The organism is Streptomyces sp. NPDC000410 (assembly GCF_040300305.1).
In the GTDB taxonomy this organism is placed as follows: Bacteria; Actinomycetota; Actinomycetes; order Streptomycetales; family Streptomycetaceae; genus Streptomyces.
In genome coordinates this window covers 49453-93521 of record NZ_JBEPDM010000001.1, presented here as the reverse complement: position 1 = coordinate 93521, position 44069 = coordinate 49453, and the positions used below count along the sequence as shown (strand labels likewise).

Genomic DNA, 44069 nt, shown 5'->3' with positions numbered 1-44069 from the left:
CAGGTCTGGCCCGGGCCCCGCGTCAGGCCAGGCCCCGGCGGGCGACCGCCGGGGGCCTGTGGCCCGCGATCGACGCCACCATGTCGAGCACCTGCCGGGTCTCGGCGACCTCGTGCACGCGGTACACCCGCGCGCCGAGCCACGCCGACACCGCCGTCGTCGCGAGCGTGCCGACCAGGCGCTCCTTCACCGGGCGGTCAAGGGTCTCGCCGACGAAGTCCTTGTTCGACAGCGAGACCAGCACCGGCCACCCCGTCTCGACCATCTCGTCGAGCCGGCGTGTCGCCTCCAGTGAGTGCCGGGTGTTCTTCCCGAAGTCATGGCCGGGGTCGATGAGGATCCCGTCCCGGCGTACGCCGAGCTCGGCGGCCCGCTCGGCCAGACCGACGGTCACCCGCAGAATGTCCGCCATCACGTCGTCGTACGCGATCCGGTGCGGCCGGGTGCGCGGCTCCACGCCGCCCGCGTGGGTGCACACCAGTCCCACCCCGTACCGCGCGGCCACCTCGGCCAGCTTGGGGTCCACGCCGCCCCACGCGTCGTTCAGGAGGTCCGCGCCCGCTTCGCAGACCGCCTCGCCCACGTCGTGCCGCCATGTGTCGACGCTGATCACCACGTCGGGGAAGCGCCGACGCACCTCGGTGACGAAACCGACCGTGCGGCGCGCCTCCTCCTCGGCCGTCACCTCCTCCCCGGGACCGGCCTTCACGCCACCGATGTCGATGATGGCGGCACCCTCCGACACCGCCTGCTCGACGCGGGCGAGGGCGGGCTCGTCGCGGAACGTCGCGCCCTGGTCGTAGAAGGAGTCCGGGGTCCGGTTCACAATCGCCATGATCACGGGCTCGTGCGCGTCGAATTCGCGCCGGCCGAGCCGCAGAGTTCCGCTGAGCATCCCCGTCATCCCCTGTTTCCTCCTCGCGTTCGGTCGCCTGCGACCTTAACTGTCGGTGGTGCATGGCACGATCGGCAGCGGACGGTTTCCTGCTCCGGGGAGAGGCGCGCTGTGTTCTGGTTCTTGCTGATCGCGATGGTCGTGGTGGTCGCCGCGGTCACCCTCGCGGTGGTCGGCGGCGGTGAGAGTGAAGTGCTTCCGGACGCGGCGCCCGAGCGGCTGGTGGACCCGCTGCCGGTAATGCGCCCGGTGGCGCGGGCGGACATAGAGGCGCTGCGCCTGCCGGTGGCGGCGCGGGGCTACCGGATGGCGGACGTGGACGACGTGCTGGGGCGGCTCGCCGCGGAGCTCGCGGAGCGGGACGCGCGGATCGCCGAGCTGGAGTCGGCCCTGGCCGGGCGCCAGGCGACGGCTGTCGGCCCGCCCGAGCTGTTCGACAAGCCGCGGCCGCAGTCGTCGTCGCAGGCGCAGGCAGAGCCCGGGGTCGACGAGGAGCGCGAGCGATGACCGGCGGCGTCGTGGCGGGGCCGGACGGACGGCTGCGCTGCCCCTGGGGCCTCTCCACCGAGGACTACGTCACGTACCACGACGAGGAGTGGGGTCGTCCGGTCCACGGGGACGACGCGCTGTTCGAGCGGCTCTGTCTGGAGGCGTTCCAGTCAGGGCTGTCCTGGATCACGATCCTGCGCCGCCGCGAGGGCTTCCGGCAGGCCTTCGCGGACTTCAGGATCGCGTCGGTGGCGGACTTCACCGAGGCCGATCAGGAGCGCCTCCTGGCCGATCCGGGGATCATCCGCAACCGGGCCAAGATCGAGGCGACGCTCGCCAACGCGCGGGTGCTGGCGGGATGGGGGGCCGGTGAGCTGGACGCGCTGATCTGGTCGTACGCGCCCGAGCCGGGGGCGCGGCCGGCTCCGCGCACCGTCGCCGACGTACCTGCCGTGACGGACGAGTCCACGGCGCTGTCCAAGGACCTCAAGAAGCGCGGGCTGCGGTTCATCGGTCCGACGACCGCGTATGCCCTGATGCAGGCGTGCGGCTTGGTCGACGACCACCTGTCGGGGTGCGTCGCGCGGGGGCCGGGGGCGGTGCGGGTGGGCTGAGGTGGCGTGGGCTGTGGGGGTGGGGGGCGCCTGCGGCGGGCTTCTTTCCCCACCCCGCCCCTTCCCGTAACTGGGGGCAAGCCCCCCCAGCCCCCCGTACCGCCCTTCGGGCGGTGTCCTCAAACGCCGGACGGGCTGGAATGGGGGCTTCGCCCCATCCCAGCCCGCCCCGGCGGCGCAGGGTTCGGGGCGGAGCCCCGGAATCCTAGCGGCCCAGGTACTGCGGCTTGGACTTGGAGAGGAAGGCCTGGACCGCGATCGCGTGGTCCTCGGAGGCGCCGGCCTTGGACTGGAGTTCGTCCTCCTTGTCGAGGGTCTCGCCGAGCGAGTGGGCCGCGCCGTACGCGAGGGACTCCTTGATCGCGGCGTAGGCGACGGTCGGGCCGTCGGCCAGGGCGCGGGCGACCGACGCGGCCTCGGCGGCGAGGTCGTCGGCGGGGACGAGCTTGTTCACGATGCCCAGGTCGTAGGCCTCCTGCGCCGAGATCGAGCGCGGGAAGAGCAGCAGATCGGCGGCGCGGCTCGCGCCGATGAGCCGGGGCAGGGTCCAGGAGACGCCCGAGTCCGCGGTCAGGGCGACCCCGGCGAAGGACGTCGTGAACTTCGCGGAGTCCGCGACGACCCGGTAGTCCGCGGCCAGGGCGAAGCCCAGACCGGCGCCGGCGGCCACCCCGTTCACCCCGGCCACCACCGGCTTCGGCATCTCGGTCAGCGCCCGCACGATGGGGTTGTAGTGCTCACGCACCGTGTTCATCGTGTTCCTGGTGCCGGTCTCCCGGTCGGCGGCGAGCAGGGAGATGTGCTCCTTCAGGTCCTGGCCCACACAGAACGCCTTGCCCGTCGCGGTCAGCAGCACCGCCCGTACGGCGGCATCCGCGGCGGCGGCCCGCAGGCTGTCCCGGAGGGCGACCTTGGCCTCGGTGTTCATCGCGTTCATGGCCTCGGGCCGGTTGATCGTGATGGTCGCGAGTCCGTCGGTCACCTCGTACAGCACGGTGTCGGCCATGGAAGGGTCCTCCCCTTAGCGATTTCGTCGATGTCCAGGCCAGCATGGCGGAGACCGAGGAGGCCTGACATGCGCTCCGGTATGTGACCTGCGTCAAAGAAATGTGGGTCCTCGGTGAGAGCGCGAGGGCGAAGTATCGCAGGCGGATCGCCGAATTGAGTGGTTTTGCGAAAGCGCGTTGCGCAAGCGATGCCGACTGATGTTGGTCATCGGGTCCCGCCATGCGGGATAATGGCTGGGAAGCAATGTGTTCGATGCCGGTGACGCGTGCCCATCCAGGGGGCCGTCGGCTGACGATGAGCTGGTTTCAGGAAGGGGAACGAGCATGGCGGCCATGAAGCCGCGGACGGGCGACGGCCCGCTCGAGGTGACCAAGGAGGGGCGGGGCATCGTCATGCGCGTTCCGCTCGAAGGCGGCGGTCGGCTTGTCGTCGAGCTGACTCCGGACGAGGCCGACGCGCTCGGCGACGCCCTCAAGAAGGTCGTCGGCTGACGCGGAACGCGACCAGGATTCTTACGATTCTGCCCCGGCACGGTGTACACACACCGCGCCGGGGCAGAGTCGTAGGAGCACACGGTCAAGGGCCTCAGCCGCGGCGCACCGCGCACAGCAGCCCGTCGCCCACCGGCAGCAGCGACGACAGCAGCTCCGGGCTCTCCCGTACCGCCCGCAGCAGCTCCCGCACCCGCAGCACCTCGGCCGGCTGAGCCGCCGAATCGACCGTGCGGCCGTCCGCGAATACGCCCTCGAAGCAGACAAGACCCCCAGGTCGCAGCAGGCGCAACGATTCAGCGAGATAGTCCAGCGACTCCAGTCGGTCGCCGTCGCAGAAGACGAGGTCGTATCCGCCGTCCGCGAGCCGCGGCAGTACGTCCAGGGCGCGGCCGGGGATGAAACGCGCCCGGTTCCCCGCGAAGCCCGCGGCCCGGAACGCCTGCTTCGCGAACTGTTGCCGCTCCGGCTGGGGGTCGACCGTCGTCAGCACGCCGTCGGGCCGCATGCCGAGCAGCAGATAGATCCCGGAGACCCCGGTGCCGGTGCCGATCTCCGCCACGGCCTTGGCGTCCGCCGTCGCGGCCAGCAGTCGCAGGGCGGCGCCGGTGCCTGGCGACACCGAGGGCAGCGCTGCCTCCCGGGCCCGCTCACGGGCCCAGCGCAGCGCTTCGTCCTCGGCGACAAAGGCGTCGGCGAACGCCCAGCTCGTCTGCCGGTTGGCGGTAATGACCCTCTCCTGTCCCCGTAGTTGGCGCACCCGTGACTGTATCCGCTGCACCCGGGAACCCGCAGATGGGACCGGGCGTTATGGAGAGACAGAGGGAGAGGCGGGGGCGGGGTGCGAGAGACCGGCAGTCGCCCCCAAATTCGCGTAAAGATTCTTATCCGGAGCTAACGGGCGAGGTGGCTATGGTAGGGGCTCCACTGGACACCACCAGAGCCGACAGGGGAGGTGCGGCTGCGCCTGTGGATCGGAGAGGGGTGCTGCGGCGCCTCCTCAGGTCGGCGGGTGAGCCGAAATCCGTGACAGACACCGCTGACGCCCGTTCCAGCCAGATCGACTCCGTGCCCACCGCGACGTTCGCACCGGATGCGGAATCGCAGGCGTGGACCCCTCCCACCTGGGAGGACATCGTCAGCACGCACAGCGGCCGGGTCTACCGTCTCGCCTACCGTCTGACCGGAAACCAGCACGACGCCGAGGACCTGACCCAGGAGGTCTTCGTCCGCGTCTTCCGTTCGCTCTCGACGTACACACCGGGGACGTTCGAGGGCTGGCTGCACCGCATCACGACCAACCTCTTCCTCGACATGGTCCGCCGCAAGCAGCGCATCCGTTTCGACGCGCTCGGCGACGACGCGGCCGAGCGGCTGCCCAGCCGCGAGCCGTCCCCGCAGCAGGTGTTCCACGACACGCACTTCGACGCCGATGTCCAGCAGGCGCTGGACACCCTGGCGCCCGAGTTCCGCGCCGCCGTGGTGCTCTGTGACATCGAGGGGCTCTCGTACGAGGAGATCGCGGCCACGCTCGGCGTCAAGCTCGGCACGGTCCGCAGCCGCATCCACCGCGGCCGTTCCCACCTGCGCAAGGCGCTCAAGCACCGCTCTCCCGAGGCGCGTGCCGAGCAGCGCGCGCTCGCGGGCGTGGCCGGGGAGGGCGGGACGGCGTGAGCGGCACCAGCCCCAGTCCCACCCCCGCGGAGCAGCACCTGGGGGACCGGCTCGCTGCCCTGGTCGACGGCGAGCTGAACCATGACGCGCGCGAGCGTGTCCTCGCCCATCTCGCCACCTGTGCGAAATGCAAGGCCGAGGCCGACGCGCAGCGCCGACTGAAGAGCGTCTTCGCCACCGCCGCTCCGCCGCCGCCGTCCGAGGGGCTCCTCGCACGGCTGCAGGGGCTGCCCGGCGGCCCGCCCGGAGGCGACGACGACCGGCGCGGAGGTCCGTACGGAGGGGGGCGTCTCGGCGACGGCGTCTTCGACGTGTCCCCGGAAGGCTTCGGATACGTCCCCGCCGCGCACGGGTCCGGGGCCGGGTCCGAGCCCCGGTTCGGGTCGGGGGCCGGGTTCCGGATCCACGACGTGGGACGTCAGGAGGCGGAGCGTTCGGCGTGGCGCGGGCGTAGATTCGCGTTCGCCGCGGCCAGCGCGGTGTCGTTCGCGGCGATCGCCCTGGGCGGCACACTGCCGATGGCCGCGTCCGGCGACGCCGCCGCCCGCGGCGAGAGCCGGGGCAACAGTGTCACCCCGCTGCGCACCGCGACCCCGACCGGTGGCACCACCGAATCCAGCCGACGGCGCGGTGGGGCGACCGGTGACCAGGCCGTTCGTGGCGGGCAGGCCGTGCAGACCGCTCAGTCCGCTCAGTCCGGTCAGTCCGGTCAGTCCGGTCAGTCCGGTCAGTCGGGTCAGTCCTCCCGGTCCGCGGACGTGCTCCCGCAGACCCTGACGCAGGCGATGCGGGCACAGGCCATGGCCCACCCGTTCTCCGCGTCGCCGCTCCTGCTCACCGGAGCGCCGGCGGTACCGCCGACGCCCCCGTCGCTGATACGACCCGCGGGTCCGGCGTTCCAGTACGCCACCGCGCTCGGCCCCGCCGCGACGGCCACCCCCAGCCCGACCCACCTCGCGGCCCCGACCCGGCGCTGAGGCCGCGCGCCGTAGCGGAGGCGGGTCGCCGCGCTGTGGGACCGCGACGGCAAACCTGGTTGAATCCAGGGAAGGGGTGCCCGGCGGGGCGCGCGGACGGCAGTTGCGGGGAGAGCATGCAGAACGGGAAGCCGACGGGTCCCAAGCCGAAGTGGTGGAGTAGGCCTCGCCACCAGTCCCCGGAGGCCGAGGCCCTGCCGGTCCCGTCGGACCAGGGACAGGACCGGGATCGGGACCTGGATCAGGCCCTGGATCAGGACCCGGCCCTCGACCGGAACGGGGACCGAGGCCTGGACCGGACCCCGGACCAGGCCCCCGCGGACTCCCGGGCGCATGCGGACCCGGCCCGGACCGAGCCCGTGGCACCGGCCGCCGTCGCCCCCGTGGACGACGACCGGTCCGAGTACACGCTGGCCGCCCCGGCTCCCAAGCCTGCCCCGGCGGACGCCCCCGACCCGGCGGACGCCGCGGCCCCGGTGGATGCCCCGGCAGTGGCCCCTGCTCCCGAGGGGACTCCGCACGCCGGTCTGCCGGACGATCCCGCGGACCACCTGGTGCGGCCCCTGCACGAGCCCGACGAGTACCGGACGCCGCCCTACGGCGGCCCGGGGCCATGGGCGCCGGCCCCGCCCGTGCAGCGGCCGGTGGGGACTCCCGCGCAGGGGACGCCCGTACCGCCGCAGCACCCGGCGGCCGGATACCCGGCGCAGGCCCCCGCACCGGTGCCACCCGCCCCCGCGGGTCCCGCTCCCGTGGCACCTGCCCCCGCGGGGCCCACTCCGGTAGCGCCCGCCCCGGCGGCCCCCGCCGCCATGGCGCCGACCGCCCCCACCCAGTGGACCCAGTACGACCCCTGGAGCGCCCCGGGCGCGGTGGCGCCGCTGTCCCATGCCGGCGTGCCCCCGAAGAAGAAGTCCCGGCGGGGCACCGCCCTCGCCGGCGCGCTGTTCTTCGCGCTGCTCACCGGAGTGCTCGGCGGCGGAGTCGGCGCGTACCTCGAACGCAACGGCGGCATCACCACCGTCGAGCTCCCGCAAGCCGGCCCCGAGGACTCCGGCCGCGCCCCTGACAGCATTGCCGGGATCGCCGCCAGCGCCCTCCCCAGCGTGGTGACGCTGCACGTCAGCGGCAACGGCGAACAGGGCACCGGCACCGGCTTCGTGCTCGACCGGCAGGGCCACATCCTCACCAACAACCACGTCGTCGACCCCGCCGGAACCTCCGGCGACATCTCCGTCACCTTCAGCGGGGGAGAGACCGCCGACGCCACCCTCGTCGGCAAGGACAGCGGCTACGACCTCGCCGTCGTCAAGGTCACCGGCGTCTCCGGCCTCAAGCCGCTTCCCCTGGGCAACTCCGACAACGTCCGCGTCGGCGACCCGGTCGTCGCCATCGGCGCCCCCTTCGACCTGCAGAACACCGTGACCGCCGGAATCATCAGCGCCAAGGAGCGCCCGATCACCGCAGGCGGCGAGCAGGGCGATCCCAGCGACATGAGCTACGTCGACGCGCTCCAGACCGACGCCCCGATAAACCCCGGCAACTCCGGCGGCCCGCTCGTCGACTCCAAGGCCCGTGTCATCGGCATCAACAGCGCCATCCGCGCCGCCGACAGCGGCTCGGGTCCCGAGGGCGGCGGCGGCCAGTCCGGTTCCATCGGTCTCGGCTTCGCCATACCCATCAACCAGGGCAAGCGGGTCGCCGAGGAGCTCATCAACACCGGAAAGGCCACCCACCCGGTCATCGGGGTCAGCCTCGACATGAAGTACACGGGCGACGGCGCCCGCGTCGGCGACAAGGGCCGGGACGGCGCCCCGGCCGTCACCGCCGACGGCCCCGCCGCCAAGGCCGGTATCCGTACGGGCGACGTGATCACCAAGGTCGACGGTCAGCGGGTGCACAGCGGTGAGGAGCTCATCGTCAAGATCCGCGCCCATCGGCCCGGCGACCGGCTGGAGCTGACCGTGGTCCGGGACGGCAAGGAGCAGAGCAAGACCCTGACACTCGGCTCGTCCAGCGGCTCGTGACGGACATTCGAGGCACGTGACGGACATCCGAAGGGCCCGCGGAAGGTACCGTCCGGACAGATTGGCCGGGTACCGTGGACCGGGCCCATTCCACGACGATCAGCGGGCACGAAGAACACAAGGAGCAGCTAGGTGTTCAATGACATAGGTGCACTCGAGCTCGTCGCGCTCGTGGTCCTCGCCGTGCTCATCTTCGGCCCGGACAAGCTGCCGAAGGTCATCCAGGATGTCTCGCGCTTCATCCGCAAGATCCGGGAATTCTCCGACAACGCCAAGCACGACATCCGCAGCGAACTGGGCCCGGAGTTCAAGGACTTCGAGTTCGAGGACCTCAACCCCAAGACCTTCATCCGCAAGCAGCTCAACGAGAACGAGGATCTCAAGGAGATCCGGAGCAGCTTCGACCTGAAGAAGGAAATGAACGAGGTCGCCGACGCGGTCAACGGCAAGGAGCCCGAGCCCGACGCCTCCGTACCGGCCACGAATGGGAACGGCAGTACGGACCTGCTCAAGAAGCGCGAAAAGCTCGATCAGGGCGACCGCCCACCCTTCGACGCAGACGCCACCTGAGTGCACCTGAGTGCCATCAATCCCTACGAGCCGGTGTGAGGTGGCTATCCTCCATCTGTCCGGAAACGAGGACGCCCGCAGGGGGGCGGGCCGTTTCGGACCCTGGAGATCGAGGAGGCGGCCGGATAGATGGAGACGACGAGTCGGGTAGGGGCGCAGAGCACGCCCAGCACGTCCAGTGCTGAGGAGGTGCCCGCAGCCCGGCGTACGGTCATCGACAGCTATCTGCGGGCGCCGTTCCCCTGGTACGGGCTGGACGAGGCGTTCACCGGGCCGCGCTGGCTGATGCAGGTCGGCACCGACGCGGACGGCGCGGTGCAGCACGGCGCGATCGGGCACGGCGACGAGCCGTCGATAAAGTCCGACGCGTCCGCGGCCGAGAAGGAACGCTTCGCGGTGGTCGTGACGGTCGCAGCGAACCCGGTGCGGCGCAGCGGTGACGGTACGGGCGTCCTGGACGCCACGACGGTCTCGTCCGCGGCCTGGCTGGCCGGTTCGGGCCTGTTGGCGTACACCTGGCCCGCGCAGCTGGACCACTCGCTGCGGGACCGCTGGCTGGACCAGCAGACCGAGGCCGCGTTCGAGCTGGCGGACGATCTGACCGGGCCGGCCTGGTCGGCGCTGTCGCTGCCGGTGGACGGCGTTCCGATGCCGTTCCACTACCGGGAGTCCGAGTTCGGGTGGGTGCTGGCCGGCTCCGCCGGTGATGTGCATGTGGGGGCGTACGGGCGGGGGATGAGCGCGTACGGGCTGGGGTTCGCCGCGGTGCGGGACCTCGGGGCGTACGCCTAGGCCTCGTACGCCTGAGGCCTCGTACGCCCGGACGAGTGGGCGGGCGCGGGGCGGGTCGTGCCCGCCCGGCGTGCCCACCCGTCCGACCCCGGAGCTCCGGGCCGGACGGGCGGACGCCCACGACCGGGCTCAGAACTTGTTGCGCGGGGTGATTCCCAGGCTCATGCCCGACAGGCCGCGCTGGCGGCCGCCCAGCTTGCCGGCGATGGCGCGCAGCGCCGAGCCGGCCGGGGAGTCGGGGTCGGTGATGACGACCGGCTTGCCCTCGTCGCCGCCCTCGCGCAGGCGTACGTCGATCGGGATCTGGCCCAGCACCGGGACCGTCGCGCCCGTGGTCTTCGTCAGGCCCTCGGCGACCTTCTGGCCGCCGCCGGTGCCGAAGACGTCGACCATCTCGTCGCAGTGCGGGCACGGCAGGCCCGACATGTTCTCGACGACGCCGACGATCTTCTGGTGGGTCTGCACGGCGATGGAGCCGGCCCGCTCGGCTACCTCGGCCGCGGCCTGCTGCGGGGTGGTGACGACGAGGATCTCGGCGTTCGGCACCAGCTGGGCCACGGAGATCGCGATGTCGCCCGTGCCCGGGGGCAGGTCGAGCAGCAGGACGTCCAGGTCGCCCCAGTAGACGTCCGCGAGGAACTGCTGGAGCGCGCGGTGCAGCATCGGCCCGCGCCACACCACCGGCGTGTTGCCCGGGGTGAACATGCCGATCGAGATGACCTTCACGCCGTTCGCCGACGGCGGCATGATCATGTTCTCGACCTGGGTGGGGCGGCCGTCCGCGCCCAGCATGCGCGGCACGCTGTGCCCGTAGATGTCGGCGTCGACGACACCGACCTTCAGTCCGTCGGCGGCCATCGCCGCCGCCAGGTTCACGGTCACGGAGGACTTGCCGACGCCGCCCTTGCCGGAGGCCACCGCGTACACGCGGGTCAGCGATCCGGGCTTGGCGAAGGGCACCTCGCGCTCGGCGGTGCCGCCGCGCAGCGAGGCCGCGAGCTCGCGCCGCTGCTCGTCGCTCATCACGTCAAGCGTTACGTCGACGCCGGTGACGCCCTCGACGCGGGAGACCGCGTCGGTGACGCGCTGGGTGATGGTCTCGCGCATCGGACAGCCGGAGACGGTGAGGTAGACCGTGACGGCAACCGCTCCGTCTGCACCGATCTCAACCGATTTGACCATGCCGAGGTCCGTGATCGGTTTGTTGATCTCGGGGTCGTTCACCGTCGCCAGTGCTTCGCGCACCGCGTCTTCCGTAGCCATACCGACGATGGTACGGCGCCCACTCCCGCCCCGGGAAAGCCTGTCAGCGGTCGCCTTCGTCACGTCCGCGCCCCGCGTCCGAGCCCGATGGCCGGAATACGGCGGGGCGCTCGGCCAGCTCCTTGAGCAGGTCCTCGAACTCCGAGCGGATCCAGTCCCGCGTCGCGACCTCGCCGAGCCCCATCCGCAGCGCCGCGATCTCCCTGGTCAGATACTCCGTGTCCGCGATCGAACGCTCGTTCTGGGACCGGTCCTGCTCCATCTCGACCCGGTCGCGGTCCGCCTGGCGGTTCTGCGCGAGCAGGATCAGCGGGGCCGCGTACGACGCCTGGAGCGACAGCATGAGCGTCAGGAAGATGAACGGGTAAGGGTCGAAGCGCACCGAGGGCGGCGCGAAGACGTTCCACAGGACCCAGACGACGATCGTCAGGGTCATCCAGACGAGGAAGCGCCCTGTCCCCAGGAAGCGGGCGATCTTCTCGGAGAGGCGGCCGAACGCCTCGGGGTCGTACTCCGGAAGCAGCTTGCGGCGAGGTGCGCGCGGCAGGTCGAGCCGGACCCGGCGCCGGGGCGGGGCGCCCTCGCCGCGTTCTCCCCGTTCGGCCGGTCCGTGCTCACTCCCCACCGGCGGCCCCCGTTCCCTCGAACTCGCTCTCGCGCCAGTCCTCCGGCAGCAGATGGTCGAGTACGTCATCCACGGTCACCGCGCCCAGCAGCGAGCCGCTCTCGTCCACGACCGGCGCCGCGACCAGGTTGTACGCGGCGAGATAGCTGGTCACCGCGGGCAGCGGGGTGTCCGGGGCGAGCGGCGGCAGATCGCTGTCGACGATAGAGCTGACCAGCGTGAACGGCGGATCGCGCAGCAGCCGCTGGAAGTGCACGGTGCCCAGGTACTTGCCGGTGGGGGTCTCGTCGGGCGGCCGGCAGACGTACACCTGCGCGGCCAGCGCGGGCGAGAGGTCCGCCTGCCGCACCCGGGCCAGCGCGTCCGCGACGGTCGCGTCCGGACGCAGCACGATCGGCTCGGTCGTCATCAGCCCGCCCGCCGTCCGCTCCTCGTACGACAGGAGACGGCGTACGTCGGCGGCGTCGTCCGGCCGCATCAGCTGGAGCAGCCGTTCCTTGTCCTCCTCCGGGAGCTCCGAGAGCAGATCGGCGGCGTCGTCCGGGTCCATCGCCTCCAGCACGTCCGCCGCCCGCTCCTCCTTCAGCTTCCCGAGGATCTCGATCTGCTCGTCCTCGGGCAGCTCCTCCAGCACGTCGGCGAGCCGGTCGTCGTGCAGCGCCGCGGCGACCTCCACGCGGCGCTTGGGGGAGAGGTGGTGCAGGGCGTTGGCGAGATCGGCGGGGCGCAGCCGCTCGAAGGTGGCCACCAGGCTCTCGGCGCCCTGTCCCTCCTCCTCCAGCGAGAACCCGGTCACCGCCGACCACTCGACGGTCAGCGCCTCGCCCTTGCGGCGCAGGGCACCGCCCTTTCCCCTGCGGACGAAGACCTTGTCGATCTCCCAGTCGCGGCGGGCCGGCAGCTGCTGGATGGCCACGTCCAGGACGGTGACCTCCTCGCCGCTCTCCACCAGCCGGACCCGCCGGTCCAGCAGCTCGCCGAGGACGAGGCGCTCGGTCGGGCGCTGCTCGAAGCGCCGCATGTTGACGACACCGGTCGTGATGACCTGGCCGGATTCGACGCCGGTGACACGGGTCATGGGGAGGAAGATCCGGCGCCGGCTGAGCACCTCCACGACCATGCCGAGCAGCCGTGGCGGGCGGCGGCCGACGCGGAGCATCGCGACGAGGTCGCGGACGCGTCCCACCTGTTCGCCGTTGGGGTCGAAGACCGGTACGCCGGCGAGGTGGGAGACGAAGATGCGAGGGGCGCCTGCCGGCATGTCGTACGCCTCCTCACGTGGCTTATGTGGTGGTTTGTGCGGTTCAGGTTAGCCCGTACCGATCCATCGGGTCCCGGTGAGAGGTCCGTACGGCTCCCCGAACCACCCCGGGTACGCTGCGGTCCAGCACCCCCCACCTGCGTATGAGAGGCAGTGTGCTCGTGACCGCTCTCCCCCCGGCCGCCGTCGCCCGGGTCCGCCGGGCCGCGCTTTCCGTCGCACTGTGCGCGGGGCTGACCGTCGCCCTCACGGCCTGCGCCGAGGAGGTGGACCCGGACGCGGGGACGAACGGGGTCGGCAAGCTGGAGGCGACCGCGATCGAGTCGAAGGCGAAGGCGGCCGCGGACGAGGCCCTGGCCGTGCGGCTCGCCGGGACGCTGGTCTCCAAGGGCGGCACGTACAAGCTGAACATGCGGCTCAAGAAGAGCGGCGGGATCGGCTCCGTGACCTCGAAGAACTCCACCTTCGCGCTGCTGCGGGTCGGTGACGCGCTCTATCTGAAGGCCGACGCGGGATTCTGGGCGGGGGCCTCCGAGGCGCCCAGCGACGAGGACGAGGCCGCGGCGCAGAAGCTCGACGACATGTACGTGAAGGTCCCCGAGGACGATCCGACGTACAAGCAGCTGCGCGGCTTCACCGACATGACCGTGCTGCTGGACGGGCTGCTGAGCCTGCACGGAAAGCTCAGCAAGGGCGACCGCGACAAGGTCGACGGCCTGCGCACGATCAAGGTCCTCGGAGGCGAGGGCAGCGGGGGCACGCTCGACGTGTCCCTGGACGGAACCCCGTATCCCCTGCGGTTCGCCCGGGCGGGCGGGGCGGGGGTGCTCACGCTGGCGGACTGGGACGAGGACTTCGAGCTGAAGGCCCCGACGAAGGAGGAGTCGGTGGACTACGGCCGCGAGCTCCCCCGCACGAGCGACTGATTCCGGGGGCGCTGCCCCCGTCCCCCCGGCCGGGGCGCTGCCCCGGACCCCGCCTTCGGGGGCACCGCCCCCGAACCCCCGCGCCTCAATCGCCTGCGGCGGGCCTTCTCCCCGCCCCGCCCCTTCCCGGCTGTGTCGATTTGCGGCTCCGCCGCGTGGGGGGCAAGCCCCCAGGCCCCCGTACGACCTCCGGCCGTGTCCCCAGACGCCGGAGGGGCTGGGAAACCCAGCCCGTACGGCGTTTGAGGAGCGGGGGTCCGGGGGGGCGGAGCCCCCCGTAACGGGGTCTGGGGCGGAGCCCCAGTTCGGGAAGGGGCGGGGCGGGGAGAGAAGCCGGCCGCAGGCGCCCCCGGCCGCTCCGGCCCCCCTCAGTCCGCGCGCTTGCGGCCCCGGCGCATCAGCAGGCGCGGCAGCGCCGCCGGGATCGGGCGGCGGGTGATCGCCGGGGACGGCAGCGGGGTGGCCGACAGCGACCCCTCGGGGTGGTTCGTGGAGGACGAAACGGGCTCCAGGCGCAGCACCCGGCACTCCCGCGCCCACCGCTCCGGCACCCCCTCGCCGTCCGGCGCGTTCAGCCGCTTGCCCTTGAGTTCGGAGACCGCGGCCTCCCAGGCCTCCGAGCGGGGCGCGAGCTCGTGCACCGTGGCAGTCCAGGTGACCAGCCGGCCGCCCTTGTCCTTGCTGCGGACGGTCACGTCGGCGGAGCCGCCGTCGGTGAGGCCGGGCAGCGGCTGCTCGCCGGGTCCGTCGCCGACGACATGCGCGGCACCTTCGTGCCACACATGCCACAGCGCCCGGGCTGGGGAGCCCGTGCCCCGGACCCAGATGAGGCCGGACTTCTTGGTGGCCTCCTCGACGAGGGCGTGGCCGAGCAGAGCGTCGTTCATGCCCCGCAGCCTATTAGAGCCAGCCGTTGCGCTTCAGCGTGCGGTGAATGGTGAGACAGATCCCGGCGATGCCGACGAGCACCATGGGGTAGCCGTACTGCCAGTGCAGCTCCGGCATGTAGTCGAAGTTCATGCCGTACACACCGCAGACCGCCGTCGGTACGGCGATGATCGCCGCCCAGGACGTGATCTTCCGCATGTCCTCGTTCTGCGCGACGGTCGCCTGCGCCAGGTTCGCCTGGAGGATCGAGTTGAGCAGCTCGTCGAAGCCGATGACCTGCTCCTGCACCCGGGCGAGGTGGTCGGCGACATCGCGGAAGTACTTCTGGATGTCCGGGTCGACCAGCCGCATCGGCCGCTCGCTCAGCAGCTGCATCGGCCGCAGCAGCGGCGTCACCGCCCGCTTGAACTCCAGTACTTCGCGCTTGAGCTGGTAGATCCGCCCCGTGTCCGTACCGCGCGTGCTGCCCTTCGCCGGGGCCGAGAAGACATCGATCTCGATCTCGTCGATGTCGACCTGGACCGCGTCCGCGACCGCGATGTACCCGTCCACCACATGGTCGGCGATGGCGTGCAGGACGGCCGACGGCCCCTTGGCGAGCAGCTCCGGGTCGTCCTGGAGCCGGTGGCGCAGATTGCGCAGCGAGCCCTGCCCGCCGTGCCGCACGGTGATCACGAAGTCGGGCCCGGTGAAGCACATGACCTCGCCGGTCTCGACGACCTCGCTGGTCGCGGTCAGTTCGGCGTGCTCGACGTAGTGGATGGTCTTGAAGACGGTGAAGAGGGTGTCGTCGTACCGCTCCAGCTTGGGCCGCTGGTGGGCGTGGACGGCGTCCTCCACGGCGAGCGGGTGGAGCCCGAACTCCGCGGCGATGCCCGCGAACTCCTCCTCGGTCGGCTCGTGCAGCCCGATCCACGCGAATCCGCCGCCCTCGCGCACCCGCAGCATCGCCTCGTGCGGGGTGAGGCACGCCGTGTCCTTCACCCGCCGGCCGTCGCGGTAGACGGCGCAGTCGACGACAGCGCTGGAGGCCGAGGGGTCACGCGTGGTGTCGTACGAGCTGTACGGGCCGCTGCTCTTGCGCAGCGCGGACGGGCGGACCGCTTCGCGCAGGTCACGGATCATCGACATGGCAGGCTCCTTCACGGAGAGGCCGCCGGTGCGAGGCGTGGCACAGCCCGGAATGAGGACGTGTTTTCGATACGGTCTCGATACGTCCGCAAAGCGGGCGGCACCGCGGGACGCGGTGACGGCGTTCGCTTCAGACAGTCAGGCAGTCAGGCAAAAACGAGGTGCTCTTCCGTCCTGCGCGGCGTCGTCATGAAGCTCTCATGCGGGGCATGAGGAGAACGGTGCCGAAAGCCCTCAGTTCAGACACTGAGGAGTCGAGCGGAAGAGCGGTTTGGTACTGCACGGTCGACTTCGATCCACCGCAGACCCCACCTCCTCCGGCCGGTCCCCCGTAAGGGATGACGTGTCGTCGGGCCCCGAGAGCGACACTTCAGCGTGGCTTCATCATGCTGACCCGAACAGGCGGCCAAGCCTATCAGCCGACTGAGGGCCAATCCCTGCTATTGCCCGTTCCTGATGCGATCTATGCTCGCGGGATGGCAGAAGTTCTTGCTCTGGTCGAGGCCCGGCTGCACACCACCCTGGGCGAACCGGACGCGCGCGCCGCCGTCACCTTCCTCGGTACGGACCGGATCGAAGTGCTCCGGTTCATCGATGGTGACATCGTTCGCTACGCCACGCTCGGCATGTCGGCCCAGCCGATGAACGATCCCAAGGACGTGCTGGCCGACCCGGTGAAGGGCCCGCGCGCCGAACTGCTCCTGTCGGTACGGGGCGGGCTCGCCGACACCGACAAGGTGCTCCGCGCGCTCGCCGTACTGGCGTCGTCGCCGCAGGTCGAAGGCGTGATCGTGGCACCCGGCAACTCCATGGACCTGGGCGAGCCGCTGTGGCCCGACGCGCCGTACTCCTCCGTCCTGGTGGCCGAGTCCGGCGGTCTGGTGGCGGACTTGGAGCTGGACGACCCGATGGACCCGGTGCGCTTCCTTCCGCTGCTGCCCATGACGCCGAACGAGGCGGCGTGGAAGCGGGTGCACGGAGCGGCGGCGCTCCAGGAGCGGTGGCTCAAGCACGGGACGGACCTGCGCGATCCGCTGCGCCGCTCGGTGCCCTTGGACTGAGCGCCGCTATCCGTACGCCCGTACGCCCGTACGCCCGTACGCCCGTTCGGCCACACGCCTCCGCGCCCGTACGCCTTCGCGCCCGTTCAGGCTTGTTCGCGCCGGCGGACTGTGAGGTGCGACACGGCTGAACCACTCCGGACAGGTGATCGTCCTTGACGCGGCGCCGTGTGGGTAGGACCGTTGGGCGCTATGAGGGGCGAACCCAGTTGCCCGAAGTGTGGTGGCCGGGTCAGGGCGCCCGGTCTCTTCTCCGACACATGGCAGTGCGATGTGCACGGTTCCGTGCACCCGCTGCAGCCCGTGATTCCGCCCAGCGTCGAGGCCGTCAGCGTCGTGGTGGCCCGTGCGAAGGTCCCGGTGTGGATGCCCTGGCCGCTCCCGGTCGGCTGGCTCTTCACCGGTGTCGCGTACGCGGGGGACGACCGCAGCGGCGGCCGCGCCACGGCCGTCGCCTGCTCGGGTCCCGGCCCGCTCGGGGGAGTGGGGGAGTTGCTGCTGGTCGCGGAGGAGCTCGGGGTCGGACTCGGCGCGCGTTTCGCCGGGATCGACGGTCCGGACCCGGGCCCGCACATGGTCGTCGACAAACCCCCGCAGGCCAAGGTCCTCGCGGCCGGCCGGCCGACCCCGCTGTGGCACGTGACCGACGCCCCTGAGGACCGTGCGGTCTTCGCGGGCGAGGCACGCGGGTTGTGGCTGTGGGCGATCGTCTGGCCGGAGTCCACGGGCCTGTTGATGTACGACGAGCTGATACTGACCGATCTCCGCGACGCGGGCGCGGAGCTGGATCTGCTGCCCTGCGGCGCGCTGTCGCCGAGACTGCTGGCCTGAGGCGGGCGGTGGTGGCCGGGCACCGGGGCCGTGGCCGGTGACCGGCGGGTGGCCGGACCCGGTGGCCCGCGGGACGTGCGGGACGTGCGGGACGGGAAACGCCCGCATCGCCGTTACCATGGAGCGTCCCCTGTCCGCATCGACCCCTGGAGTCCCGCGTCGTGCGCATCGATCTGCACACCCACTCCACGGCGTCGGACGGTACGGACACCCCGGCCGAGCTGGTGCGTAACGCGGCGGCCGCCGGACTCGACGCCATCGCGCTGACCGACCACGACACCGTGGGCGGCCACGCCGAGGCCGTCGCCGCGCTCCCCGAGGGTATGACCCTCATCCCGGGCGCCGAGCTCTCCTGCCGCCTCGACGGCGTGAGCCTGCACATGCTGGCGTACCTCTTCGACCCGGCCGAGCCCGAGCTCGCCGCCGAGATCGAGCTGGTGCGCGACGACCGGGTGCCGCGCGCCCGGGCGATGGTCGGCAAGCTCCAGGAGCTGGGCATCCCGGTCGAGTGGGACCAGGTGGCCCGGATCGCGGGGGACGGCGCCGTGGGCCGCCCGCACATCGCCTCCGCGCTCGTCGAACTCGACGTCGTACCGGACGTGTCCACCGCCTTCACCAGCTGGCTCGCCGACGGCGGCCCGGCGTACGTCCAGAAGCACGAGCTCGACCCCTTCACCGCGATACGCCTGGTCAAGGCCGCCGGCGGGGTCACCGTCTTCGCCCACCCCGCCGCCGTCAAGCGGGGCCGTACGGTGCCGGAGTCCGCGATCGCCGAGCTCGCGGCCAAGGGCCTCGACGGCATCGAGGTCGACCACATGGATCACGACGAGGCCACGCGTGCCCGTCTGCGCGGTCTCGCGGCCGACCTCGGCCTGCTGACCACCGGCTCCAGCGACTACCACGGCGGCCGCAAGACCTGCTGGCTCGGCGACTACACCACCGACCCGGAGATCTACGGCGAGATCACGCGCCGCGCGACCGGCGCGTTCCCGGTCCCGGGCACGGGCGGATCGCCCCGCCGCTAGCCCCGGCTCGCGGCTTCCTCGCGCGCCCGCGCTCCCGTGGGCGCATCCGTACGCCTGCACGCCAGTACGCCGGTATGCGCCGGCACGCCTGCATGTCTTGGTGCGTTCTCACACACCCCCGCACCCCCACACCCGCACACCCCATCACTCCGCAAGGCCTCACTGTGTTCGACGTCGCCGTCTTCGGCTCCCTCTTCCTCACCCTTTTTGTGATCATGGATCCCCCCGGGATCACCCCGATCTTCCTCGCCCTCACCTCCGGGCGCCCCGCCAAGGTCCAGCGCCGTATGGCCTGGCAGGCCGTGGCCGTGGCCTTCGGTGTGATCACCGTCTTCGGCATCCTGGGCCAGCAGATTCTCGCGTATCTCCATGTCTCGGTCCCGGCGCTGATGATCGCGGGTGGTCTGCTGCTGCTGCTCATCGCGCTCGACCTGCTGACCGGGAAGACCGACGAGCCCAAGCAGACGAAGGACGTCAACGTCGCGCTCGTACCGCTGGGGATGCCGCTGCTCGCCGGGCCGGGCGCGATCGTCTCGGTGATCCTCGCGGTGCAGCACGCGCAGGGCGTCGGGGCGCAGATCTCGGTCTGGGCGGCGATCGTCGCGATGCACGTCGTGCTCTGGCTGACGATGCGCTACTCCCTGTTGATCATCCGGGTCATCAAGGACGGCGGCGTCGTCCTGGTGACGCGGCTGGCGGGCATGATGCTGTCGGCGATCGCCGTGCAGCAGATCATCAACGGCATCACCCAGGTGATTCAGGGGTGATCCCGGGATGATCCAGGGTTCCGGTCAGGCTTCCTGACAGCAGTTCGCCCCCGCACGGTCCCGTGCGGGGGCGAACATCTGTCAGCGGTCATGTGATTACGAAGCCGGGGCCACGGCCGGCCGGATGTAGATACGCTGGCCGATCGCGGCGGCCTGCTGAACCATCCGGGTGACGGAGGCGGCGTCCACAACGGTGCTGTCCACGGCCGTACCGTCGACATCGTCGAGTCGCATGATCTCGAAGCGCATAAAGGGCTTCTCCCTTCTGTCCGTCTCTGTTCCACACGTTCCAACGGGATGCAGTCTGCAAACATTCCCTACGCTAAGGAAATTTTTTGAATGGCTAACTACTGGCAGGTGAAGCCCGGCCTGCTCACAATGGGGTCGGTATGAACGACGAAGAGCTCACCGAGATCAGCGCCCGCCTGGAGCGCACCAACGAGCTGCTCCAGCGCATGCTCGCCGAGGTCGCGAAGACCCCGTCCACGCATGCCATCTTCGTCGACGCCGGTTACGTCTATGCTGCGGCCGGGTTGCTTGTAGCGGGTACCGAGGACCGGCGTTCCTTCGATCTCGACGCCGAAGGGCTCATCGAGGCCTTCATCGACAAGGCCCGCACGATCTTCGCGGACAGCCGGCTGCTGCGCGTCTACTGGTACGACGGCGCCCGGCGCCGTATCCACACCCCCGAGCAGCAGTCCATAGCCGAACTCCCCGACGTCAAGGTCCGCCTCGGCAACCTCAACGCCAACAACCAGCAGAAGGGCGTCGACTCCCTCATACGCTCGGACCTGGAGTCGCTCGCCCGCCACCGGGCGATCAGCGACGCCGCGCTCGTCGGCGGCGACGAGGACCTGGTCTCCGCCGTCGAGGCGGCCCAGGGGTACGGCGCACGGGTGCATCTGTGGGGGATCGAGGCGGGCGAGGGGCGCAACCAGGCGGAGCCGCTGCTGTGGGAGGTCGACAGCCAGCGCACCTTCGACCTCGACTTCTGCCGGCCGTACGTGACCCGGCGGCCCGTCACGACGTACGAGGACGACACCCCGCCGCCCTCCCGCGACGACGTGCGCTTCGTCGGCGCGCAGATCGCGGCGACGTGGATGGGCGAGCGGGGCAGCGAGGCGATGGCGGAGCTGCTGCCCGGGCATCCGTATCTGCCCGGCCCGGTGGACCAGGACCTGCTCATCGAGGCGGAGAAGCTGCTCCAGCACTCACTGCGCGGTTACGCGCATCTGCGCAGGGCCCTGCGGGACGGGTTCTGGCAGCACTTGCAGAGTCAGTACTGACGGTATTTGCGGCACCTGCGGAGTCGGTGTCGACGGTGTCCCGGCACCCGCAGGGGCAGTGCTGACGGTACTGCGGCACCTGCGGAGTCGGTGTCGACGGTGTCCCGGCACCCGCAGGGGCAGTGCTGACGGCGCTGTGGCACCTGCCGTGTCAGTGCTGACGGTCCTGGCGGTCCCAGAACCCGGTCAGCGCTTCGGCGGTGGCCAGCGGCCGGTCGGTGTTCGGCGAGTGCTCGGCGCCCTCGATGACCGTGCGGTGTGCGTCGAGCCGTACGGCCATGTCGTCGAGCAGCGGCACCGGCCAGGTGTCGTCCCGCTCGCCCGACACCACGTGCTTGGGCAGCGGCTGTACGGTGGCCAGTTCGCCGACGCGGTCCGGTTCGCTCGCCAACTGGCGCCCGGTTGCGAGCAGTTGGGACGGATTGTGGCGCAGCCAGCGCCGCCGCAGATCCTCGCCGTCCGGTGCGGCCGTTTCCTCGGGCGGGTCGAATGCCCGCATCGCCTCCCAGACCTCGCCCATGCTCATCACCGCGAGCGCGTCGCTCAGCAGCTTGACCTTGGACTGCTGTCCGGAAGTGATCCGGGCGGGCCCCGACGACAGGAGCGTCAGCGTCAGAAACGGCGCCGGGTCGATGAGCACCGCCGCCCGGGAGATCTGCCCGCCGAGCGAATGCCCCACGAGGTGCACGGGGCCGTCCCCGACGGCTTCGGCCTGGGCAAGTACGTCCCTGGCCAACTCGGCCTGTGCGTAGGCCTGTTGGTCTTCAGGGCCGTCGCTTTCGTACTGGCCGCGGCCGTCGACCGCGACGGAGCGGTAGCCCGCCGCCGTCAGCGGCTCCAGCATCGCGATGAAGTCCTCCTTGCTCCCGGTGTACCCGGGCAGGAGCAGCACGGTGCCCTTGACCGTCCCGGTCGGCATCGCGTCCAGCACGGCGAACGCGCCGCGCGAGGTCTGGAGCGTCCGGGGGCGGGCGCAGGCGGGGGGCACGAAGGTGGGCGGCCGACTCATGGGACGAGGCTACCGACAACGGACCGAGGGCCCGCACCCCTGGTGGGATGCGGGCCCTCGGTGTTGTCCGGAACCGGCTCAGGCCTCCGGCTGCGCGGCCTTCGTGCGCGTCCGACGACGGCGGGGCTTCGCGGCCTCCTCGTCGGCGACGGCCTCCCCGGCAGGGGCGGCCTCGGCCTCGGTCGCGGCCTTGGCCGCCGACGCGCGCGTACGGCGACGAGGCTGCGGCTCGGACGCGGTCTCGGCGGTGGCAGCGGCGGCCGCCGACGTCCGCGTCCGACGACGGCGCGGCTTGGCGGCCTCTTCGTCAGCGGCCTCGGTGACCGTCTCCGTGACGGCGGTGTCCGCGGCGGCGGCGCGGGTCCGGCGGCGCGGCTTGGCGGGCTCCTCGGCGGGGGCCTCGGTGACCGTCTCCGTGACGGCGGTGTCCGCGGCGGCGGCGCGGGTCCGGCGGCGCGGCTTGGCGGGCTCCTCGGCGGGGGCCTCGGTCACCGCCTCCGCCGCGACGGTGTCGGTGACAGCCACGCGGGTACGGCGGCGGCGGCGCGGCGTGCGCGGCGCCTCCGCGGTCTCCGTCTCCGCCGTCGGCGCGGCGGTCTCGGCCGCCTCGGCGGCTGCGGACTCGTCCAGCGGAGCTCCGCCGCGGGTACGGCGCCGCTGACGCGGGGTGCGCGTACGCGCCGGACGCTCCTCGGTGACGGTCTTCGTACGCGACGCGGAACGCGCCCCGCGGCCACCGGTCTCGCCGAGGTCCTCCAGCTCCTCCGCCTCCAGACCGGCGCGGGTGCGCTCGGCGCGGGGCAGGATGCCCTTGGTCCCGGCGGGGATACCGAGCTCCTCGAAGAGGTGCGCGGAGGTGGAGTACGTCTCGACCGGGTCGTTGAAGTCGAGCTCCAGCGCCTTGTTGATCAGCTGCCAGCGCGGGATGTCGTCCCAGTCGACCAGCGTCACGGCCGTACCGGTCGCGCCCGCCCGGCCGGTGCGGCCGACGCGGTGGAGGTACGTCTTCTCGTCCTCGGGCGACTGGTAGTTGATGACGTGCGTGACGCCCTCGACGTCGATGCCGCGCGCGGCGACGTCGGTGCACACGAGCACATCGACCTTGCCGTTGCGGAACGCGCGCAGGGCCTGCTCGCGCGCGCCCTGACCCAGGTCGCCGTGGACCGCGCCGGAGGCGAAGCCGCGCCGGGCGAGCTGCTCGGCGATGTCCGCGGCCGTGCGCTTCGTACGGCAGAAGATCATCGCGAGTCCGCGGTCCTCGGCCTGGAGGATGCGCGCGACCATCTCGGGCTTGTCCATGGAGTGGGCCCGGTAGACGCGCTGCGTGATGTTCGCGACGGTCGCGCCCTGGTCGTCCGGCGCGGTCGCGCGGATGTGTGTGGGCTGCGACATGTAGCGGCGGGCGAGGCCGATGACCGCGCCCGGCATGGTCGCCGAGAACAGCATGGTCTGGCGCTTGGCCGGCAGCAGCTGGATGATCTTCTCGACGTCGGGCAGGAAGCCCAGGTCGAGCATCTCGTCGGCCTCGTCGAGGACGAGCGCCTTGACGTGCGACAGGTTCAGCTTCTTCTGGCCGGCCAGGTCGAGGAGGCGTCCGGGCGTGCCGACGACGACGTCGACGCCCTTCTTCAGGGCCTCGACCTGCGGCTCGTAGGCCCGGCCGCCGTAGATGGCGAGAACGCGGACGTTGCGCACCTTGCCGGCGGTCAGCAGGTCGTTGGTGACCTGCGTGCACAGCTCGCGGGTGGGGACGACGACGAGCGCCTGCGGGGTGTCGGTCAGCTGCTCGGGCTTGGCCCGGCCGGCCTCGACGTCCGCGGGGACGGTGACGCGCTCCAGCAGCGGAAGGCCGAACCCGAGCGTCTTGCCGGTGCCGGTCTTGGCCTGGCCGATGACGTCGGTGCCGGAGAGCGCGACGGGGAGCGTCATCTCCTGGATGGGGAAGGGCGTGGTGATACCGACGGCTTCGAGGGCCTCGGCGGTCTCGGGGAGGATCCCGAGCTCTCGGAAAGTCGTGGGCTGCGTAGTCAGGGTGTTGCCTCTTCTGTGAGACGCGGCACGAGGCGAACGATGGGGGTCTTGACCGCACCTGGGTACTGGCGGCCGGCCGTGGATTGGCCGGATGGCGCGGGACCACTGTCCGTCGCTCGAGCGCTCATGCCGCTGAGGGCCCCTCGATGGCGAAATGCGCACAGAGGGCTGTCGGGTCGGAGCCGATCGGGCCACCGACCGGGCATCCTCATTCATGAGTTCACCCGTCGATCGCTCTGCATGCTCGGCGGGTGCATTACCACTGTACCCCGGATTCGCGCATCCGTGCTGGGCTTCATCGTCGGGCGGGGCCGGGCCGGGCCCTTCCCTGGTGCGTCTTCGGGGCTGCGCGCGGACTATTGTGCGCTTCGTGGCTCCTGCCCGACGCCTGACGCGCGGCAGGGAAACACACGCTGACGATCATCGGACATCGGAAAGGTTGCGCCGTGGCAGAGAGCGAGTACACGGGTATTGCCGCCAAGGACTGGGCGGCGGCCTCCACGGACCTCCAGTACCGCGCCGCGGTCGTGGATCTGCTGGGCGCGCTCGCGTACGGCGAACTGGCGGCGTTCGAGCGGCTCGCCGAGGACGCGAAGCTGGCGCCGACGCTGGCGGACAAGGCGGAGCTGGCGAAGATGGCCTCCGCCGAGTTCCACCACTTCGAGCGGCTGCGGGACCGGCTGGCCGGGATCGAGGCGGAGCCGACCGCGGCGATGGAGCCCTTCGAGGCCGCGCTCGACGAGTTCCACCGCCAGACCGCGCCGTCCGACTGGCTGGAAGGCCTGGTCAAGGCGTACGTCGGCGACTCGATCGCCAGCGACTTCTATCGCGAGGTGGCGGTACGGCTGGACGCCGACACCCGGGCGCTGGTGCTGGCGGTGCTCGACGACACGGGCCACGGGAACTTCGCCGTGGAGAAGGTGCGGGCCGCGATCGAGGCCGACCCGAGGGTCGGCGGGCGGCTCGCGCTGTGGGCACGCCGGCTGATGGGCGAGGCGCTCTCGCAGGCGCAGCGGGTCGTCGCGGAGCGCGACGCGCTCTCCACGATGCTGGTGGGCGGGGTCGCCGACGGCTTCGACCTGGCGGCGGTGGGCGAGATGTTCACCCGCATCACGAAGGCGCACACCAAGCGGATGGCCGCGCTGGGCCTGGCTGCGTAACGCCTCGGCGGCAGCCGACGGAGGAGGCGGCGCCCGCTGGACGGCGGCGCTCCTCGATCGGCGGCCGGTCTCAGACGGCGGCTGATCGTCGCAGTCGACGGGCCGTCGGGCGGATGAGCAGCGACAGCGTGACGGCCCCGACGAACAGCGCGCCGGCGAGGGTGCCGAGGAGATAGCCGGGCCCGAGGGCCGAGTGCGTCAGATACGCCCCGAACAGCGCACCGAGCGTGCCCGTGGCGTACACCACGCGGGGTGCGGGGAGCCGGTCAGGAAGCCGTCGCACGGCTGCCCAGGACAGGACGAGTCCGAGCAGGACGGAGCCGATAGCTTCCAGAATCACCACGGATCACCTCACGGACGCCGGGCGGTCAAATCGGTCGTAGCCCGTCCTACCCGGACCGGCCGGAAAACAACCCTCCCCCGAGGTGCTCCCCTGACTGTCCTGGGGCTCGCTGCTCGGCGCACGCCCCACGACCCGCCACGGTGGCCGGTTCCGGCCCCGGCGGACGGCAGCCCACCCGCGTCCGGACACGCGAAGGGCCCGGCGGAGCTTTCCGCCGGGCCCTTCGCGTAAGAGACGGGGCCTAGAGCGCGCCGAAACCGACGCGGCGCGTGGCCGGTTCGCCGATCTCCACATACGCGACCCGGTCGGCCGGTACGAGCACCTTGCGGCCCTTCTCGTCCGTCAGGCTGAGCAGCTGCGCCTTGCCGGACAGCGCGTCGGACACCGCGCGCTCGACCTCCTCGGCGGTGAGCCCGCTCTCCAGAACGATCTCCCGGGGCGCGTGCTGCACGCCGATCTTGACCTCCACGGCTATGTCCCTCCGAACGGTCAGCGATGCGCGGTCAGCCGCGCCGTACGTTCCACACATTAGCCCGGTGAGGCGATGTCACAGGGCCGGGCCGTGCACGCCCGCAGCGAACAAGAGGCTCAGGAACGAGCGGCTCAGTGGTCGATGCCCGGTTCGCTGCCGTGCAGCGGGAAGCCCGCGATACCGCGCCACGCCAGCGACGTGAGCAGCTGCACCGCCTTGTCGCGCGGGATCTGCGACTCGCTCGACAGCCAGTAGCGGGCCACGACCTGTGACACGCCACCCAGCCCGACGGCCAGCAGCATGGACTCGTCCTTGGACAGGCCGGTGTCCTCCGCGATCACGTCCGAGATCGCCTCGGCGCACTGCAGCGAGACCCGCTCGACCCGCTCGCGCACCGCGGGCTCGTTCGTCAGGTCCGACTCGAACACCAGCCGGAAGGCGCCGCCCTCGTCCTCGACGTACGCGAAGTACGCGTCCATCGTCGCGGCGACCCGCAGCTTGTTGTCGGTCGTCGAGGCCAGCGCCGTACGCACCGCCTGGAGCAGTGACTCGCAGTGCTGGTCGAGCAGCGCCAGGTACAGCTCCAGCTTCCCGGGGAAGTGCTGGTACAGCACCGGCTTGCTGACCCCGGCCCGCTCCGCGATGTCGTCCATCGCCGCCGAGTGGTACCCCTGGGCCACGAATACTTCCTGGGCCGCCCCCAGCAGCTGATTGCGTCGGGCACGGCGCGGCAGGCGCGTGCCTCGCGGGCGCGCCGCCTCTGTCTGCTCGATGGCTGTCACGCCGCCTCCCACGTTCGATGTCACATGCACAGTGTTCCGTGCCCGGGCGCTGCGCGCCGCGCCGCCATCGTACTTTTGGGTAACCGAGGTGCGCGCGTCGCGAGCGCAGAATTTCACGTACCGGACGCCCGCGGTAGCTGGAGGATCACGGGAAAACGAACAAATCAGCGGTAGTCGTCCTCGTCAATGGTCACCACTCGTGCCTGTTCCGCCGCATCCGCCTCATTCGCCGCTTCGCGATCGATCTCCGTCAGCGGATCGTCCTCACGCTGCTGCAGCTCCGTGTGCTGCTCGGCGGCGTCCGCCTCGGGGACTTCCTCGTCGAGTTCGCCGAGCTCGTCTTCCGGGCCCTGATCGTCTTCCGTGAAGGTTTCCGGGTCCGTCGGGTCGACAGCCATCTGGATCCCTTTCCTGGGCGGGGGTGAACCCGCCGCGGATGCTTGTATTACGAGCGTAGAAGCTCGCTCTGCCCGGCGCTATACGATCTGTGACCGCGAACACAGGAATCGCTGCGTGATCGTCTCGTAACATTGCCCCCATGTCTTCGACCGAGCTGCCGGAAACCCGTGCCGCCGCTGCGGCTTCGAGGGTCCGTGCCGTACGGGTCGCGGCGGGCGAGGAGTTGCGCTCCGTCGCCCTGCCCGGGCTGACGCTCAATGTCCGCGCCCGGCCCCCGGCCCGCACCGGACTGCCTCCCGCTCTGTACGTCCACGGTCTCGGCGGGTCCTCGCTGAACTGGTCGTCGCTGATGCCGCTGCTCGAGGACGTGGTGGACGGCGAGGCCGTCGACCTGCCCGGGTTCGGGGACTCCCCGCCGCCGGACAACGGCGACTACTCGGTCACGGGATACGCCAGGGCCGTCATCCGGATGCTCGACGCGAGCGGCCGCGGCCCCGTCCACCTCATCGGGAACTCCCTGGGCGGCGCCGTCACCACACGCGTCGCCGCGGTCCGCCCCGATCTGGTGCGCACCCTCACGCTGGTCTCCCCGGCGCTGCCCGAGCTCCGCGCCCAGCGCAGCGCCTGGCCCACCGCGGCGCTCGCACTGCCCGGCGTCGCCCGGCTCTTCAACCGGCTGACGAGGGACTGGACCGCGGAGATGCGGGTCCGGGGCGTGCTGGCGCTCTGTTACGGAGACCCGCGCCGGGTGAGCGACCAGGGCTTCCGCGACGCCGTGGAGGAGATGGAACGGCGCCTGGAGCTGCCGTACTTCTGGGACGTGATGGCGCGCTCGTCGCGCGGCGTCGTCGACGCCTACACACTGGGCGGGCAGCACGGGTTGTGGCGGCAGGCGGAGCGCGTGCTCGCGCCGACGCTGCTGGTGTACGGCTGCCGGGACCAGCTCATCTCGTACCGGATGGCGCGCAGGGCGGCGACAGCGTTCCGCGACTCGCGGCTGCTGACCCTCCCGGACGCCGGGCACGTCGCCATGATGGAGTATCCGGAGACGGTCGCTCAGGCCGTGAGGGAACTTCTCGACGACAGCAATAGGAGCTGATCCGGGGCGTGGGACGACACAGCCGCAAAGGCCCCGCACCCAAGGCCGCACCCAAACCCGTCGATACCTCGGCCACCTCCGCCGGCGCGTCCGTCGGCACCGGGCGGCGCAGGCGGTCCGCGTCCGCCGTCCCACAGCCCGGCCATCCGCCGCCCGAGCAGCACATGGGCGCGGCGGCGTACGGCGCCCCTCCGGTACGCGGAGGCCATCCCGAGCAGCACGAGACGGGTGGCGGCTGGGGCGTACCGCCCACCGTCCCCCAGGGTGCCGCACAGGCCGGGCGCCCGGGGGGCCCGCGACACGTCCCGGGCGGATACACGGCCACCACGACGGGACAGCACCCGATGGCGCCGCCGATGGGGGCAGGCGCCCGGGTGCCGGGCCCGAGGCGCGAGTTCGTCGAGGCATTCGACACCTCCGATGCCTCCGACGCCTCCGGGGCGGTCCCCGAAGTCCCGGGTCAGCGCCGGTCCGGTCACCGTCGGTCCGGGGCGCGCGAGTCCGAGCCGGGTGAGTCCGAGGCACCCGACGAGGCCCCGGCCAAGGCCATCAAGGGCCGTACGCTCACCGGAATCGCCGCCGCCGCCGTGACCACCGTCCTCGCGGTCGTCATCGCGGGACAGGTCACCGACACCGACGAGGACAGGGCGCCCTCGCGCGCCGCGGGCGAGCCGGACCGGGGCTCCCAGGACGACGCCTCGCGCTCCGAGGTCCGCCCGGCCCCGCCGCAGGCCAAGCCCCAGGCGCCCGCCCGGCCGGCCACCTACACGCAGCTGATGGCCAGGCAGTTCCCGCTCGATCCCGAGCTCACGGCCTCCGGTGACTTCACCACGGTGCCGGGCTTCGACAAGGCGCCGGGCAAGGGCGAGAAGATCCGCTACCGGATCGATGTCGAGAAGGGCCTCCCACTCGACGCGAAGCTGTTCGCCGAGGCCGTGCACAAGACCCTGAACGACGACCGCAGCTGGGCGCACGGCGGCGCCATGAGCTTCGAGCGCATCTCCTCGGGGGAGCCGAAGTTCGTGATCACCCTGGCCAGCCCGGGTACCACGGCGACCTGGTGCGCCAAGTCCGGACTCGACACGACCGTCGACAACGTCTCCTGCGACTCGGCGGCCACCCAGCGCGTGATGATCAACGCGTTCCGCTGGGCGCAGGGAGCGGAGACGTACGGGCCCGCGGCGATGTTCGCGTACCGCCAGATGCTGATCAACCACGAGGTCGGGCACCGGCTCGGGCACGGCCACGTGAACTGCCGGACGCCCGGGGCGCTCGCTCCCGTGATGCAGCAGCAGACCAAGTCGCTGGATCTCGACGGGGTCGAGTGCCGCCCCAACCCCTGGGTGCACCCCGGCGACTGACGGCGGCAACGCCGCTTGTCAGGGAAAGTTACGTGTATTCACCCCTTCCGGTGGCGCGATGGACAACCGTCCATCGCGCCACCGGCACATCCGCATAACGTCGTCCCGCCGCGAGCCGCCGGACCACGGCGGCCGCCCACAAGGGAGATCGGGGGTGCGCTCGTGCGGATCGGACTGCTTACGGATGGTGGCTATCCGTATGCGTCGGGTGAGTCCAGGCTCTGGTGCGACCGGCTCGTGCGCGGGCTCGCGCAGCACGACTTCGACGTCTACGCGCTCAGCCGCAGCGCCCAGCAGGAGGACCGGGGCTGGGTCGAGCTGCCGCCCCAGGTGCAGCGGGTGCGCACCGCGCCGCTGTGGGCGCCGGAGGACGACGGCCGCACATACGGGCGGCGGGAGCGGCGGCGCTTCGCCGGGCACTTCAGGGAGCTGGCCGCGGCCGTGTGCTCCGAGGGTGAGGAAGCCCGCTTCCCCGGCGGGCTGTACGGGCTCGCCGAACTGGCCCGCGAGCGCGGCGGGCTGTACGCGGCCCTCCGCTCCGAACTCGCCGTGCGCATCCTGGAGTCGGCCTGCCGCGCGCCCGGCGCGCGCCGGGCGGTGCACGCCGCGACCGTGCCGGACTACCTCGACTTCACGGATCGCCTGGAGCGCGCGCTGCGACCGCTCTCGCTCGACTGGTACGGGAACGATTCGCTGGGCGCGGTCGATCTGTGCCACGCCGCGTCCGGCGGGTCCGCGGCCCTGCCCGGCGTGTTGGCCAAACGCTTCTTCGGCGTCCCGCTGCTGGTCACCGAGTACGGGGTGCAGCTGCGGGCGCACTACCTGGCCGTCGGCGACGCGGCCGTCGATGTGCCCGTACGCGCGCTGCTGGCGGCGTTCCAGGGGCTGCTGGCCGCCGAGGTGTACCGGCAGGCGTCCGTCATCACTCCGGGCAACGCCCACGCCAGGCGCTGGCAGCAGCGCTGCGGCGCCGACCCCGCCAGACTCCGCACGGTCTACCCGGGGATGGAGGCCGAGCGCTTCGCCGCGGTGGGGGAGGGGGACGTACCCGGCGACCCGCACACCCTCGTCTGGGTGGGCCGGATCGAACCCGCCAAGGACCTGATCACCCTGCTGCACGGCTTCGCCGAGGTCCGCGAGGAGCAGCCGGACGCCCGGCTGCGGATCCTCGGGACGACCTCGCGGGGCCCGGAGAGCGCGGCGTACCTCGCACACTGCAAGGCTCTCGCCGCACAGCTCTTCCCGGCCGTATCCTCTCCGGTCTCCTTCGAGGAGACCGGCGGGCCGGACGGCCCGGACCTCGCGCACGCCTACGCGGCCGGTGCGGTCGTCGTGCTGTCCAGCGTCGTCGAGGGCTTCCCGGTCAGCCTCGTCGAAGCGATGTTCTGCGGGCGGGCGACGGTCTCCACGGACGTCGGCGCGGTCGTCGAGGTCATCGGCGGCACGGGGCTGGTGGTCCCGCCGCGCAACCCGAGGGCGCTCGCGGCCGCCTGCCTCGCGCTGCTGACCGACCCCGAGCGCCGTGAACGCCTGGGTGCGGCGGCGCGCGCGCGGGCGCTCGAACTCTTCACCGTCGAGCAGAATCTCGCGGCATTTCGCGGCATTTACCTGGAGCTCCTCTCCCAGAGCACGCCGGTCCGTGACACCGGCGCGGACCCGCTGCCCTTCGCCACCCCCGCCGAGGCCTGCCTCCCCGGCCACTGGACCGGCACCTCCCGCACCCGCCCGCCAGCCTGGGCCGGAGCCCCGGATGCCTGACCCCGCCGAAGGAGCCTCGACGATGCCCGCGGACCCGGTGAAGGCGCTGATGCACCGGCATCGGGACCTGTGCGAGCGGGCCGTGGATCCGCTGGAGATCGCCGCCGGGCTGGAGGCGCACGGGGTGACCGACCGGACCGCCGCGCGGTTCCGGCACCGGGACGTGTTCTCGCTCGCGGAGGAGCTGTACGCCAGGGTGCCGCGCGGCGAGGCGCGAGGGCGTACCGAGCCGGCCGGACCGCCGTCCCCGCTCGGCGCGCGCGCCGTCGCACCCGCCGTGCTGCCGGGGGCCGTCGCCCTGATCGCCGTGCTCGCGCTGCACCTCGGCGCCGGCGGGGCGAGGCTCGCCGTCGGCGCGGCAGGCGTCGTCGCCGTCGCGGCCGCACTCTCATGGAGCTTGCGACGCGGGCCGCTGCGCGCGCCGGGGCGCACGGTTCGCTCCGCGCGCCTGTGGGTGTGCTGGCTCCTCGCCTACGCCGTGTGCGGCGACGGGCCGCCGACGTTCCACTCGTACGCCCCGCTCCTGGGCCTCGCCCTCGCCGTCGCCCCCGCCGCCTGGAGCGCCCACCTGTTCTCCGTGCACGCCCGCCGAAGGCTCGGCGGCAGCCGCGGACTGGAGGAGTTCGCCGCGGGTGTGCGTCCGCTGCTGCTGGCGACCCTCGCGCTGTACGCCGCCGCCCTCACCGCCCTCCTCGCACTGACCGGCGCCCCCCTCCTGCCCACCGTCGCGCTCGGTCTGCTGCTCTATCTGGCCCGCCTCCTCGCCGTCCACGGATTCGCCGAGTCCGCCGCCACCGGCCTCGCCGCCGCCTGCGCGGTCGAAGCCCTGGCCCTGGCCACCGTCCTCGGCGGCCGACTCCCCGGCTGCGGCTTCCTGGCCCGGCCCGTCGAGGCGGCCGTCGCGACCCTGGGCGCCGGTGCGGTACCGGCCATCGCCTGCGGCACGGCCGCCCTCGGGCTGCTCGTCCACGCGACCGCCGCCCTCTCCCGGGCCTCGGCCCACACCAGCACTCCCGCGGAGCCGACGCCGCGGGCGTACCCGTAACCCCTACGACGTACCACCCAGAAGGAGACCAACGACATGACGCATCACCCAGCACCGGCCCGTCGGCGCCGAGGAGCCGCGCTATGAGGGTGCTGCTGCTCGGAGCCAATGGATTCCTCGGCCGCTTCGTCGCCGACCGGCTGCTCGCCGACCCGGCCGTCCACCTCACCGCCCTGGGGCGCGGCGACGACGCCGACGTACGGTTCGACCTCGCCGGCGGCAGCCCGGGGGCGCTCACCCGCTTCCTGGACGCCGTCCACCCCGGAGTCGTCATCAACTGCGCGGGCGCCACCCGCGGCGGTGCCCGCGACCTCACCCGGCACAACACCGTGGCCGTCGCCACCGTCTGCGAGGCCCTGCGCCGCAGCGGCTGCGGGGCGCGGCTCGTCCAGCTCGGCTGCGCCTCCGAGTACGGGCCCTCGCAGCCCGGCTCGTCGACCGCGGAGGACGCGGTCCCGCGCCCCGGCGGCCCGTACGGCGTCAGCAAGCTCGCCGCGACCGAGCTCGTGCTCGGCTCCGGCTTGGACGCCGTCGTCCTGCGGATCTTCTCGCCCGTCGGCCCCGGCACTCCCGCCGGATCACCGCTCGGCCGGCTCGCCGAGGCCATGCGCCGCGCTATGCAGTCCGGCGACGGCGAGCTCAAACTGAGCGGTCTCGGCGTCCAGCGCGACTTCGTGGACGTCCGCGACGTGGCACGCGCCGTGCACGCCGCCTCCCTGTCCGCCGCCCAGGGCGTCGTCAACATCGGCACCGGCCGCGCCGTCCGGTTGCGCGACGCCGCCGCCGTCCTCGCCAGGGTCGCGGGCTACGCGGGCGCGCTCCACGAGCTCGACACGCCCTCCGTCCGGCCCGGTCACGCACCCCATCACGCCGCCGGTCACGCATCCGGTCACGTTCCCATCGGTGGACCCCGCGGCCACGACTCGCTCACCGATCACCCGGGCGCGGCCCCCTATCCGTACCCCGACGGCTGTGGCAGCTGGCAGCAGGCGGACGTGCGCACCGCCCGCGACCGGCTCGGCTGGCGGCCCCGGATCAATCTGGAGGAGTCCCTCGCGGACATCTGGATGGAGGCGGCATGCCGCATCTGACCACTGCGGGAACGACCTCTCCGGCGACCGGCGCCGACCGGCTCGGCTTCGGCATCCCCGGGTACGCCCACCCGCTGCTCGCCCCGGTCGAGTGGGCCGAACTCACCCGCCCCGGCACACCGCTGCACTGGGCCGTGCTCGACGTCGCCGACGGCGGCCCCGGCAGCCGGCCCGATCCGCACTGCCTGGAGGCCGCGGGGAAGCTCCGGAACGCCGGAATCCGGGTGCTGGGCCATCTCGACCTGGCCCACGGCACCCGCACCTTCGGCGAGGTCGTCTCCGACGCCCATCGCTACCTCGACTGGTACCGGGTCGGCGGGTTCCTGCTGGACCGCTGCCCTGCTGGGCCCGAGGACCTGCCGGAGGTGCGGCGGATGACGGCGACCCTGGAGACCGTCCTCGACGGCGGACATCTGGTCCTGGGGCACGGCACGCACCCGCATCCCGGCTACGCGGAGGTCGCCGACCAGCTGGTCACCTTCTGTGGCCCGTGGACCGACTACCGCTGGTCACAGGTCGCGGAGTGGACCGCCGGCCACCCGCCCGAGCGGTTCGCGCATTTCGTGCACGGTGTGCCGCGGACGCATCTGGAGGAGGCGATGCGCATCGCCCGCTGGCAGGGCGCCGGGACGATCTTCTTCACCGACCGGGTCGGCACAGGGGCCGGTGCCGGACGGGCCGACGGGGGAAGGGCCGACGGGGGAAGGCCCGGCGTGGGAAGGGCCGGACAAAACGGAGCATTCAGCTCCTTGCCCGGCTACTGGGACGAAATCGTCTCGCAGATTGGACCGGGTGTCTCGGAATGAGAAGGCGCGTGGCACTGTTACAGACAGAACAACCGTACTGACTTACCGACCAACGGAGCCCCCGTGTCGCTGCCACCCCTGGTCGAGCCGGCTGCCGAGCTCACCGTAGACGAGGTCCGCAGGTACTCCCGCCACCTGATCATCCCCGATGTCGGGATGGACGGGCAGAAGCGGCTGAAGAACGCCAAGGTGCTCTGTGTGGGCGCCGGTGGCCTCGGCTCGCCGGCCCTGATGTACCTGGCCGCGGCCGGTGTCGGCACGCTCGGCATCGTGGAGTTCGACGAGGTCGACGAGTCGAACCTGCAGCGCCAGATCATCCACAGCCAGTCGGACATCGGCCGTTCCAAGGCCGAGTCCGCCCGTGACTCGGTCCTGGGCATCAACCCGTACGTCAACGTGATCCTTCACGAAGAGCGGCTCGAAGCCGAGAACGTGATGGAGATCTTCAGCCAGTACGACCTGATCGTCGACGGCACGGACAACTTCGCCACCCGCTACCTGGTGAACGACGCCTGTGTGCTGCTGAACAAGCCGTACGTGTGGGGTTCGATCTACCGCTTCGACGGCCAGGCCTCGGTGTTCTGGTCCGAGCACGGGCCGTGCTACCGCTGCCTCTACCCGGAGCCCCCGCCGCCGGGCATGGTCCCCTCCTGCGCCGAGGGCGGCGTGCTGGGCGTGCTCTGCGCGTCCATCGGCTCCATCCAGGTCACCGAGGCGATCAAGGTCCTCGCCGGTGTCGGCGACCCGCTGGTCGGCCGGCTGATGATCTACGACGCCCTGGAGATGCAGTACCGCCAGGTCAAGGTCCGCAAGGACCCCAACTGCGCGGTCTGCGGCGAGAACCCGACCGTCACCGAGCTCATCGACTACGAGGCCTTCTGCGGCGTCGTGTCGGAGGAGGCCCAGGAGGCGGCCCTCGGCTCGACGATCACTCCCAAGCAGCTCAAGGAGTGGATCGACGACGGCGAGAACATCGACATCATCGATGTTCGCGAGATCAACGAGTACGAGATCGTCTCGATCCCGGGCGCGCGGCTGATCCCGAAGAACGAGTTCCTGATGGGCACGGCCCTGCAGGACCTCCCGCAGGACAAGCGCATCGTCCTGCACTGCAAGACGGGTGTCCGCAGTGCGGAAGTCCTCGCGGTGCTCAAGTCCGCGGGCTTCTCGGACGCGGTGCACGTCGGCGGTGGCGTGATCGGCTGGGTCAACCAGATCGAGCCGGACAAGCCGGTCTACTAGTCCGACGAGCCGGTTCACCGGAACAACGGCTGTGAGCAGGAGGGGCCGGGTCCACAAGGACCCGGCCCCTCCTGTCGTACGAGGGCGCGCGCGTCGTAACGACGGCTTGCGTCCCGCGCGACGGCTTACGCCGCTTACTCCTCCGTGCAGACCGTGCCGTTCGCCGGGACCTTGCCGTCCAGCAGATACGCGTCGATCGTCCGCGTCACGCACGCCCCGTCGCCGTACGCGCCGTGCCCCTCACCCCTGTTGGTGACCAGCACGCCCACGCCCGCGCCCAGCTCGTCGGCCATCGTCTTCGCGCCCTCGTACGGTGTCGCCGAGTCGCCCGTCGTGCCGACCACCAGGATCGGAGCGGCACCCGCCGCCGACACCTCGGGGGTCTCCGACTCGCCGGCCACCGGCCAGTCCGCGCACCAGCCGGCCAGGTCCCACGCCAGGTACGGACCGAACACCGGCGAGACCTCGCGGAAGTCGGCCAGATGCTTGGACCTGACCTCGGCCGCCGTGATCCGCCCCTTGGAGTCGGCGCACGATATCGCCCGCTGCGAATGGTCCTGCGTGGTGTACTTCCCGTTCGCGCCACGGCCGTTGTACGCGTCCGCCAGCGCGAGCAGCAGGCCGCCGTCCCCGCTCTCGGCATCACTCAGGCCCTTGGTCAGCTGAGGCCAGCTGTCCTCCCCGTACAGCGTGGCGACGATGCCCGTCAGCGCGAGGCTCTGGGTCAGCTCGCGCCCGTCACTGACCGGCAGCGGTTCCCGGTCCAGCTCGTCGAGGAGCTTCACCACCCGCTCGGTACCCGCCTTGGGGGCGGTGCCGGTGGAGGTGAAGTAGTTGTCCAGGGCGCGCTGGAAGCCCCGGGTCTGGTTGCGCCCGTGCCCCACGGCGTCCGCCGAGGGGTCCGCGACCGCGTCCAGGGTCATCCGGCCCACGTTCTTCGGGAACAGGTGGGCGTAGACCGCGCCCAGCTCGGTGCCGTAGGAGAAGCCGAGGTAGTTGAGCTTCTTGTCGCCGAGGACGTGACGTATCAGATCCATGTCGCGTGCGGCGCTCGTGGTGCCCACGTGCGGCAGGACCCGGCCCGACCGCTTGGCACAGCCCGCCCCGAAGGCGGCCGAGTCGGCGAGGAACGTCTTCTCCTCCGCCGGGGTGTCCGGCGTGGAGTCGATGCGGAGGGAGGCCTCGGTCTGCTCGCTGTCGCGGCACTCCACGGCGTCGCTCTCCGCCACTCCGCGTGGGTCGAAGCTCACCAGGTCGTAGCGGCGGTGCAGGGTGCCGAACCCGTCAGCGGACCGGGGCAGCCCGGCCACCCCGGAGCCGCCGGGTCCGCCGAAGTTGAAGAGCAGCGAGCCCAGGCGCTCCGATTCGTCATCCGCGGTGGCCTTGGAGCGGATCAGCGCGATGCCGATCGTCTCGCCGTCCGGCTTCGCGTAGTCGAGCGGGGCCTTGAGCTCGGCGCACTGCCACGCGTCGCCCGGGGCCTCGGCGCGGCTGCCCTCGGCTCTGACCGGCGCCTCGCAGCGCTGCCAGTCGAGCTTCTGGCCGGTGAGGGCGGCGGGCAGCGTGGAGTCCGTGGGCGCGGTCGCCGGTTCCTTCGTGGCGCCCGTACCACCCGTGCCGCCCGTGTCGTCGGTGCCGCTGCCGCAGCCCGCGATCGTCCCCACCGCGAGCAGTGCCGCCGCGGCGAGGGCCCCCGCGCGCATCCGGAATGCCGTCATGAGCCCCCCAAGGCCTTTCTCGAACTGAGATACGTCATCCTAGGCGGGCCCACTGACAGTGCCGACAGCAGCGCCGACCGGGGCCCCGTCGGCGCGACTATGTGCAGACCTTCCCGGCCGCCGGAACCCGCCCGTCGAGCAGGTAGCCGTCCACGGCGGCCCGCACGCACGCGCTGCTGCTGTACGCCCCATGCCCCTGTCCTCGGTACGTCAGCTCGATGCCCACGCCCTCGCCCAGCTCCTCGGCCATCGCCCTGGCACCGGCGTACGGGGTCGCCGGGTCCCCGGTGTTCCCGATGACGAGGATCGGGGCCGCACCCGGTGCGCTGACGTCGGGGGTCTCCCACTGTCCCGGCACGGGCCACTCGGAGCAGCTCATCAGCGCCCAGCCGAGATAGTCGCCGAAGACGGGGGAGGCCTTGCGGAACTCGGGCAGCTGGGCCTTCGTCTGCTCCAGCGAGAAGCGCGGTTTGAAATCGACGCAGTTGATGGCCGCGTTCGCCGCCTGGATATTGCTGTAGCGGCCGCTCCTGTCCCGTCCGTTCAGCGCGTCGGAGAGGGCGAGGAGCAGCGCGCCGTTCCCGCCGTCCGCCTCGTCGAGTCCCTGTTCCAGCAGGGGCCAGTACTCCGTGGAGTAGAGCGCCTGGGCGATGCCGTTGGTCGCCTGGGACTGGGTGAGCTTGCGGTCGCCGACGCCGTCGATCGGCTTCTCGTCGAGCTCGGTGAGCAGGCCGATGATGAACTCCTGGATCTCCTCCGGGGTGCTGCCCGGCAACTGGCACTCGTCGCCCTGCTCGATGCAGTCCTTGGCGAAGTTGGTGAGGGCCAGCTGGAAGCCCTTGGCCTGCCCGAGCGCGCCCTCCTCCCAGGTGCTGGTGGGGTCGACCACCGCGTCGAGGACCGCCCGGCCGACCTTCTTGGGGAACAGGTGGGCGTAGACGCCGCCGAGCTCGGTGCCGTAGGAGATGCCGAAGTAGTGCAGCTTGTCGTCGCCCAGGACCTGCCGCATGAGATCCATGTCGCGGGCGGCGTTGGTGGTCCCGACGTACGGAAGGTCGTCACGGGAGTTGTCCTCGCAGCCCGCGGCGTACGTGCGGAGGTTGTCGGTGTACGTCTTCTCCTCGGCGGCGTCGTCAGGTGTGGCGTCCTGCGCGTAGTACGCGTCCAGCTGCTTGTTGTCGAGGCATTCCACGGGGCGGCTGCGGCCGACCCCGCGCGGGTCGAAGCTCACCAGGTCGTAGCGGGTGCGCAGCTTCTCGTAGTCCGCCGCGGCGGAGGGCAGGACGCTCACCCCGGAGCCGCCGGGGCCGCCGAAATTGAAGATGAGGGAGCCGATCCGCCGGGACTGGTCGCGGGCCTTCGCACGGATCAGCGCCAGCTCGATCGTGTCGCCGCCCGGGTCGGCGTAGTCGCGCGGGACGTCCATGAACGTGCACTCCCACGTGGTGCCGCCGGGCAGGGGTGAGGGCGCGGTGCCGCCGCCTTCCGCCTCCGAGGGGGCCGGACAGGGGTGCCATTGCGGCTTCTGGGCCGTGAAGTCCCGGCCCGGGTCCTGGTCCTTGCCCTTGTCGCCGCTGTCCGAGCAGCCGGTGGTCACCAGCAGCGCGGAGGCCGTCGTGGCGGCGAGGAGGGCGCCCGCGCGCCGCGCGGAGGGGGCGCGCCGGGCGGGGCGGGAGAATATCGGCATGGGCCCATCGTGAAACGGAGCCGGTCCGCCCGCCACGCGACGGCGGGCCATGCGGGTGGCGGTCGGCGGGTGGTGCGCCGCGGTGCCGGGTGGCGGTCGGCGGGTGGTGCGCCGTCGCACGGCGGTACGGACCCGGCGGTGTCGGGTGGTGCGCCGCGGCGCCGGACCCGGCGGTGTCGGGTGGCGCGCGGCGGTTCCATGGCCTGGGGGGTGTCCGCCGGACACCCCCCTGGCTAGAGCGATCCCCTGCGGGTGAGCTGGTTGAAGCACACCCACCCGGGCAGCACCGGCAGCCACAGCGTCAGCAGCCGGTACAGCAGCACCGCGGGCGCCGCGATCTCCGGAGGCAGGCCCACGGCGATCAGACCGATGGTGAGCGCGCCCTCGACCGCCCCGATACCGCCCGGTGTCGGGGCCGCCGAGCCCAGGGCGTTGCCCGCGAGGAAGACCACGGCGACGCTGGCGTAGCTGAGCGGCTGCTCGCCGTCGGCGAAGGCCCGGATCGACGCGTCCAGGCACATCACGAACGTGCCGGTCAGCAGCAGCATGCCGCCGATACCGGTGAGCAGCTTCACCGGCCGCTGCAGGACGTCCAGCATGCGCGGGACGACGCCGGCGAACAGGGACCGGAGGCGCGTCGAGACGAACTTCCGCATGAACGGGATCGCGGTCACCACCAGCACCAGCACGGCCACGGTCAGCAGACCCGCGATGACCGTCCGGGACGGGGTGAGCGACGACGTCTTCTCCGTACCCGTCAGATAGCCGAAGGCGAGCAGCAGCAGAATGTGCGCACCGAGCCCGAACAGCTGAGAGGCGCCGACACTCGCCACGGCCAGCCCGGGGCGCACCCCGGAGCGCTGCAGGAAGCGGGTGTTGAGCGCGACACCGCCCACCGCCGCCGGAGCGACGATCTTCACGAACGAACCGGCGACCTGCGCGGCGACCGTCCGGGCGAAGCTCACCCGCTCCGGGACGAAGCCGAGCAGGCTCATCGTGGCCGCCAGATAGCTGAGGGCGGAGAACGCGACGGCGGCCGCCACCCAGCCCCAGTGTGCCTCGGCGACCACGGTGAGATCGGTCTTGGTCAGCTGCGAGAGCAGGAAGTACGCGGCGATGGCTCCGGCGATCAGGCTGAGCAGGGTACGCGGCCGGATCCGCTCCAGCCGGACCGGCTCGACCGGCGCCTGCGGCCGGATCAGCAGCACCTGGCGGCGGATCTGCGCCAGCAGATCCTCCTCGCGGGCCTCGTCCAGGGCCTCGTCCAGCGCCCGCTTCTCGGCCTGCTTCTCCGCGCGCAGCGACTTGCGGACGGCCTTCCTGTCGGCGTCCAGGCCACTCGCGGAGGCCTGCTCCGCCTTGGCCTGCTTGGCGGCCTCGGACGCCGCCAGCACCGCCTCGCGCTCCCGCTGCGAACGCTCGCGGGCGAGCCGCCGCAGGGTCGCCCGGGTGGAGCGGCTGAGCGCGATCGGCTGGAGCAGGGGCAGACAGTCGGCGACCGCGTCAGGGCCCAGCACCTCGACCGCCGCGGCCACGGCACGTTCGGCGCCCACCCGCAGCCCGACAGTGGTCAGCAGCTGCGCGATGTCCATACGCAGCACCACGTCACCAGCCGCGATCTCACCGCCGCGCAGGTCCGTCAGCACCACGTCGCCGGAACGATCCACCAGAATCGCGTCGGCCGTGAGCCTGCGGTGGGCGATACGCCGCGACTGGAGCGCCCGCACCTGCTGGAAGGCGCCCTTCACGACGTCGTCGGTGATCTCCTCGTCCGCCATGGAGTCCAGGGATCGGCCGCCGAGGTGCTCGTACACCAGCATGACGGCGTCCGGACCGAGCTCGGAGGTGGCGATCAGCTTGGGTGCATTGGCCCCTGCGGCGATCGCGGCGTACGCGAGCAGCGCCTCCTGCTCCAGCGCCTGCCGCAGCGACTGGATCGAACGGCCGGTGGTGATGGCGCGCAGCGTCAGGCGCCGCCACACCCGGTAGAAGTACCCCTGCGCCTGCTGCTCGCGGTCGACGACGGTGACATCGAGCGGCGGGCCGTCCTCCAGGGTGACGAGATAACGCCTGCCGCGGTCGCCGTTGTCCGCGGAGTCCGGTACGTCCTCGGCGCGCATCGCGGTGACCGGGTGGAAACCGACGTGGCGCAGACCCGCCAGAAGGGTCTGTCCGGTCGGCCGTACGTTCGGGGAACCGACCGCGTAGAGCGTCCCGTACGCGACGGTCCAGCCGATCAGCACGGTGACGATGATCGAGAACGGTGTGGTGTACCCGGCCACCAGCATCGCGAAGGCGTCGAGCAGCAGCACACCCCACAGCGCCACGCGCCAGCGCGGCCGCCGGGCCATGCCCACGGCCGTCATATAGGCGATGACCGGGGCGAGGTACCCGTGCACCGGGTCGGTGAGTCCGCCGCCCGTCTGCGGCTGGGTCAGGGCGTCCTGGATCTGGCCCGGAGCGGCCCTGGCGACCCACAGGTCGGTGGCGAGGGTCATACCGTGCGCCAGCACGGCGGCCAGGACGCCGTCCGCGATGCGCAGCCCGTCGCGCTTGATCAGCCGCTCGATCGCGAAGGCGACCGGAACGAGCAGGACGGCGATGCTGGACACCAGACCGGCCAGGTTGACCAGCAGGTCGGGGGCCTGGCCGGTGCCCTTGGAGATGTCCGACTCCAGACCGGACGTGGTGCCGTGGGCGAACGCGGCGACCCCGAGGACGACGGCGATCGCCAGCGCGCCGATCAGCAGCCGGGTCAGGTCGGAGGGACGGTGCACACGGGCGGGGAGAAGGGGCTCGTCCCCGGAGACACGGTCGCTGTGGGCCGGGCTGCCCCGGCCTTCACGGTCGGTGTGAGCCCGGCTGCCCCGGTCTTCGCGGGCGTCGTGGTGGGCGGGCCGCTCGCTGCCGGGGCGACGCCGGGCGCCGCCGTGCGGCTCGGGGCCGTCGTCTCCCTCGGAACGCTCGTGGACAGAGGCCTCGTCGGGGGCCGGCGCGGCGGTTCCCGGGCCCGATCCCTGAGAGCTTTTCCGGCTTACGGAGCTTTCCTGGTCTTCAGGGCTTTCCGGGCTTTTCGGGCCTTCCGGGCGTGGCTCCGTGCCGGAGGTGCTTGCCGCCGTCGCAGGCTGCACGCCCCGCTCCTTCGCCGTCTCTGTCTCTTCTTGATCTCGTATCACCAGTCACCGCCCGGATGATGGTGGCATGTCGCACTGGCACAGAGCGGCATCAGGGTGCCTGCCCGCTGTCGGTGCCATGGTGCAGGATGGGCCGGATGAGCGATGAAGTGCCGCAACTGCCGGAGTACGCGGAGCAGGTGCTCGACGTCGCCGAGCGTATCCCGCCCGGCCGCGTCATGACCTACGGGGACGTCGCGGAGTGGCTCGGCGAGGGAGGGCCGCGCCAGGTCGGCCGCGTCATGGCGCTGTACGGGGGAGCGGTGCCGTGGTGGCGCGTGGTGCGCGCGGACGGAGTCCTGCTGCCCGGCCACGAGCTCAGCGCCCTGGAGCACTACCGGGTCGAGGGCACGCCGCTGCGGGAGGCGCGGCGCGGGTCGGAGGACCATGTGCCCCGCCTGGACATACGGCGGGCGCGCTGGGACGGCATCGCGGGAGCTCACACCTGACAGCTTCCGCCATTCGGCGGTGCGGGGCGCACCCGGCCCGGTTCGGCGGCCGGGTGGCGTAGCGTCTTCAGGGTCCTCGACAGCTCGCCCGGCGAGCCCGGCGCTGTCGTACGTACCCGGCCGACGCCCGCGCACCGGCCACGTCACCATCAGCACACCCACCAGGACCGGCTATCCACGTGAGTTCCTTCCCTTCCACCGGGCGTACTCCGCACCAGCGGGTACGGCACAGGACCCCGGGCACGTACCGACTGGTGCGTACCGCGCCGGGCCCGGTGGATCCCCCTCTCCTGGACGCCTCCCAGCGCGCGGTGGTTGACCATGCACGCGGACCGCTGCTCGTGCTCGCGGGACCGGGCACCGGCAAGACGACGACGCTGGTCGAGGCGGTGGCGGAACGGATCACGCGCGGCGCGGATCCCGAGCGGCTCCTGGTCCTCACCTTCAGCCGCAAGGCCGCGGTGGAACTGCGCGACCGGATGGCGCTACGGCTCGGCGGCGGGCGGCGGGCCCCGCAGGCCACCACGTTCCACTCGTACTGCTACGCGCTGGTGCGGGCCCACCAGGACGCGGATCTGTTCAGCGAACCGCTGCGCCTGCTGTCCGGTCCGGAACAGGACGTGGCCGTACGCGACCTGCTCGCCGGCCACGTCGACCTGGAGCGGCACGGGCGGGCGGGAGTGCGCTGGCCCGACGAGCTGCGGGCGTGCCTGACCACGCGCGGCTTCGCGGACGAGGTACGCGCCGTGCTCGCCCGCAGCCGGGAACTGGGCCTCGGCCCCGACGCCCTCGCGGCCTTCGCGCGGCGCACCGGACGGCCCGACTGGGGGGCGGCCGCGGCGTTCCTCGCCGAGTATCTGGACGTCCTGGACCTCCAGGGCGTCCTCGACTACGCCGAACTGGTCCACCGCGCCGCCCTGCTCGCCGAGGCCCCGGGCTTCGCCGCGCCGTACGACGCGGTGTTCGTCGACGAGTACCAGGACACCGACCCGGCCCAGGTCCGGCTGCTGCGGGCGCTGGCCGGGGGCGGCCGGACCCTGGTCGCCTTCGGCGACCCCGACCAGTCGATCTACGCCTTCCGGGGCGCGGACGTGAACGGCATCCTCGACTTCCCCGCCGCCTTCCCCCGCCCGGACGGCGGCCCCGCGCCGGTCGCGGTCCTCACCACCTCCCGCAGGTCGGGCGCGGGCCTGCTGGCCGCGACGCGCCTGCTCACCCAGCGCATGCCGCTGACCCGGCTCCCCTCGGAGAAGGTCCGCGCCCACCGCGAACTGAAGCCCGTCCGCGCGGGCGGCCGCGTCGAGGTCTACACGTACCCGACGGCCTCCACCGAACTCGACAACATCGCCGACATCCTGCGCCGCGCCCACCTCGAGGACGGTGTCCCCTGGAACGACATGGCCGTCCTCGTCCGCGCCGGCGGCCGCACCATCCCCGCCGCCCGCCGCGCGCTCACGGCCGCCGGAGTCCCCGTCGAAACGGACGGCGACGACATCCCCCTCCGCCACGAACCCGCGATCGCCCCCCTCCTGACAGCCCTCCGCCTCGCGGCGACCTCGCCGGCCGGCGGCGCGGACGCCTCCGGCGCCGGGGGTGTGGGTGGGTCGGCTCCGGGGCCCGGGGACGGCTCCGCCACGTCTGACGCCTCGGCCGCCGGGCCTGAGGCCGCCGCCCCGGCGCCGGGGCCGGCCGGCTGCGCGGGACTCGGGGACGGGGCCCATGACGCATCCATGCCGGCGCCGGGGTCGGCCGGCTGCGCGGGACTCGGGGACGGGGCCCATGACGCATCCATGCCGGCGCCGGGGCCGGCCGGCTGCGCGGGACTCGGAGACGGGCCCCATGT

General features: G+C 72.1%; 42 protein-coding genes. 24 read left to right on the top strand and 18 right to left on the bottom strand.

Features of this window, described 5'->3' with window-relative positions:
- Nucleotides 1-22: 22 nt before the first annotated feature.
- Complete coding sequence (folP, locus tag ABT342_RS00440) at nt 23-895, bottom strand: dihydropteroate synthase (protein ID WP_351564750.1); 873 nt, start codon at nt 893-895, stop codon at nt 23-25.
- Between the two features lie 111 nt (nt 896-1006).
- Between folP and ABT342_RS00435 the strand changes: the two genes are divergently transcribed.
- Both ABT342_RS00435 and ABT342_RS00430 read left to right on the top strand, forming a co-directional pair.
- Entirely contained in the window at nt 1007-1402 is a 396-nt protein-coding gene (locus tag ABT342_RS00435; protein WP_351564747.1) for a DivIVA domain-containing protein, read from the top strand.
- On the top strand, nt 1399-1998 hold the full coding sequence (locus ABT342_RS00430; RefSeq protein ID WP_351564744.1) for a DNA-3-methyladenine glycosylase I: 600 nt from the start codon (nt 1399-1401) through the stop codon (nt 1996-1998). The genes ABT342_RS00435 and ABT342_RS00430 overlap by 4 nt, the downstream gene beginning before the upstream one ends.
- Nucleotides 1999-2203: 205 nt before the next feature.
- On the opposite strand, the gene chcB is transcribed toward ABT342_RS00430, so the two are convergent.
- Complete coding sequence (gene chcB, locus ABT342_RS00425; protein ID WP_351564741.1) at nt 2204-3004, bottom strand: 2-cyclohexenylcarbonyl CoA isomerase; 801 nt, start codon at nt 3002-3004, stop codon at nt 2204-2206.
- 325 nt (nt 3005-3329) lie between these two features.
- Between chcB and ABT342_RS00420 the strand changes: the two genes are divergently transcribed.
- Complete coding sequence (locus tag ABT342_RS00420; protein ID WP_003966491.1) at nt 3330-3497, top strand: DUF3117 domain-containing protein; 168 nt, start codon at nt 3330-3332, stop codon at nt 3495-3497.
- A gap of 94 nt (nt 3498-3591) precedes the next feature.
- On the opposite strand, the gene ABT342_RS00415 is transcribed toward ABT342_RS00420, so the two are convergent.
- Complete coding sequence (locus tag ABT342_RS00415) at nt 3592-4257, bottom strand: O-methyltransferase (protein ID WP_351564738.1); 666 nt, start codon at nt 4255-4257, stop codon at nt 3592-3594.
- A 152-nt stretch (nt 4258-4409) separates the two neighbouring features.
- Between ABT342_RS00415 and sigE the strand changes: the two genes are divergently transcribed.
- From sigE to ABT342_RS00390, 5 genes are all read left to right on the top strand, one after another.
- Complete coding sequence (gene sigE, locus ABT342_RS00410) at nt 4410-5171, top strand: RNA polymerase sigma factor SigE (RefSeq protein ID WP_351564735.1); 762 nt, start codon at nt 4410-4412, stop codon at nt 5169-5171.
- On the top strand, nt 5168-6148 hold the full coding sequence (locus ABT342_RS00405) for an anti-sigma factor family protein (protein ID WP_351564732.1): 981 nt from the start codon (nt 5168-5170) through the stop codon (nt 6146-6148). The genes sigE and ABT342_RS00405 overlap by 4 nt, the downstream gene beginning before the upstream one ends.
- A 116-nt stretch (nt 6149-6264) precedes the next feature.
- Nucleotides 6265-8175, top strand: a complete 1911-nt coding sequence (locus ABT342_RS00400) for a S1C family serine protease (protein WP_351564729.1) — start codon at nt 6265-6267, stop codon at nt 8173-8175.
- A gap of 132 nt (nt 8176-8307) precedes the next feature.
- On the top strand, nt 8308-8745 hold the full coding sequence (locus tag ABT342_RS00395) for a sec-independent translocase (protein ID WP_351564726.1): 438 nt from the start codon (nt 8308-8310) through the stop codon (nt 8743-8745).
- Between the two features lie 129 nt (nt 8746-8874).
- Nucleotides 8875-9537 (top strand): hypothetical protein, encoded by a 663-nt coding sequence (locus tag ABT342_RS00390; protein ID WP_351564723.1) that lies wholly within the window; start codon nt 8875-8877, stop codon nt 9535-9537.
- Between the two features lie 129 nt (nt 9538-9666).
- On the opposite strand, the gene ABT342_RS00385 is transcribed toward ABT342_RS00390, so the two are convergent.
- From ABT342_RS00385 to ABT342_RS00375, 3 genes are read right to left on the bottom strand one after another with little or no spacing between them, the layout of a single operon-like run.
- Nucleotides 9667-10800: an Mrp/NBP35 family ATP-binding protein gene (locus tag ABT342_RS00385; protein ID WP_351564720.1), complete on the bottom strand. Its 1134-nt coding sequence runs from the start codon at nt 10798-10800 to the stop codon at nt 9667-9669.
- A 43-nt stretch (nt 10801-10843) separates the two neighbouring features.
- Complete coding sequence (locus ABT342_RS00380; RefSeq protein ID WP_502965433.1) at nt 10844-11425, bottom strand: DUF1003 domain-containing protein; 582 nt, start codon at nt 11423-11425, stop codon at nt 10844-10846.
- Nucleotides 11415-12686: a magnesium transporter MgtE N-terminal domain-containing protein gene (locus tag ABT342_RS00375; RefSeq protein WP_351564717.1), complete on the bottom strand. Its 1272-nt coding sequence runs from the start codon at nt 12684-12686 to the stop codon at nt 11415-11417. The genes ABT342_RS00380 and ABT342_RS00375 overlap by 11 nt, the downstream gene beginning before the upstream one ends.
- Before the next feature lie 161 nt (nt 12687-12847).
- On the opposite strand from ABT342_RS00375, the gene ABT342_RS00370 reads away from it, so the two are divergent.
- Nucleotides 12848-13612 carry a hypothetical protein gene (locus ABT342_RS00370; protein ID WP_351564714.1) on the top strand — a complete coding sequence of 255 codons (765 nt, stop codon included), beginning with the start codon at nt 12848-12850 and terminating at the stop codon, nt 13610-13612.
- A 368-nt stretch (nt 13613-13980) separates the two neighbouring features.
- Here the strand turns inward: ABT342_RS00370 and ABT342_RS00365 are convergent, their stop codons facing one another.
- Entirely contained in the window at nt 13981-14499 is a 519-nt protein-coding gene (locus tag ABT342_RS00365) for a hypothetical protein (protein ID WP_351564712.1), read from the bottom strand.
- A 13-nt stretch (nt 14500-14512) separates the two neighbouring features.
- Nucleotides 14513-15631 carry a magnesium and cobalt transport protein CorA gene (locus ABT342_RS00360; protein ID WP_351564709.1) on the bottom strand — a complete coding sequence of 373 codons (1119 nt, stop codon included), beginning with the start codon at nt 15629-15631 and terminating at the stop codon, nt 14513-14515.
- Between the two features lie 476 nt (nt 15632-16107).
- Here ABT342_RS00360 and ABT342_RS00355 point away from each other — a divergent pair, with 476 nt between their 5' ends.
- From ABT342_RS00355 to ABT342_RS00340, 4 genes are all read left to right on the top strand, one after another.
- On the top strand, nt 16108-16692 hold the full coding sequence (locus ABT342_RS00355) for a suppressor of fused domain protein (protein ID WP_351564706.1): 585 nt from the start codon (nt 16108-16110) through the stop codon (nt 16690-16692).
- Nucleotides 16693-16884: 192 nt separating this feature from the next.
- Complete coding sequence (locus ABT342_RS00350; protein WP_351564704.1) at nt 16885-17523, top strand: DUF6758 family protein; 639 nt, start codon at nt 16885-16887, stop codon at nt 17521-17523.
- A 161-nt stretch (nt 17524-17684) separates the two neighbouring features.
- The gene (locus ABT342_RS00345) at nt 17685-18548 is read left to right on the top strand and encodes a PHP domain-containing protein (RefSeq protein WP_351564702.1); all 864 of its coding nucleotides are present in this window, start codon (nt 17685-17687) and stop codon (nt 18546-18548) included.
- Nucleotides 18549-18712: 164 nt separating this feature from the next.
- A complete protein-coding gene (locus tag ABT342_RS00340; RefSeq protein ID WP_351564700.1) occupies nt 18713-19315 on the top strand; it encodes a MarC family protein in 603 nt (200 codons plus the stop codon).
- 96 nt (nt 19316-19411) lie between these two features.
- Here the strand turns inward: ABT342_RS00340 and ABT342_RS00335 are convergent, their stop codons facing one another.
- On the bottom strand, nt 19412-19564 hold the full coding sequence (locus ABT342_RS00335) for a DUF8834 family protein (protein ID WP_351564697.1): 153 nt from the start codon (nt 19562-19564) through the stop codon (nt 19412-19414).
- Between the two features lie 140 nt (nt 19565-19704).
- On the opposite strand from ABT342_RS00335, the gene ABT342_RS00330 reads away from it, so the two are divergent.
- On the top strand, nt 19705-20601 hold the full coding sequence (locus ABT342_RS00330) for an NYN domain-containing protein (RefSeq protein ID WP_351564694.1): 897 nt from the start codon (nt 19705-19707) through the stop codon (nt 20599-20601).
- 151 nt (nt 20602-20752) lie between these two features.
- Here ABT342_RS00330 and ABT342_RS00325 read toward each other — a convergent pair whose 3' ends face one another.
- Both ABT342_RS00325 and ABT342_RS00320 read right to left on the bottom strand, forming a co-directional pair.
- Entirely contained in the window at nt 20753-21610 is an 858-nt protein-coding gene (locus ABT342_RS00325; RefSeq protein WP_351564691.1) for an alpha/beta fold hydrolase, read from the bottom strand.
- A 78-nt stretch (nt 21611-21688) separates the two neighbouring features.
- Nucleotides 21689-23539: a DEAD/DEAH box helicase gene (locus tag ABT342_RS00320; RefSeq protein WP_351564688.1), complete on the bottom strand. Its 1851-nt coding sequence runs from the start codon at nt 23537-23539 to the stop codon at nt 21689-21691.
- A gap of 548 nt (nt 23540-24087) precedes the next feature.
- Between ABT342_RS00320 and ABT342_RS00315 the strand changes: the two genes are divergently transcribed.
- Nucleotides 24088-24801 (top strand): ferritin-like fold-containing protein, encoded by a 714-nt coding sequence (locus tag ABT342_RS00315; protein WP_351564685.1) that lies wholly within the window; start codon nt 24088-24090, stop codon nt 24799-24801.
- A gap of 70 nt (nt 24802-24871) precedes the next feature.
- Here the strand turns inward: ABT342_RS00315 and ABT342_RS00310 are convergent, their stop codons facing one another.
- From ABT342_RS00310 to ABT342_RS00295, 4 genes are all read right to left on the bottom strand, one after another.
- Nucleotides 24872-25141, bottom strand: coding sequence for a hypothetical protein (locus ABT342_RS00310; RefSeq protein ID WP_351564683.1), 270 nt, complete (start codon nt 25139-25141; stop codon nt 24872-24874).
- 244 nt (nt 25142-25385) lie between these two features.
- A complete protein-coding gene (locus ABT342_RS00305; protein ID WP_351564680.1) occupies nt 25386-25613 on the bottom strand; it encodes a DUF3107 domain-containing protein in 228 nt (75 codons plus the stop codon).
- Between the two features lie 134 nt (nt 25614-25747).
- On the bottom strand, nt 25748-26398 hold the full coding sequence (locus ABT342_RS00300) for a TetR/AcrR family transcriptional regulator (protein WP_351564677.1): 651 nt from the start codon (nt 26396-26398) through the stop codon (nt 25748-25750).
- 164 nt (nt 26399-26562) lie between these two features.
- A complete protein-coding gene (locus ABT342_RS00295) occupies nt 26563-26796 on the bottom strand; it encodes an Rv3202a family protein (RefSeq protein WP_351564675.1) in 234 nt (77 codons plus the stop codon).
- Nucleotides 26797-26936: 140 nt separating this feature from the next.
- Here ABT342_RS00295 and ABT342_RS00290 point away from each other — a divergent pair, with 140 nt between their 5' ends.
- The 7 genes from ABT342_RS00290 (at nt 26937) to moeZ (ending at nt 35199) form a co-directional block, all read left to right on the top strand.
- A complete protein-coding gene (locus tag ABT342_RS00290) occupies nt 26937-27896 on the top strand; it encodes an alpha/beta fold hydrolase (protein WP_351564672.1) in 960 nt (319 codons plus the stop codon).
- Between the two features lie 8 nt (nt 27897-27904).
- Nucleotides 27905-29257 carry a DUF3152 domain-containing protein gene (locus tag ABT342_RS00285; protein WP_351564670.1) on the top strand — a complete coding sequence of 451 codons (1353 nt, stop codon included), beginning with the start codon at nt 27905-27907 and terminating at the stop codon, nt 29255-29257.
- A gap of 162 nt (nt 29258-29419) precedes the next feature.
- Nucleotides 29420-31015 (top strand): GT4 family glycosyltransferase PelF, encoded by a 1596-nt coding sequence (gene pelF / locus ABT342_RS00280; protein WP_351564668.1) that lies wholly within the window; start codon nt 29420-29422, stop codon nt 31013-31015.
- A 22-nt stretch (nt 31016-31037) separates the two neighbouring features.
- Nucleotides 31038-32060: a hypothetical protein gene (locus tag ABT342_RS00275; protein WP_502965432.1), complete on the top strand. Its 1023-nt coding sequence runs from the start codon at nt 31038-31040 to the stop codon at nt 32058-32060.
- Nucleotides 32061-32143: 83 nt separating this feature from the next.
- Nucleotides 32144-33151 carry an SDR family oxidoreductase gene (locus ABT342_RS00270; protein WP_351564661.1) on the top strand — a complete coding sequence of 336 codons (1008 nt, stop codon included), beginning with the start codon at nt 32144-32146 and terminating at the stop codon, nt 33149-33151.
- On the top strand, nt 33139-33957 hold the full coding sequence (locus ABT342_RS00265; RefSeq protein ID WP_351564658.1) for a spherulation-specific family 4 protein: 819 nt from the start codon (nt 33139-33141) through the stop codon (nt 33955-33957). The genes ABT342_RS00270 and ABT342_RS00265 overlap by 13 nt, the downstream gene beginning before the upstream one ends.
- Nucleotides 33958-34020: 63 nt before the next feature.
- Nucleotides 34021-35199 carry an adenylyltransferase/sulfurtransferase MoeZ gene (gene moeZ, locus ABT342_RS00260; RefSeq protein WP_351564655.1) on the top strand — a complete coding sequence of 393 codons (1179 nt, stop codon included), beginning with the start codon at nt 34021-34023 and terminating at the stop codon, nt 35197-35199.
- 134 nt (nt 35200-35333) lie between these two features.
- On the opposite strand, the gene ABT342_RS00255 is transcribed toward moeZ, so the two are convergent.
- From ABT342_RS00255 to ABT342_RS00245, 3 genes are all read right to left on the bottom strand, one after another.
- A complete protein-coding gene (locus ABT342_RS00255; RefSeq protein ID WP_351564652.1) occupies nt 35334-36917 on the bottom strand; it encodes an alpha/beta hydrolase in 1584 nt (527 codons plus the stop codon).
- 97 nt (nt 36918-37014) lie between these two features.
- Nucleotides 37015-38604 (bottom strand): alpha/beta hydrolase, encoded by a 1590-nt coding sequence (locus ABT342_RS00250; RefSeq protein WP_351564649.1) that lies wholly within the window; start codon nt 38602-38604, stop codon nt 37015-37017.
- A 233-nt stretch (nt 38605-38837) separates the two neighbouring features.
- Nucleotides 38838-41381 (bottom strand): lysylphosphatidylglycerol synthase transmembrane domain-containing protein, encoded by a 2544-nt coding sequence (locus tag ABT342_RS00245; protein ID WP_502965431.1) that lies wholly within the window; start codon nt 41379-41381, stop codon nt 38838-38840.
- 485 nt (nt 41382-41866) lie between these two features.
- On the opposite strand from ABT342_RS00245, the gene ABT342_RS00240 reads away from it, so the two are divergent.
- Both ABT342_RS00240 and ABT342_RS00235 read left to right on the top strand, forming a co-directional pair.
- Entirely contained in the window at nt 41867-42226 is a 360-nt protein-coding gene (locus ABT342_RS00240; RefSeq protein ID WP_351564644.1) for an MGMT family protein, read from the top strand.
- A gap of 179 nt (nt 42227-42405) precedes the next feature.
- Nucleotides 42406-44069, top strand: a 1664-nt coding sequence (locus tag ABT342_RS00235) for an ATP-dependent helicase (RefSeq protein ID WP_351564642.1), incomplete at its 3' end; no start/stop codon positions are given.

Bases quoted from the DNA above. Each gene is read 5' to 3' on its own strand.
- ABT342_RS00420 (WP_003966491.1), top strand. From the start codon at position 3,330: ATGGCGGCCATGAAGCCGCGGACGGGCGACGGCCCGCTCGAGGTGACC.
- ABT342_RS00290 (WP_351564672.1), top strand. From the start codon at position 26,937: ATGTCTTCGACCGAGCTGCCGGAAACCCGTGCCGCCGCTGCGGCTTCG.
- ABT342_RS00270 (WP_351564661.1), top strand. From the start codon at position 32,144: ATGAGGGTGCTGCTGCTCGGAGCCAATGGATTCCTCGGCCGCTTCGTC.
- ABT342_RS00360 (WP_351564709.1), bottom strand. From the start codon at position 15,631: ATGTCGATGATCCGTGACCTGCGCGAAGCGGTCCGCCCGTCCGCGCTG.
- ABT342_RS00335 (WP_351564697.1), bottom strand. From the start codon at position 19,564: ATGCGCTTCGAGATCATGCGACTCGACGATGTCGACGGTACGGCCGTG.
- ABT342_RS00400 (WP_351564729.1), top strand. From the start codon at position 6,265: ATGCAGAACGGGAAGCCGACGGGTCCCAAGCCGAAGTGGTGGAGTAGG.
- folP (WP_351564750.1), bottom strand. From the start codon at position 895: ATGCTCAGCGGAACTCTGCGGCTCGGCCGGCGCGAATTCGACGCGCAC.
- ABT342_RS00255 (WP_351564652.1), bottom strand. From the start codon at position 36,917: ATGACGGCATTCCGGATGCGCGCGGGGGCCCTCGCCGCGGCGGCACTG.
- ABT342_RS00385 (WP_351564720.1), bottom strand. From the start codon at position 10,800: ATGGCTACGGAAGACGCGGTGCGCGAAGCACTGGCGACGGTGAACGAC.
- ABT342_RS00265 (WP_351564658.1), top strand. From the start codon at position 33,139: ATGCCGCATCTGACCACTGCGGGAACGACCTCTCCGGCGACCGGCGCC.
- ABT342_RS00350 (WP_351564704.1), top strand. From the start codon at position 16,885: ATGAGGGGCGAACCCAGTTGCCCGAAGTGTGGTGGCCGGGTCAGGGCG.
- ABT342_RS00390 (WP_351564723.1), top strand. From the start codon at position 8,875: ATGGAGACGACGAGTCGGGTAGGGGCGCAGAGCACGCCCAGCACGTCC.
- sigE (WP_351564735.1), top strand. From the start codon at position 4,410: ATGGTAGGGGCTCCACTGGACACCACCAGAGCCGACAGGGGAGGTGCG.
- ABT342_RS00430 (WP_351564744.1), top strand. From the start codon at position 1,399: ATGACCGGCGGCGTCGTGGCGGGGCCGGACGGACGGCTGCGCTGCCCC.
- ABT342_RS00355 (WP_351564706.1), top strand. From the start codon at position 16,108: ATGGCAGAAGTTCTTGCTCTGGTCGAGGCCCGGCTGCACACCACCCTG.
- ABT342_RS00325 (WP_351564691.1), bottom strand. From the start codon at position 21,610: ATGAGTCGGCCGCCCACCTTCGTGCCCCCCGCCTGCGCCCGCCCCCGG.
- ABT342_RS00320 (WP_351564688.1), bottom strand. From the start codon at position 23,539: ATGACGCTCCCCGTCGCGCTCTCCGGCACCGACGTCATCGGCCAGGCC.
- chcB (WP_351564741.1), bottom strand. From the start codon at position 3,004: ATGGCCGACACCGTGCTGTACGAGGTGACCGACGGACTCGCGACCATC.
- ABT342_RS00240 (WP_351564644.1), top strand. From the start codon at position 41,867: ATGGGCCGGATGAGCGATGAAGTGCCGCAACTGCCGGAGTACGCGGAG.
- ABT342_RS00250 (WP_351564649.1), bottom strand. From the start codon at position 38,604: ATGCCGATATTCTCCCGCCCCGCCCGGCGCGCCCCCTCCGCGCGGCGC.
- ABT342_RS00365 (WP_351564712.1), bottom strand. From the start codon at position 14,499: ATGAACGACGCTCTGCTCGGCCACGCCCTCGTCGAGGAGGCCACCAAG.
- ABT342_RS00295 (WP_351564675.1), bottom strand. From the start codon at position 26,796: ATGGCTGTCGACCCGACGGACCCGGAAACCTTCACGGAAGACGATCAG.
- ABT342_RS00275 (WP_502965432.1), top strand. From the start codon at position 31,038: ATGCCCGCGGACCCGGTGAAGGCGCTGATGCACCGGCATCGGGACCTG.
- ABT342_RS00330 (WP_351564694.1), top strand. From the start codon at position 19,705: ATGAACGACGAAGAGCTCACCGAGATCAGCGCCCGCCTGGAGCGCACC.
- ABT342_RS00375 (WP_351564717.1), bottom strand. From the start codon at position 12,686: ATGCCGGCAGGCGCCCCTCGCATCTTCGTCTCCCACCTCGCCGGCGTA.